Genomic DNA, 57,671 nt, shown 5'->3' on the forward strand with positions numbered 1-57,671 from the left:
CCGAGCGCGATCTCGCTGCTGGATTAAGACCAACTCCGTAGCCCGGATGCAATCCGGGGGCTGTCAAAATTTCCCCGGATTGCATCCGGGCTACACCAAGAAGGAGCATCCCATGCCCCGTTTTGCCGCCAACCTGTCCATGCTGTTCACCGAAGTGGACTTCCTCGAGCGTTTCGACGCGGCCGCAGCTGCCGGCTTCAGTGGTGTCGAATACCTGTTCCCCTACGACTTCCCGGTCGACGTGATCAAGGCCCGCCTGGACGCCAACGGCCTGACCCAGGTGCTGTTCAACCTGCCGGCCGGTGACTGGGCCAAGGGCGAGCGTGGCATCGCCTGCCACCCGGAGCGGGTCGAGGAATTCCGCGCCGGTGTCGATAAGGCCATCGCCTACGCCCAGGTGCTGGGCAATACGCAAATCAACTGCCTGGCTGGCATCCGCCCGCAGGGGCTGGATGACGCCAGCGTCGAGCAGTGCTTCGTCGACAACCTCAAGTACGCCGCGGAAAAACTCCAGGCCGCCGGCATCAAGCTGGTCATGGAGATGATCAACACCCGCGACATCCCCGGCTTCTACCTGAACACCACCGCGCAGGCCCTGGCCATTCGCGACAAGGTCGCCAGCAGCAACCTGTACCTGCAATACGACATCTACCACATGCAGATCATGGAAGGTGACCTGGCGCGCACCGTCGAGGCCAACCTGGCGGTGATCAACCATGTGCAACTGGCCGACAACCCGGGCCGCAACGAGCCGGGCACAGGCGAGATCAACTACCGCTTCCTCTTCGAGCACCTGGACCGCATCGGTTACCAGGGCTGGATCGGCTGTGAATACAAGCCAGCCACCACCACCGCTGCCGGCCTTGGCTGGCTGAAAACCCACAACGCGATCTGATCACTGACTCTAGACCTGACACCGAACCTGTAGGAGCGGGCTTGCCCGCGAAAGCGGCAGTGAAACCACCATTGCATTCGCGGGCAAGCCCGCTCCCACAAGGTCTGCGTCGACCCGAGCATTGCGACTGACAGATATAAAGAGGCATATTCTCATGGCTAAAATCGGATTTATCGGCACCGGCATCATGGGCAAGCCCATGGCGCAGAACCTGCAAAAAGCGGGTCACAGCATCTTCCTCTCCGAGCACCACGACCCGGCCCCGACCGATCTGGTGGCTGCCGGGGCCATCGGCCTGGCCAACCCGCGCGAAGTGGCGCAGGAAGCCGAATTCATCATCGTCATGGTGCCGGACACCCCGCAGGTCGACGACGTGCTGTTCCGCCAGGACGGCGTGGCCGCTGGCGTTGGCGCCGGCAAGGTGGTGATCGACATGAGCTCGATCTCGCCGAGCGCGACCAAGGCCTTCGCCGAGAAGATCAAGGCCACTGGCGCCGAGTACCTGGACGCCCCGGTGTCCGGCGGCGAAGTCGGCGCCAAGGCCGGCAGCCTGTCGATCATGGTCGGCGGCAGCGAGGCGGCCTTCGAGCGCGCCCTGCCTTTGTTCCAGGCCATGGGCAAGAACATCACCCTGGTCGGTGGCAATGGCGACGGCCAGACCGCCAAGGTGGCCAACCAGATCATCGTCGCCCTGAACATCCAGGCGGTGGCCGAAGCCCTGCTATTCGCCGCCAAGAACGGCGCCGACCCGGCCAAGGTACGCGAGGCGCTGATGGGCGGCTTCGCCGGCTCGAAGATCCTCGAAGTGCACGGCGAGCGCATGATCAAGGGCACCTTCGATCCGGGCTTCCGCATCAGCCTGCACCAGAAGGACCTCAACCTGGCCCTGGCCGGCGCGCGCGAGCTGGGCCTGAATCTGCCCAACACCGCCAACGCCCAGCAGGTGTTCAGCACCTGCGCGGCCATCGGCGGCAGCAACTGGGATCACTCGGCGCTGATCAAGGGCCTGGAACACATGGCCAACTTCTCGATCCGCAAGGAGTAAACGCCTTTGATCGTTCCCACGCTCCGNNCGGAGCGTGGGAACGAGCGGCACGCGGAGTCCAGCCGGCGTGCAACGAGCAACACATCGGCTGACTGATCCAAGGTAGGTTGGAGCGGTCAGCCGATGCCCCTTTCGATTTGCCCGGCAGACGGTGTCACGGCCTGCCTGCCGGGTGGGTCGATTCCAGTCCACAGCACTTGCCAAGATGAGTGCTGCGGACTGCAATCGACGTTGATCCTGCGATAACAAGAGAGCCCGCCATGCCCATCGATCCGCACAGCCTGTTGCGCGACCTGTTCGCCACCGCCATCGACGCCGCCCACCCGCGCCAGGTGCTGGCCGATTATCTGCCCAGCGAGCGCAGCGGCCGGGTCATCGTCATCGGCGCCGGCAAGGCCGCCGCGGCCATGGCCGAAGTGGTCGAGAAGGAATGGCTGGGCGAGGTCTCCGGCCTGGTGGTGACCCGCTACGGGCACGGCGCCCATTGCCAGAAGATCGAGGTGGTGGAAGCCGCCCACCCGGTGCCGGACGACGCCGGCGAACGGGTGGCCCGCCGGGTGCTGGAACTGGTCAGCAACCTCACTGAGTCCGACCGGGTGATCTTCCTGCTGTCCGGTGGCGGCTCCTCGCTGCTGGCCCTGCCGGCCGAGGGCATCAGCCTGGCCGACAAGCAGGCGATCAACAAGGCGCTGCTCAAGTCCGGCGCGACCATCGGCGAGATGAACTGCGTGCGCAAGCACCTCTCGGCGGTCAAGGGCGGACGCCTGGCCAAGGCCTGCTGGCCGGCCAGCGTGTACACCTACGCGATCTCCGACGTGCCGGGCGATGAAGCCACGGTGATCGCCTCCGGGCCGACCGTGGCCGACCCGACCACCTCGGTGCAGGCCCTGGCGATTCTCGCCCGCTACAGCATCGAGATCCCGGCCAATGTGCGCGCCTGGCTGCAGGACCCGCGTTCGGAGACGGTCAAACCAGGCGACCCCTGCCTGAGCCGCAGCCACTTCCAGCTGATCGCCACGCCGCAACAGGCGCTGGATGCCGCCGCTGCCAAGGCCGAGGCCGCCGGTCTACCGAGCCTGATTCTCGGCGACCTGGAGGGCGAATCGCGCGAGGTGGCCAAGGTGCATGCCGGCATCGCCAAGCAGGTGCTGCTGCACGGCCAGCCGCTCAAGGCGCCGTGCGTGATCCTCTCCGGCGGCGAAACCACGGTCACCGTGCGTGGCAACGGCCGCGGCGGGCGCAACGCCGAGTTTCTGCTCAGCTTGACCGACAGCCTCAAGGGCCTGCCCGGGGTCTATGCCCTGGCCGGTGACACCGACGGCATCGACGGCTCGGAAGACAACGCCGGCGCCATCATGACCCCCGATAGCCATGCCCGCGCCGCGGCGCTGGGTCTGAGCAGCAGCGACGAGCTAGACAACAACAACGGCTACGGCTACTTCGCCGCCCTCGATCAACTGATCGTCACCGGGCCGACCCGTACCAACGTCAACGATTTCCGCGCCATTTTGATCCTAAAGGACCCTGCCCAATGAACGCCGACAAGAAAGTAAAAATCCTCGCCACCCTCGGCCCGGCGATCAATGGCATCGACGACATCCGCCAGCTGGTCGAGTCCGGGGTCAACCTGTTCCGCCTCAACTTCAGCCACGGCGAACACGCCGACCATGCCCAGCGCTACCAGTGGGTGCGCGAAGTGGAGCAGCGCCTGAATACGCCGATCGGCATCCTCATGGACCTGCAGGGACCGAAGCTGCGGGTCGGGCCCTTCGCCGACGGCAAGGTCAATCTGGAGCGCGGCCAGGCCTTCCGTCTGGACCTGGACAGCACGCCCGGCAATGCTCAGCGAGTCAGCCTGCCGCACCCGGAAATCATCGAAGCGCTGCAGCCGGGGATGAACCTGCTGCTCGACGACGGCCGCCTGCGCCTGCAGGTAACCGCCAAGCACAGCGACGCCATCGACACCCAGGTGATCGCCGGCGGCGAGCTGTCCGACCGCAAGGGCGTCAACGTGCCGGAGGCGGTGCTGCAACTCAGCCCGCTGACCGAGAAAGACCGCCGCGACCTGACCTTCGGCCTGGAGCTGGGTGTGGATTGGGTGGCGCTGTCGTTCGTCCAGCGTCCCGAGGACATCCTCGAGGCGCGTGAACTGATCCAGGGCAAGGCCTTCATCATGGCCAAGATCGAGAAACCCTCGGCGGTGCAGCAGATCGAAGCCATCGCCCAACTGTGCGACGCGATCATGGTCGCCCGTGGCGACCTGGGCGTGGAAGTGCCGGCGGAAAACGTGCCGCGCATCCAGAAGGACATCATCCGCACCTGCCGCCAGCTCGGTAAGCCTGTGGTGGTGGCCACGCAGATGCTCGAATCCATGCGCTTCTCCCCGGCGCCGACCCGCGCCGAAGTCACCGACGTGGCCAACGCCGTGGCCGAAGGCAGCGACGCGCTGATGCTGTCGGCCGAGACCGCTTCCGGCGACTACCCGCTGGAAGCGGTGCAGATGATGAGCAAGATCATCCGCCAGGTGGAAAGCGGCCCGGACTTCCAGGCCCAGCTCGACGTCAGCCGCCCCCAGGCCGAAGCCACCGCCTCGGATGCGATCAGCTGCGCGATCAGGCGCATCAGCTCGATCCTGCCGGTGGCCGCGCTGGTCAACTACACCGAGTCCGGCGCCAGCAGCCTGCGCGCCTCGCGCGAGCGGCCGAAGACGCCGATCCTCAGCCTGACCCCGAACCTGCACACCGCGCGACGCCTGACCGTCGCCTGGGGCATCTACTCGGTGGTCAACCCGCGCCTGCATGAAGTCGAGGAAGTCACCAGCACCGCCCTCGACATCGCCCAGGCCCAGGGCATGGCCCAGCCCGGCGACACCGTGGTGATCACCGCCGGCGTACCCTTCGGCCAACCGGGCAGCACCAACAGCCTGCGTATCGAAACCTTGCAGTGAAGCAATCGAGGGTGGGTTAGCGGCGCGCAACACGTTGCTCTAGCCGTCCATGACGGCAGAACACCGTGCACCGTATTGGGCATGTGACCGTGGTCAGGTGTCATGCGCCTAACCATCTGCACGACATGAATCCCACGCTGGCATGGCCAGTTTACAGGCGTCCGTTATTCACATAGCGGGCGCCTCTTTTTATTCAGGTTAATCGAGCATGCAGCACCTGCCTCTGCCGCCTTCCTCCCGACGCGGGTTCATCGGCTTGCTGAGTGGCTTCAGCCAGATATTGTTGCAAAGCCATCCTGGCTGCGGCCTGCTGGTGCTGCTGGCGATTGCCGCCGGGGCGCCGGCATTGCTCGGCGGGGCCCTGCTCGGCGGCTTGAGCAGCATGCTCACCGCACAACGACGAGGCTACCCGCAGGCCGATATAGACATCGGCCTGTACGGCTATAACGGCATCCTGCTCGGCATGCTGGTCAGCATAACTTTCGCCTGGTCGCCGACCCTGCCGTTGCTGATCATCGTCACTGGCGGCCTGTCCAGCCTGATCCTGGCGCCCTGGATGCAACGCTTGCGTGAGCGCCACTGGCTACCCGCGTTCACCTTTCCCTTTGTCGGCCTGAGCTGGCTGATGCTAGCGCTCGCAGCGCCCTTGCAGCTACAGGTGCAGCCCAGCCCCCTCCCCCTGCTAAGCGACCTCGACTGGCTGAATGTCGTGGCTGCGCCGCTACGCGGACTGGGGCAGGTCATTTTTCTCGATCAACCGCTGGCGGGCCTTTGCCTGCTGAGCGGCTTGCTGCTGGCCGACCGCCGCGCAGCGCTCTGGGCCCTGCTCGGTTCGGCTAGCGGATTGAGCCTGGCGCTCTACTTGGGCTGGCCACAGCACGGCGCCCTGGCTGGTTTGTACGGTTATAACGCCGCACTGGCCGGCATTGCCTTGAGCCAAGTGCATCGTCGGCCCTGGGCACCACTGCTGGGCATTCTCCTCGCCCTGCTCGTGCAGCCAGGCTTCACGGTCCTTGGCCTGCCGGCGCTAACCATGCCGTTCATCCTGGCCTGCTGGCTCATCAACGCCGGCCAACTCCTGCTTCGCTCCACTGGCACTATGGGCGGGCGCACCAGCGAGGACTGAGCTTGAGCACTTGCACCGCGTAGGTAAAACTCCCTAGGCTGCTCGCCAATGCGCAGAAAGGAAGTTCTCAGGACCCGCTCATGGATAATTCACCCGATTGGCGCCAGCGCCTGTACATCATCATCTTCTTTACCGACACCCCGGCCGGGCAACGTTTCGACCGCTACCTGCTGCTGGCCATTCTGGCCAGTCTGGTAGTGGTGATGCTCGACAGTGTCAACGATGTGCACAGCCAATACGACCAGTGGTTCACCAGCCTCGAGTGGGGCTTCACCGCCCTGTTCGCCGCCGAGTACGTGGTGCGCCTGTATTGCTCACCCAAACCACTGCGCTATGCCTTCAGTTTCTATGGCTTGATCGACTTGCTGGCCATCCTGCCTGCCCTGCTCACCCTGCTCTACCCGGACGCGCAGTACCTGTTGATCATTCGGGTGATCCGCATGCTGCGGGTGTTCCGCGTACTCAAGCTCAGCCCCTATTTGCGCCAAGCCAACTTCCTGCTCACAGCTCTGCGCGGTAGCAAACAGAAGATCACCGTGTTCTTCGCCTGTATCGCAACCCTGGTGACGGTGTTCGGTACCTTGATGTACGTCATAGAAGGGCCGGCGCACGGCTTCACCAGCATTCCCAAGGGTATTTATTGGGCGGTGGTGACCCTGACCACCGTCGGCTTCGGCGACATCGTGCCCCAAACCCCGCTAGGTCAGGCACTGTCGACACTGGTGATGATCACCGGTTACTCGATCATCGCCGTGCCGACCGGCATTTTCACCGCAGAGCTGGCCACGGCCATGCGCAGTGGCGAGGAACACCTCAAACACGCCTGCCCGGTTTGCACGAAGAACACGCACGAGCGGCATGCAGCCTTCTGCAATCGCTGCGGCAATCCGCTATTTGCGCGTGAGAACGAGCAGGGCTGAGGCTGTATCGCTGGGCCATAAAAACCGCAGATATTTGCGGTTTTTCTTAGCTGCGCTCAATCGGGGTAGACGTCAGCTCGAATGGGCTGTTGCTACGCCGCAGATTGCGGTCTTCGCGTGGAGTCGCACCGAAGAAGTTGCGGTAGGCGCTGGAAAAATGCGGGCCGGAGGAGAAGCCACAGGATAGACCGATCTGGATGATCGACTTGCTGGTCTGCATCAGCAACTGACGCGCCTTGTTCAGGCGCAGCTCCAGGTAGTACTGGCTGGGCACACGATTAAGGTACTGCTTGAAGATGCGCTCCAACTGACGTCGCGACACACAGACATGCTGGGCGATTTCGTCGGTAGTCAGCGGCTCCTCGATATTGGCTTCCATCAGCAATACCGCCTGAGTCAGCTTCGGATGGCTGGAACCCAGACGATTCTGCAGTGGAATACGCTGCCGCTCACCACCTTCGCGAATGCGCTCGACCACCAGCTCTTCGGATACCGCACCGGCCAGTTCGGCGCCGTGATCGCGCGCCAGCAGGGCCAGCAGCAGATCCAATACCGATAAGCCGCCGCACGCCGTCAGGCGGTCGCGATCCCAGTCGAACAAGTGACTGGTGGCGATGACCTTGGGAAACCGCTCAGTGAAATCGTCCTGCCAGCGCCAATGCACAGCAGCACGGTAACCATCGAGTAAGCCCAGCTGGGCCAAGGGATAAACCCCGGCGGATATGCCGCCAATCACACAGCCGGCGCGCACCAGTTGTTTGAGCGCGCCAGACAAGGCCGACGGCATCGGTGCTGGCGGCTCGTCGGCCAGCAGAAACAGCTTCTGACAGCCCTCCAGCTTGCCCACCCAGGACTCACCCGGAAGACGCCAGGCGCCTTCAACCGGCGCGTCGGCCTGCAGGAACAACAGTTCGTAGATAACTTCAGGATGGACTCGCTGGGCAACGCGCAGCGCTTCCTCAGCCAATGCCAACGTCATGGGTTTGGTGTTGGACCACAGCAAGAAGCCGATTCGATTGGCAGTCATGTCAGGCAGTTTAGGCTCTGTTGGCTTTTAGGGGCATAGCGCGGCGCACAGACACTCGCTGCCACTTACTTCAGGCTACCAGACAAGAACTGCTGAAGTCGCTCAGACTGTGGATTGACCAATACTTCTTTCGGGCAACCTCGCTCCTCCACAACTCCCTTGTGGAGGAACACCAACTGGTTGGAGACCTCGCGGGCGAAGCCCATTTCATGGGTCACGACCACCATGGTTCGGCCTTCCTGGGCCAGGTCCTGCATGACCTTGAGCACTTCGCCGACCAACTCCGGGTCGAGCGCCGAGGTCGGCTCATCGAACAGCATCACTTCGGGCTCCATTGCCAGGGCACGGGCAATCGCCACACGCTGCTGTTCGCCGCCACTCATGTGCGCCGGATAGGCATCCTTGCGGTGCGCCACACCGACCTTGTTCAGGTAGTGCTCGGCCTTTTCCAAGGCTTCTTTCTTCGACATGCCAAGCACATGCACTGGCGCTTCCATGACGTTTTCCAGGGCACTCATGTGCGACCACAGGTTGAAGTGCTGAAACACCATGGCCAGGCGCGAGCGCATGCGCTGCAACTGCTTGGGGTCGGCGGCCTTGAGCGCGCCTTCCTTGTTGGCCACCAGTTTCAGCTCTTCGTCGTTGAGCAGAATCTTGCCGCCGTGGGGCTGTTCCAGCAGGTTGATGCAGCGCAGAAAGGTACTCTTGCCTGAACCACTGGAACCAATGATGCTGATCACGTCACCGGCTTTCGCGGCCAGAGACACGCCCTTCAGCACTTCGTGGCTGCCGTAACGCTTGTGCAGATCCTGAACTTCAAGTTTGTACATGGTTTCCACTCTCTTGAATCAGTCGCTGAGCAAGCGACCCTGGCGAATAGGGGTACGACCGGCCACCTTGGCTAGCCATAAACCGGGCTGGGCAAAGCGCATCCGTTCACGAACATAGAGCACACCGTCAGTCGAAGCGCAGACGGTACTGTGGCGATCATCCAGCGGGTCGATCACCTCGAATAGCGGATCACCCACTTTGACCTGGGCACCCACCGGCAGGAGGAAGCTGACCACCCCGGCATGGGGTGCATAGACATACTCGGCACCCTCGAACGGTGTGGCCTCGCAGCACTCGGCTGGCGCTGTCGGCCAGTCACCGGCAATGAGCCCCTGCTCGGCGAGAAACGCCAGAATGCTTTCGGCACTGGCTTCGGCTTGCGGCTTGTCGGTATCGGCCATGCCGCCCAACTCGACGGTAGTGGCCAGGCACGCAAGCGGAATAACTGCCTCGGGGAAGCGCCGCGCCAGGCGCAACCAGGGCGATGAGCAGGCTTCATCGAAGGAGTTGCCGCCAGCATCTTCGGCTAATAGCACCGCACCAGCTTTAAGCCGTGCTGCTAACGAGCGCCACTGTGACCAGTGCTGCGGGAGTGCGTACAGATGCACCACCGCCTCGAAGTCGCAGTGCAGATCGAGCACCACATCGGCATCGCAGGCATGTTTGAGCAATAAGCGCTGCAACCCTTGCAACTCGGAAGCAGCCGGCAGCAGAGCGTCCAGTGCTTCGAGCATGGCCGCTCGAATCAGCCGCACATTGCTCTCGCCATCGTCGCCAAGACAGCCATCCAGCGCAGGCGCGATAGCCTCGGCCAGTTCGAAGAAATCGCGGTTGAAGTTCTTCCCGCTGGCCATTTCGAAGCGACCCTGCTGAGTAGCCTGGAAGATCTGCACCAGACCAATCGGATTGGCCACCGGCACCAGTTCGACCACCCCGTTCAGGCGACCCTGGCTCTCCAGCTCGCGCAAACGCCGTTTGAGTTCGACGGCGACCCGCATCCCCGGCAATTCATCGGCATGCAAGGAGGACTGGATATAGGCCTTGCGCAGTCCGCTGCCGAAACGAAACACGCTCAAACGGCGCTCAGTACCAGGGCAGCCCCAAGGCAGGATGTGCTCGATCCGCTGCATCGTGCCCTCCTCAGGCCTTGCGTGGTGCCAGGTAGACCAGCCAGCGGCGTTCTGCCCGCTTGAACAGGCGCACCAGGATGAAGGTCAGGCACAGGTAGAACACACCGGCAGTAATGAACGCCTCGAACGGGAGGTAGTGTTGCGAACTGACTGTGCGCGCGGCACCGGTGATGTCAATCAAGGTGACGATCGACGCCAGACTGGTGGTGTGCAGCATCATGATCACTTCGTTGCTGTACTGCGGCAGCGCCCGGCGCAAGGCAGACGGCAGGAGGATGCGTCGATACAGCTTGAAGCGCGACATGCCCACCGCCTTGGCCGCCTCGATCTCGCCGGGCGGCGTGGATTTCAGACTGCCGGCAAGAATTTCTGCGCTGTAGGCACTGGTGTTGATGCCAAAGGCCAAACAGGCACAGAAAGTCGCATTGGACAAGTACGGCCACAGCACGCTGTCGCGCACTGCCTCGAACTGGGCCAGACCGTAATAGATCAGGAACAACTGCACGAGCATCGGCGTGCCGCGAACCACATAGGTGTAGAGCCAGGCCGGGAAGTTGACCAGCGGCGATTTGGACACCCGCATCAGCGCCAACGGAATCGCCATCGCCAGGCCAGCAGCCAGGGAAATAAGGAGAAGCTGCAAGGTCACCAGTACACCGCCGAAGTACAGCGGCAGGCTTTCCCAGATCACGTTGAAGTCGAAGATCATGCGTTCGCTCCCATGTTCACAGATCGGCGACTTTGGTGCCGACCGAGTAGCGTTTCTCGATGAAGCGCAGGGCCAGCAGTGACACACTGGTCAGTACCAGATAGAGGGCCGCAACCGCCAGGTAAAAGGTGAAGGGTTCACGAGTGGCATCCGCCGCGCTTTTCGCCTTGAACATCATGTCTTGCAGACCGACCACGGAAATCAGCGCGGTGGCTTTGGTCAGCACCAGCCAGTTATTGGTGAAGCCGGGAATGGCGAAACGAATCATCTGCGGCACCAGCACCCGGAAGAACACCTGCATTCCACTCATGCCATAGGCCGCGCCCGCCTCGCTCTGACCTTTGGGGATCGCCATAAAGGCGCCGCGAAAGGTTTCCGAGAGATAGGCCCCGAAAATGAAGCCCATGGTGAATACACCGGCGATAAACGGATTGATATCGATGTACTCGTCATAGCCGAGCATCGGCGCCACCCGATTCACCACGTCCTGACCGCCATAGAAGATCAGCAGGATCAGCACCAGATCGGGAATGCCGCGAACCACAGTGGCGTAGGTTTCACCCAACAGCGCCAGCCACTTGATCGGCGACAGGCGAAAGGCCGCACCGAGCAGGCCGAGAAAGGTGGCAACCGCCACCGAGGACAGGGCCAGCATCAGGGTGAGCCAGGCACCGTCGAGAATGGTCGAGCCGTAGCCATTCAGCATGCTCTTAATACCTCATACGGGCGCCGGGTGGCGCCGGAGAGCACTACGATAAAGTGGCGCAAACCCTGTGTTAACCAGTGTGCGCCACTTTCAGTGAAAAGCGACCGAGTAACTCGATCAGTCGCCGTAGACGTCAAAGGCGAAGTACTTGTCCTGCACTTCCTTGTACTTGCCGTTGGCACGTATGCCGGCGATGGCTGCGGTAATTTTGTCGGCCAGTGCCTTATCGCCTTTACGCACGGCAATACCGGCGCCTTCACCGAAGTACTTCTGCTCTTTGAAATCCGGACCGACCAGGGCGAAGCCTTTACCGGCGTCGGTCTTGAGGAAGCCATCATCGATGTTCACCGCATCGGCCAGGGTGGCATCCAGACGACCGGCGGTTAGGTCAAGAAAAATCTCGTTCTGCGAGCTGTAACGCACCACTTCTACGCCAGCCGGAGCGAACACGTCGGAGGCATAACGGTCATAGATGGATGCGCGCTGCACGCCGACCTTCTTGCCTTTCAAATCGACCAGCGGATCGTTGATCTCGGTGCCAGCCTTCATCGCCAGCTTGGCCGGGGTGTGGTAGTACTTCTTGGAGAAATCCACCGACTTCAGGCGGTCTTCGGTGATGGTCATCGAGGACAGCACGGCATCGAACTTGCGTACTTTCAGCGCCGGGATCAGGCCGTCGAACTCCTGCTCAATCCACTTGCACTTGACCTTCATCTCTTCACACAGTGCGTTGCCGATGTCGTAGTCGAAACCAGTGATGTTGCCTTCAGGAGTCTTGAAGGCGAACGGAGGGTAAGCCGCTTCGATGCCGATACGCAGAGGCTTGGCTTCTTCAGCCATGGTCAGCGGTGACAGCACGGATAGCGCCAGTGCGCCGAGAAGTGCAATCTTCTTCATCTTGTGACTCCTTCGAATGGGAATGGCTGTGGATGGCAGTGTGCGCATACTGATGCACGCGCCCCAACCGCACGTAAAGCCTGGGGAGGCTGTGGTCATTTCTGCGTATCACGCAGACCACAAAAGCCTCCGGCTGGGTGTGGCGCATTCTAGCGACAGGCCCAAAGCCGATATTTCCTCAATGCGACAAGTAATTACAAAACACCAGATCGCACCAGGAAGGCGCATTGACAGCCCCTGCAAAACATGCAACGACAAAAAAGACAGGCAACAGATAATAAACGCAATTAACGCGCCAAAAACCTTAAAGCCCTTATTTCACGAACCCTACAGCTTTATTTCTATTTGATAGCGGCATCAGAAACTGGATAAAACTGACAGCAAGCGTTTCCCCAGACCCCACTTCCAGCACGCTGTTACCGCATCAGGTGACAGCCCATGAGAAGCGCCTGACCAGCGCAAGTATGGATAAATAGCCAACTTCAGAGGCTCTTTGGCCGGCGAATCACCTCGAACACAAGCCAGCTCGAAGCCTCATAAGTCTGCAGCTAGAAGCCTTCGCCGGTTTTGCGGCCCCGCAAAACATAACGCCCCGCCTCGGCACCAAGCCAAGACGGGGCGTTGAAGACAAACCTGATCAGGCCGCTTGCATGCCGCGGTGCGTATCGATGAGGTGCTGCACTACCCCCGGATCGGCCAGGGTTGAAATATCGCCAAGGGCATCGTATTCCGCGGTAGCAATCTTGCGCAGGATCCGCCGCATGATCTTCCCCGAGCGAGTCTTGGGCAGGCCAGGCGCCCACTGGATAACATCCGGCGAAGCGATCGGGCCGATCTCCTTGCGCACCCAGTTCTTCAGTTCCTGGCGCAGTTGCTCTGAGGGCTCCTCACCACCATTGAGAGTGATATAGACGTAGATGCCCTGCCCTTTGATGTCGTGTGGCACCCCCACCACCGCAGCTTCGGCGACTTTCGGATGAGCGACCATGGCGCTCTCGATCTCCGCGGTACCCATGCGGTGACCGGAAACGTTAAGCACGTCGTCGACGCGACCAGTGATCCAGTAGTAACCATCCTCGTCGCGACGAGCGCCGTCGCCAGTGAAGTACATGCCTTTGAAGGTCTTGAAGTAGGTGTCGACGAAACGGTCATGGTCGCGATACAGCGTTCGCGCCTGGCCCGGCCAGGAATCGATGATCACCAGATTACCCTCGGTGGCGCCCTCCAGCAGATTCCCCAGGTTATCCACCAATGCCGGCTGCACACCAAAGAACGGACGGGTTGCCGAGCCCGGCTTGAGCGCGGTAGCGCCTGGTAGCGGACTGATCAGAATGCCGCCGGTTTCGGTCTGCCACCAGGTATCGACAATCGGGCAACGCTCCTGGCCAATGGTCTTGTGGTACCAGTTCCAGGCTTCCGGGTTGATCGGCTCACCGACCGAACCGAGCAGGCGCAGGCTCTTGCCATCGGCACCCTGCACCGCGGCATCGCCCTGGGCCATCATCGCGCGGATGGCAGTCGGCGCGGTATAGAGGATGTTGACCTTGTGCTTGTCGATGATCTTCGACATCCGGGTGATGTCCGGGTAATTCGGCACCCCCTCGAACAGCAGAGTGGTTGCCCCATTGGCCAGCGGACCATAGACGATGTAGCTATGACCGGTGACCCAGCCAACGTCGGCGGTGCACCAGTAGATATCGCCTGGCTTATAGTCGAATACTCGCTCGTGGGTCAGTGCGGCATACAACAGGTAACCACCGGTGGTGTGCTGCACCCCCTTCGGTTTGCCGGTGGAGCCGGAGGTGTAGAGGATGAACAGCGGTTCCTCTGCACCCATCTCCTTCGGCGCGCAGACGCTGCCGGCGACCTTCATCAACTCTTCGTACCAGACATCGCGATGCGGGTTCCACTTGATCTCGCCAGCGGTACGTTTGCACACGATGACCTTCTGCACGCTGGCCGTTTCCGGATTGGTCAGGGCATCATCGACGTTAGCCTTGAGCGCCGTTTTCTTGCCCGCGCGCAGACCTTCGTCAGCGGTAATCACCACCTTGGACTTGCAATCGATGATGCGGCCCGCCAGCGCCTCGGGAGAGAAACCGCCGAACACCACCGAGTGGATGGCGCCGATGCGGGTACAGGCGAGCATGGCAACCACCGCCTCCGGGATCATCGGCATATAGATGGTCACTACATCGCCACGGTGCACGTCCTGACCGCGCAGTGCGTTGGCGAACTTGCACACCTGTTCGTGCAGTTCGCGGTAGGTGATATTGCGCTGCTCTGACGGGTCGTCGCCCTCCCAGATGATTGCCAGCTGATCGCCGCGCTCCTCCAGGTGACGATCCAAACAATTGTAGGAAACGTTGAGGGTGCCGTCGGCGAACCACTTGATGTCGACGTGATGATCGTCGAAGGAAGTCTGTTTAACTTTGCTGAACGGCTTGATCCAGTCGAGACGCTGGGCCTGCTCACGCCAGAAACCGTCGGGGTTGATCACCGACTGCTGGTACATGGCTTTGTAGGTAGCCTCATCGGTCAACGACTGAGCCGCCACCTCGGGGCGCACGGGATACAGGGACGCAGCACTCATCAGAAATACCTCAATGGGTAGTTGTTGTTCTATGGGTGCATTTTGTAGCCGCAGCGTCCTATCAGAACCATACGACCATCGTATTACCGCTCTACAACAAGAGTCTTGGGCAGACCGGCGTGTGACCGCTCCCTCCCGCGGAACAACCAGCACACCTGGCCAGTAACCACGGTACCTACAACCCAGTTGAAGACTGCAGGACGTCGAAACGCATCGACAGCTTCAAGATGATGAGTCCCGCCCCAAGGTAAAGACTCGATTCCCGCCGCAAATCAGCCCCCCCTTGCGGATACAGAACATAAAAAAGCTGGCGCCAGTGACCTCACGCCAGCTTCTGACCACCCCTAGTACTAGTGCTGACTGACCCAGAATACCGCCGTGGCTACGGCAATCAGGATCAGAACGAAGATCGCTCGAGCATCGACAACGCTGTCACGTTTGTCCAGTTCGGAAAGGTCGGTCATTGGCTAGCCCTTATTTATGCTTATGGAAGGTTGGCTCTTGCAGTTAAGACCACCCTTACAGCTATCTCAAGCACTGCAGTTATGCCTTTGTTGCTACTTAGAACCAAACGGTCTGCATATATACGAAACCTTCACTTTTGCGCATAACACTGAGCTGGTATCGTGCCCACGCTCCGCGAGGAGTGCGCGGCCGTGCGCGCTGAGAGACAGTAAGCAGCCTGACTACAGGACAGTTCATGTACGTATATGACCAGTACGATCAACACATCATCGAGAGCCGCGTTAAGCAGTTCCGTGATCAAACCCGCCGCTACCTGGCTGGCGAGCTGAGTGGCGAAGAATTCCGCCCGCTGCGCCTGCAGAATGGCCTGTACATTCAGCGCTATGCACCGATGCTGCGCATCGCAGTGCCATATGGTCTGCTGTCGTCGACTCAGGTGCGCAAACTGGCGCAGATTGCCCGCGACTACGACAAGGGCTACGCGCATATCAGCACCCGACAGAACGTCCAGTTCAACTGGCCGGAACTGGAAGCCATACCCGACATCCTCGGCGAACTGGCAACCGTACAGATGCACGCGATCCAGACCAGCGGCAACTGTATCCGCAACACCACCACCGACCAGTTCGCCGGTGTCGCCGCCGATGAACTGATTGATCCGCGCCCCTGGTGCGAGATCATCCGTCAGTGGTCGACCTTCCACCCGGAATTCGCCTACCTGCCGCGTAAATTCAAGATTGCCGTGAATGGCGCCGTCAGCGACCGCGCGGCCATCGAAGTACACGACGTCGGCCTCGAAGCGGTGCGCAACGATGCCGGCGAACTGGGCTTTCGCGTCTCCGTCGGTGGCGGCCTGGGCCGTACGCCGATCGTCGGCAGCTTCATCAACGAGTTCCTGCCCTGGCAGCACCTGCTGAGCTATCTCGATGCCATCCTGCGTGTGTACAACCGCTACGGCCGTCGCGATAACAAGTTCAAGGCGCGCATCAAGATTCTGGTCAAAGCTTTGACCCCTGAGGTCTTTGCGGAAAAAGTCGCGGCCGAATGGGCGCATCTGCAAGATGGCCCCACCACCCTCACTGATGCGGAAGTGCAGCGGGTCTCGCAGTTCTTCGTTGACCCAAGCTACAAGGCCCTGGAAGACCAGAGTGCCGTGCTAGCTGCCCTGGACGCCGAACACCCGGGCTTCGCTCGCTGGCGCGCGCGCAATACCGTGGCCCATAAGAAGCCGGGTTATGTCGCAGTGACCCTGTCGCTCAAGCCTACTGGCGTGGCGCCGGGTGACGTCACAGACAAGCAACTGGATGCGATTGCCGATCTGGCCGATCGTTACTGCTTCGGTGAAGTGCGCAACTCCCACGAACAGAACATCATTTTCGCCGACGTCGAGCAGAGCCAGCTGTTCCAGCTCTGGGGCGAGCTGCGCGACAACGGCTTCGCCACGCCGAACATCGGCTTGCTGACCGACATCATCTGCTGCCCGGGCGGTGATTTCTGCTCCCTGGCCAACGCCAAGTCGATCCCGATTGCCGAAGCCATTCAGCGCCGCTTCGATGATCTCGACTATCTGTTCGATATCGGCGAGGTCGACCTGAACATCTCCGGCTGCATGAACGCCTGCGGTCATCACCATGTCGGCCATATCGGTATCCTCGGCGTGGACAAGAAAGGTGAGGAGTTCTACCAGGTCTCCCTCGGTGGCAGTGCCAGCCGTGATGCCAGCCTGGGCAAGATCCTCGGCCCTTCGTTCGCCCAAGACGACATGGCGGACGTGATCGAGAAAGTCATTAAGGTCTACGTTGAACAGCGCACCGAAGACGAGCGTTTTATCGACACCTACCGCCGTATCGGTATCGACCCCTTCAAGGAGCGCGTCTATGCAGCGAATCATTAAGAACAACCAAGTCATCGACGAAACCTGGCACCTGCTGGACAAGGACGCGACGCTGGACGGCCTGTCCAACTGCGACGACTTGATCGTCCCGCTGCAGCTGTGGCGCGATCACGGTCATGCCCTGAAAGCCCGCGACGGTGGCCTGGGCGTGTGGTTGGACGCCGACGAGCAAGTCGAAGAAATCGCCGACGACCTCGCCCATTTCCAGGTTATCGCCCTGAATTTCCCCAACTTCGCCGACGGCCGTCACTTCTCCAGCGCTCGCCTGCTGCGTGAGCGCTACGGCTACAAGGGCGAAGTGCGGGCCATCGGCGATGTGCTGCGCGACCAGCTGTTCTTCATGCAGCGCTGCGGCTTCGATGCCTATGCCATTCGCCCGGATCGTGATCCGTACGAGGCACTGGAAAGCCTGAATGACTTCGATGAAGTCTACCAGGCCGCAGCCGACCAGCCACAGCCGCTGTTCCGCCGTCGCCAAAGCTGAGTGACTGGCAACCCAACAACAAGCCCCGCGAATGCGGGGCTTGTTGTTTCAGGCTTTGACACTGTCCCACGCCACCTGGGCCAGTAACTCACGACACGCGGACAACTGCGTGCGAGTACGCCCAGCCAGCCAGTTACGCGCAAAGTCATGAGTCGGTCCGATCACCACCGATGCGAAGCAATCGGCCGGCATGACCTTGAACAATTGCTGCTCACGATATCCCACCAGCGCCTGCTGAATTCGCTCGAAATGCAGGCGGTTGGCTTCGCGCAACTGTTCGCCCAGCTCGCTGGCCTCCACCCGACCGCGACTGTGCAGAATAAAGCGCGCCCAGTCCGGGTTGCTCACCACCCAGTCGATATAGCTGGTGACCAGCAGCTTTATACAGGCCTCCGCCGAATGCGCCTCGGCAAAGCCCTTCTCGAGCAGTGCTGCGTATTCAGCGGTGCCCGCCAGGTAGAGCGCGGCGATGATCCGCTCTTTATTGCCAAAGTGGTGGTACAGGCTGCCGATGCTGGCACCTGAGCGATCCCGGATCATTTCTACCGTAGTGGCATCCACGCCCACCTCGATGAAACAGGCCAGCGCGGCCTTGAGAATATCGTCTTTGCGCGAGGGACGTGCCATCTTTTTCTTCACTTCAAACAATTAGAATATTTTTCTAGAATTAATTTCTAGCACTCGTATACTGACTCGGCGCGCACTCAACTTCAATCCATCCGAGTATCAGGAGGCATCATGAGTCAGATGCTGCAGATGTATAAACAAGCGGGTCCTGCTCAGTTCAGCGCCATGATCGGCCAAGTCGCACCCTACTTTGCCAGCATCGCCCCGCAGTTCGTCGAACTGCGCGCAGGCTACGCCGAAGTCACCTTCGCCAAGCGCCGCGAGGTGCTCAACCACATCGGTACGGTACATGCCATTGCCTTGTGCAACGCAGCAGAGCTGGTCGCCGGGACCATGACCGATGCGTCGATCCCAGCAGACTGTCGCTGGATTCCACGCGGCATGACCGTGGAATATCTGGCCAAGGCCGATGGCGACATCCGCGCGGTCGCCGATGGCAGCGCGGTGGACTGGAGTGCGCTGGGCGATGTAAAGGTGCCCGTGATGGCCTATGCCGGTGATAAGGCCGTACTTCGCGCCGAGATCACCATGTACGTCAGCCGCACCTGAAAACACGAACGGCCCGGGCAAACCGGGCCGTTCGTGTCCGCTAACTCCCCAGCTAACCAGCTCAGTCCACGCGGACCAGCACCCGGCCCACCAACTTGCCGGCGAGGATCTGGCCGATCGCCTCGGGCAACTGTTTCAGGTCAACTTCCGTAACCAGCGGGTCCAGACCATCGAGCTTCCATTGCACCGACAGCTTGTCCCACATCGATGCCTTGACCACGAGTGGCAGCTCAACCGAGTCGACCCCGAGCAAGTTGACACCCCGCAGGATGAACGGCAGGACGTTGGCGTTGAACGCGATCCCGGCAGTCAGCCCACAACAGGCCACGCTGCCGCCGTAACGTAGTGACTTGACCACATTGAACAGAATGTCACCACCGACGGTATCCACCGCGCCAGCCCATTGTTCTTTCAACATGGGCCGCTCCACGCCCTGTTGCAGCTCACTACGCAGTACGATCTGTTGAGCCCCTAACTGCTTGAGAAATTCACCCTGCTCCACTTTGCCGGTAGACGCCGCCACCGTGTAACCAAGCTTGGCCAACAATGCCACGGCGATACTGCCGACCCCACCCGTAGCCCCCGTCACCAGGATCGGTCCGGCGTCCGGGGTCACCCCGGCTTGTTCTAGCTTGTCGATGCATAAGGCTGCCGTCAGGCCGGCCGTACCCAGAACCATCGCCGCACGCAACGACAGCCCCTGTGGGCGCTTAATTGCCCAACTGGCCGGAATGCGGATGTACTGAGAGAAACCACCTGCGGTATTCATGCCCAGGTCGTAGCCAGTGACTATCACTTCATCGCCGGCATTGAACTCGGCAACACTGGACGCTTCCACCACACCAGCCGCATCAATCCCCGGCGTGTGCGGGAAGTGCTTGGTGACGCCACGATTGCCGCTGGCAGAAAGTGCATCCTTGTAGTTCAGCGAGGAGTAACGGACCCGAATCAACAGCTCGCCGGCTGGTAACTCTGCAGTGTCGCGTTCGACAATCGATTGTTCGAATGCTCCCGCTGCATCTTCACGGGCTTGCAATGCTGTGAACTTACCCATTTCGATCTCCTATGGCTAAAGACTGGTCACCAGAAACGCTGCTGGGTCAGACGGCTCAACCAGTTAAGCGCGAAACGATCCAGCGCCACACTGGCCGCCAGCCCCACACGCTCCTGCAAGGTTTTCTTCTCGGCGTAGTGCAAGTGGAACAACTCGGCCTCTTTTGAGCGTTCGGCCAGGTACTCGTCGCTGGTTTTCAACTCATCGACCAGCTCTTTTTCCAAGGCAGCCAAGCCCAGCCAAACTTCACCTGTGGCGATGTCATCGATCTCCAGCTGCGGGCGATAGCGGGCGACGAAGTTTTTGAACAATTTATGGGTAGTCTCCAGGTCTTCCTGGAATTTTTCCCGGCCCTTCTCGGTGTTCTCACCAAATATGGTCAGGGTGCGCTTGTATTCGCCTGCGGTGAGCACTTCAAAATCGATGTCATGCTTTTTCAGCAGTCGGTGCACATTAGGCAACTGCGCAACCACACCGATCGAGCCAAGAATGGCAAACGGGGCAGATATGATCTTCTGGCCAATGCAGGCCATCATGTAGCCGCCACTGGCCGCGACCTTATCAATGCATACAGTCAGCGGCACGTTGGCTTGGCGAATCCGCGCCAACTGTGAAGACGCCAGGCCATAGCTGTGCACCATGCCACCGCCACTCTCCAGACGCAGCACCACTTCATCCTGTGGTTTCGCCAAGCTCAATACAGCGGTGATTTCATGACGTAGGTTATCGGTAGCCGAGGCCCTGATATCGCCATCGAAGTCCAGCACGAATACCCGAGGCTTGTGCGAGCCGATTTTCTTCGCAAGTTTCTCCGCCTTGCTTTCCTCCTTGTGCCGCGCCTTCAATTGATCCTTGTCCAGCACCGAGTGTTCCAGCTGATGACGCAGCTGCTTGTAGAAGTCGTTAAGCTTGTGCACCTGCAACTGCCCGCCACCGCGTCGACCTTTGCCACGCACTGCAACAACCGCGACCAGCACCACCAGAATGGCGACCACCACAGTCACCGTCTTGGCCAGAAAGCCCGCATATTCCGCTAAAAACTCCACGATGTTCCCTCGTTCTCATGCCAGCGCCCAGCCTTGAGCTGCGCTCGTAGCGACCAAGCATACCGGCGCCGCGGATTGCCGGCCAGTTGCCTGGTAAGCAGCATTAGTCATGACCAGAAATTCAAACAAGCGTATGTTTTTTCGTTGACAGGCCCAGGCGATCCCCATACCCTCGCGAAACTTTCACCGTACCGGGATATCAGCGGACGTGGGCAGCATTTACTTGATTCGACATGGCCAAGCTTCCTTTGGCGCCGACGACTACGATGTGCTCTCGCCCATCGGAATTCGCCAGGCCGAAGTACTGGGCGCACACTTGAGCCAGCTCGGTGTCCGTATCGACCGCAGCCTGAGTGGCAATCTCCGCCGCCAGCAACACACTGCGAATGCCGCACTGAGCCAACTGAAGAACGCTGGCATGCAGGCTCCGTCACTTGAAGTCGATGCTGCCTTCAACGAGTTCGATGCCGACGCTGTGATCCGCGCCCTACTCCCCGATTTACTTCCCGAAGAACCCGAAGCCCTGCACATCCTGCGCAATGCCACGCAGAACCGTGCCGAGTTCCAGCGTCTGTTCGCCCGTTTGATCGGCCGCTGGATTTCCGGCGAACACGACAAGCCCGACCTACAAAGCTGGAAAGCATTTGTCGAACAGGTACAAGGTGGCCTCACACGGCTACTCGAGCAAGCCGAGCGCCAGCAGAATATTGCGGTATTCACTTCCGGCGGCACCATCACCGCGCTGCTGCACTTGATCACCGGCGTACCAGCGGAAAAGGCCTTCGAGCTGAACTGGCAAATTGTTAACACCTCACTAAGCTGCCTGAAGTTCCGTGGCAGCGAAGTGAGCCTGGCTTCCTTCAATAGCCAAGTGCATTTACAGCTATTGAAGGCGCCGGAACTCATCACCTACCGCTGAGTACCGGCCCACTTAGCGCCCGCAAGAGCGCGAGAAACCTGAAAATAAAGGAAGAAACCATGAGCGTTGCAGACATCGTCAAAACCATGCATTCCAAGTTCAACGCCGGTGCCGCTGCGGGCCTGGATCTGGTATTTCAGTTCAACATCGAAGACGGCGAGAACCACTACCTGGTAGTTAAAGATGGCACTTGCGACGTACAGCAAGGTGATCACCCGAACGCCAACGTAACCCTGATCATGGACACCGAAACCCTGAAAGGCATCACCAGCGGCGAGACCGACGGCATGCAGGCCTTTATGGCTGGCAAGCTGCGCGCCGAAGGCGACATGATGTTGGCGATGAAGCTGGGCGAACTGTTCCCGGTCTAAGCGTTTAGGCGTATCAGTTGTTGAGAAGAACCGGAGTCCTGTACTCCGGTTTTTTTTCGCTTGTCGGAGTGGCCTGTACGATTACTGGGTTAATTCAAGTTGGGATAACTGAGAACCCGAGGCGAGGTACTGCGATCAGCCATAGCAGGCTGAAACGAGTAGCAGCATCGCAACTAGCCCCACGCGCCCGAATTGACTGATTGAACCACTCACGCAGCCACTCATTTCGACGACAAATCAGGCAGTTTGATTGTGCGGCAACACGCCTGCCTATAAAGACGCGTATTGCTTGTGAGCGCACAGGTGCAGCATTAGATTAGCCAATAATATTGGACCCCCATCATAAGCAGAAGGGATAAGCATGGCGCTTACTGACCAGTCCACCCGCATCCGTGAAGGCGAAGAACTCGACGCCGCGATCATCGACCAATACCTCAAGGCCCACATTCCGGGCTTGGCTGGCGAGCCGCGGATCAGTCAGTTTCCCGGCGGTGCCTCGAACCTGACTTACTTGCTCGAATACCCCGACCAGGAGTTCGTCCTGCGCCGCCCGCCATTCGGCCACAAGGCCAAGTCTGCCCATGACATGGGCCGCGAGTACCGCATTCTCAACCAACTCAAGTCCGGCTTCCCTTACTGCCCGAAAGCTTACGTGCACTGCACGGACGAGTCGGTGATCGGGGCCGAGTTCTACGTCATGGAGCGGGTCGACGGCATCATCCTGCGTTCGGAAATGCCGGCCGAGCTGCACTTCAGCGCCGAGCAGACCCGAGCTCTGTGCAAGAGCTTTATCGATAAATTCGTCGATCTGCACAATGTTGACTACCAGGCCTGCGGTCTGGGCGATCTGGGCAAGCCGGAAGGCTACGTGGCGCGCCAGATTGGCGGTTGGAGCGATCGCTACGAAAAAGCCCTGACTCCGGACGCGCCACTGTGGGAGCCGGTCAAGGCCTGGCTGAAGGACAAGATGCCGGCCGACCATCACAAGCCGAGCATCGTGCATAACGACTACCGCTTCGACAACGTGATCCTCGACCCGCAGAACCCGATGCAGATCATCGGCGTGCTGGACTGGGAATTGACCACCCTCGGCGACCCGTTGATGGACCTGGGTAACACCCTCGCCTATTGGATCGAAGCCGACGATCCGGCGCCGGTGCAACTGATGCGCCGCCAGCCGAGCAATGCACCCGGCATGCTCAGTCGTCAGGAATTCGCCGACTACTACGCCGAACGCTCCGGCATCGAAATCAAGAGCATCGACTTCTACTACACCTACGGCCTATTCCGCCTGGCCGGCATCGTGCAGCAGATCTACTACCGCTATTACCACGGGCAAACCCAGGACAAACGCTTCGCGCAGTTCATTCACATGAACAAACTGCTGGAGCAGATGAGCCTGCAGATCATCAACAAGTCGCAGCTGTAATTAAAAGGCTCAGGGTTGGCTGAATAGATCGACTAACCCAGGCCGCGAACTCAGCACCTTTTGAAGAAGGGTAACCGCATGTCCAAGACCCAACTGTTCGACCTCGACGGCAAGATCGCGTTCGTGTCCGGCGCCAGCCGCGGCATCGGTGAGGCCATCGCCAAACTGCTGGCCCAGCAAGGCGCCCATGTAATCGTCTCGAGCCGCAAGATAGACGGTTGTCAGGCTGTCGCCGACGCCATCATCGCCGACGGCGGCAAAGCTACCGCGATTGCCTGCCATATCGGCGAAATGGAGCAGATTCAGAATGTCTTCGCACAGATCCGTGAGCAGTTCGGTCGTCTGGACATCCTGGTCAACAACGCGGCGACCAACCCGCAGTTCGGCAATGTCCTGGAGACCGATCTGTCGGCCTTCCAGAAGACCGTCGACGTGAACATCCGCGGCTACTACTTCATGTCCATCGAAGGCGGCAAGCTGATGAAGGAAAACGGCGGCGGCAGCATCGTCAACGTCGCCTCGATCAACGGTGTCAGCCCAGGCGAGATGCAAGGCATCTACTCGGTAACCAAGGCCGCTGTGATCAGCATGACCAAGGTTTTCGCCAAGGAGTGCGCGCAGTTCGGCATCCGTTGCAACGCCCTGTTGCCAGGCCTGACCGACACCAAGTTCGCCTCGGCGCTGACCAAGAATGATGCAATCCTCAACCTGGCTCTGCAGCGTATCCCGCTGAAGCGCGTAGCTGCCCCGAGCGAAATGGCCGGCGCCGTGCTGGACCTGGCCAGTCGACGCCTCCAGCTACACCACTGGGGTATCCTTGAATGTCGATGGCGGCTTCCTGTCCTGATAGTGGTCAGGCAATAAAAAGGGACCTTAGGGTCCCTTTTTATTGGACTTATCGCAGCACAGATAACGTCGCGATCTTGAGCATGCTACTGCCAATCCTGCAGGGCTTGCTCGGCTGCCTGATTCATCGGCAGGGCCAACAGGCCGGTTGATGTCAGACTGACGCTGTACACCGCCGCATCGGCAATTGGCAAATAGGTGATTCGTTGCGCCTGAGGCTCGAACATAAACAGGTCGTGTTGGCCCAAGCGTAGCCAACGCCATATATCTATGCCATATGGGCTCTTCGCCAACTTGACCGGGCCATGCTGAGCTTGTGCCTGTTGCTCGATGGCCAGAAACCGACCCGAAAGCTGTTCCAGGCGATAGCCAGGCTGTAAGCCAATCAAGGCTGCCAGCCCTTTCCACTGCAACAAGCGCACATCCAGCTGCCACAGATCGCCTTCTACGGTGACGCTACGTTCGTGGCCATCCTCCACCAGACTGACCTGATAGCGCGGACCATTGGCTTTGAAACTCAGCGTCACCAATGGTTTGTCTTGCGGCAACGGCTCATAGCTATACAGATCGTAAGCGATCAGCCCCACCAACCCCGCCAGCAGCAGAAAAGCCAGACCGCAGGTGCCGCGCAACCAGCCGAGAAACCAGTGGCTGTTGAACAGGATGCGCGTCGCTACCAACGCTGCCAGCACTGCCAACAATGCCGTGACCCAGGCCAGACCGTCATACTGCATTGACTCAATTCCTTCTGCGTGAAAATGCCGGCATTATGCGCAGCTACCTCGCCCGCGAACAGCAAGACCGCCGCAGAACCTGACACAGGACGTCTTTTTATGCTTTTCCCCTTCGAGCTGGCCGTTGACCCGACAACCCTGGCGATTCTCGCCCTGGTTGCCTTTGTCGCCGGTTTTATCGACGCCATTGCCGGTGGCGGTGGGCTACTGACCATTCCAGCTCTGCTGACCGCTGGCCTGCCCCCCCACTTAGTGCTGGGCACCAATAAACTCTGCGCCACCTTTGGCTCGGCAACAGCCAGCTACGCCTTTTATCGGCGGAAATTGTTCGAACCGGCGCAATGGCGTAATGCTTTGCTCGGCACAGCGCTCGGCGCCCTGCTCGGTGCGGTGCTGGCCCAATGGTTGCCGGCCGCCTGGCTGAATCAGATGTTACCCGCAGTGGTATTTGCCTGTGGCCTCTATCTGCTGTTCGGCCGTACACCGGCGGCCCCGCTCGACAGCGATGCGCCTATTGCGCAGCGCCGGCAGTGGCCGCAAGGTCTCGGGCTAGGCTTTTATGATGGGGTTGCCGGGCCAGGCACTGGCGCATTCTGGACAGTCAGCAGCCTACTGCTTTACCCACTGGATCTGGTGCGCGCCAGCGGCGTAGCCCGCACGATGAACTTTGTCAGCAATGCCTGCGCCCTGACGGTGTTTATCGTCAGCGGGCAGGTGGCGTGGTTGCTGGGTATCTGCATGGGCATGACCCTGATGCTCGGGGCCTATCTCGGTGCGCATACGGCGATCAAAGGCGGTGCAAAATTCATCCGCCCGGTGTTCATCTTGGTGGTGCTGGCCCTGACCGCGCGACTAGCCTGGCAGCACTGGTTCGGCATGGCCTAAGCGGCGCGCCACATACAGGTCAATCAGGTAGCGAGCGATGGAGCGCGAGGCCGGCAGAGGTGGCAACTGATGCACGTCGAACCAGCGCGCATCTTCGATCTCATCGGCCTGCATGACGATCTCGCCAGCCGCGTATTCGGCATGAAAACCAAGCATCAGCGAGTGTGGAAACGGCCAGCCTTGGCTGCCAAGATACTGCAGGTTCTTCACCTCGACCCCCACCTCCTCACGCACCTCGCGGGTGACGCACTGCTCGACCGACTCGCCCGCCTCGACGAAACCAGCCAGGGTGCTGTAGACCCCGCTGACGAAACGCGGTGAACGCGCCAACAGAATCTCATCACCACGAGTGATCAGCACGATCATGCTTGGCGACAGACGCGGGTAATGGTGCAGCTCGCAGTGCGGGCAATGCATGGCCCGCTCACCGGCGAAATGCTGCATCGGGCCGCCACAACTGCCACAGAAGCGATGTTGACTCGCCCAGGTGCCAATCTGCGTGGCATAGCTGAGCAACTGAAAGGTGTCGCCATCACCTTGCAACATGAAGTGACGCAGGCTTTGCCAGAAACAGCCGGGTATCTCGACCGGCTGTGCCAACTCCAGCAGGTAAACCGCATCGCCATCAAAATGACCGATGCCATGCTCGGCCAGAATCGGCAATTCCTGCTTCTTCAACCACTCACGGGGAAACAGCAGGCCATTGCTGTCTGCCAGAAAATGCTGCTTGCAATGCGCAAGCACCCAACCACCCGACTGCTGAGTGTCGAGTATGCCGGGCTGCCAACGCAGGGCCATTTAAGCCGCCACCTGCATGCCAAGGGCGCACACACTTTCCGCGGCCAGGTCGAGCACGCTCGGCTGGGTTTCCGGGCGGAGTACGGCGCCAGCCTCCAGGTAATATTCGAGACTACTCAGTGCGTCGGCGAGAGTTTCCAGCATCTGTTCGGAAGGCATTTGCGGCGCTTCGAGCATTTGCTTCTGGATGTACTCAGCACAAGCGCCTACCAGCAAGGCCGCACGTTCTTGACCGAGAAACCATAGCCCTCCGCGTACGGCCTGCAGGCTGAACGGCACATTGGCCAGATGCATCCGGTCGCCACTGGCTTCCAGATAACCGGTGATCGCTCGTTTAGCCAGCGCCAGGCCGGCCTGGGCTTCATCGACCACGACGATGCGCGCCTCATTGAGCTGATGTTGTGCGAAGGATTGCGCCTCATGTCCTGGCTGCGCCTGGCTTGGACGATGCTCACGGCGCTCGCCACTCTCCAGGCTGGCGACCATGCCTTCGACATACAGTACTGCATCAGCCAGCTTGTGCAATTCCTGCTGCTGCGGCGCCGCGCTTTCACTCCAACCGGCGACGGTTTGCAATTGCGCACTCAGCGAATTGCCAGCCGAACTCAAGCCGACCATCCCCAGGGTTTTGCTCAGCTTGCCGAGTACTGCATGCAGGTTGCCGAGGTTATCCGCCTGCAGCGTGCCGCGCTCGATCAGGTCGAGCATGTCTTTGACGCTCGCCAGCTCTTCGCGAATCGCCGAACTCAGCGAGCGCATGACGCCCTGACCTGGACCCGTCAGGCGCTGATATTCGTCTTCCAGCATATGATCGGTGAACGGCAGTGCTGTCAGACCAAAGACCTCCCGCACCGGCATGACCAGAGCACCCCGGCTGTCACTCAGGGCCACAAGGTAGAGCAACTCCTTGAGCAAACTACGCGGCGCTTCGTATTGATCGTTGCCGAGCATTTGTTTGAGTTCGCGGTCGATACGCGAGAACAGTTGCTTACGCGGCTTACGCGCCAACAACTGGCCGTCGACCTGCGCCTGCATGGCCGCCGCGGCGATCCAGAACAGCCGGCCACAGGGTGCATTGGCGTAGAGACTGTCCAACCGAGCCATCGCCCGGCCCATCAATTTCAAGCTGGCTTGGGGGTTTTGCTCGCGGATAAATCCGAGCAGCCCGACCTGATACATCTGCCGCAACCGCCGCCCTTCGGTTGCCCTGGCTGCCGCATCCAGAGAGGCTGGGGTCGAGCGCGGCCGCGGCTGATCCAGGCGCACACTGAAGAAGAAGCTTTCCGGCAGCAATGCCTGGCCACCGGCTTGGCGCAAGTTATTGATCGCCGGCAGCAGCAACTCGGGCATTTCCTGGCGGTGGGCGTCGACGCTTTCCAGATAACGGCGCAGCACATGCAGCGCGTTGCTCAGCGCCGAGAGCTGTACATCGCGTTCCTCGCCAGCCCCGGTGGGAATATCCGTGGCCTGGTCGAGGACTTCCTGAGCCAGCAACTCGGCGCCGGTCAGTTCGATCAAGTTGAGCGTACCGCGTACCTGCTGCAGACTTTCCACCGCCTGCTGCAGCAGACTGCCGTTATGCCGATCGGCAATGAACTGTTCGAGGCTCGACTCAGCCTCCTCCATGGTGGTGAACAGCTCGTTGCGCACCAAACTTAGGGACTGGACACCAGAAACCATGAGCTAGTGCGCCTCCCGCGCGGCTAAAAAGGACAGTTGCAGGTACTGCATCAGTCAGCGAACTCCGGCTTTTGCTTGCTCATATGGGCGGTCATGGCCACTCGCAGGTCGGCCGATTGCAGCATCGCGGCGTTCCAGGTGGCGATGTACTCGAGGCCATCGTCCACCCGGTGGTCGCGCATATAACGAATCATTTCCTTGGTGCCGCGTACGGCAATCGGCGATTTCGCCGCGATTTCACGGGCAATTTCCATCACCCCGTCGAGCAGCGCCGAAGCGTCGGCATAGGTTCTATTGACCAGGCCAATGCTACGCGCTTCCTCTCCACCGATAGTACGCCCGGTGAAGGCCAGCTCGCGCATCATGCCATCGCCAATGATCCGCGGCAGACGCTGCAAGGTGCCGACATCGGCCGCCATGCCGATGTCGATTTCCTTGATCGAAAACTGCGCGTCAGCGGTCGAATAACGCATGTCACAGGCCGAGATCAGGTCGATGGCGCCGCCCAGGCAATAGCCCTGGATCGCCGCCAATACCGGTTTGCGGCAGTTGTCGACGGCATTGAAGGAGGCTTGCAGCTCGAGAATCTTGCGCCGCAAGGCTTCCGCATTGCGGCCGACATCCTTGCCCAGTTGACTGCCGACCTGGGCCAGCATCATCAGGTCGATCCCGGAAGAAAAATGCTTGCCGGCCCCGGAGAGCACCACCACCCGCACCTCATCGGTGGCGTCAACCCAGCGGAAGATCTCGATGATCTCCGTCCAGAAATCGGCATTCATGGCGTTGACCTTCTCCGGGCGATTGATCAGCACATGGGCGATCTTATCCGCCACTTCGACACGAAAGGCTTTGTAGTCGGACATGGCAGTCATCCTCAGCAAATGGCGCGAACGCGCAGGGAAATAGGCTTATGTATAAAGCCGCGCAACTATAACAAGTGGGGGATAAATGTCGATGCTGGGCACTGTGACGTAGAACACGTCACCGGCCTTGCACGCCGGCTTGGCTCACCCGGTTGCCTACCCGGCCTGACTACGGGGTACCGGATCTGCGCGCTGATCCCGCCGACGCGATGTGCAACCGCCAAGCCGGGTTTTAGGGCTTGATGCAATCGACGGTGTAATCGCCGCCCTCGGACGCCTCCTGGCACTGCAAACCATGCACGTCGGCGTCGAAGCCAGGGAAGCGGCTATCGAAGGTGCGGGCGAACTTCAGGTAATCGATGATCGAACGAGTTTCCGGGGTAAACCGCTCACCCGGCATGATCAGCGGAATACCGGGCGGATAAGGCACCAGCATCACGGCGGCGATGCGCCCCTCAAGCTGCTCGATCGACACCGCTTCAACCTCGCTGCGCACCAATTGGTTGTAGGCGTCAGCCGGCTTCATGGCGACCTCAGGCAACGTCGTATACATGCGTTTGAGCGCCTTGGCCGTGGCGTTATCGCGGTAGCAGGCATGCAGCTCGGCACACAGATCGCGCAAGCCCATGCCGTGGTAACGCGCGCCGCCGGCGTTGGCAATGGAAGGCAGGGCATCGGCGAGCGGCACATTGGCGTCGTAGTGCCGTTTGAACTCCAACAGCTCCGTCAGCAGCGTGCTCCACTTACCCTTGGTAATGCCCATGGAGAACAACACCAGGAATGAATACAGCCCGGTCTTCTCCACCACCAGGCCGCGCTCCCAGAGAAACTTGCCGACCACCGCAGCCGGAATCCCGTGCTGGTCAAGTGCACCGCCTGCGGTCAGGCCCGGAGTAACCAGGGTGACCTTGATCGGGTCGAGCAGCACGTAATCCTCGGCCACTTCGCCGAAACCATGCCAGTCGGCTTGCGGTTGCAGCAGCCAGTCCTGGGTCGCCACGTCATCGGCGCCCTCGGCCTGCGGCGGTTGCCAGATGCTGAACCACCAGTCATCGGCATTGAGGTTCTTGCGCAGGTTGGCCAGGGCGCGGCGAAAGCTCAGTGCTTCGTCGAAGGTTTCCTGGATCAGCGAACGCCCCGCCGGGCCTTCCATCATCGCCGACGCCACGTCCAGCGAGGCGATGATGCCGTACTGCGGAGAGGTGGAGATGTGCATCATGAAGGCTTCGTTGAAGCGGTCGCGATCCAGCTGGCGGGCGCCACCATCCTGCACGTGAATCATCGAGGCCTGACTGAAAGCCGCGAGCAGTTTATGGGTGGAATGGGTGCTGAACACCAGCGGGCCATTGTCCTCACGCGAGGTGCCCATGCCATAGCGCCCGGCGTAGAACTCATGGAAGGCCGCGTAGGCGTACCAGGCCTCGTCGAAATGCAGGACTTCGACGCTGTCACCTAAAGTCTGTTTGATCAGCTCGGCGTTGTAGCACAGGCCGTCGTAGGTCGAGTTGGTCACCACGGCCAGCTTGACCTTGGCCGCGCGGCCCTTGGCCAGTGGGCTGGCATCGATCTTGGCCTGGATCGATTCGCGGCTGAACTCGCTGAGCGGAATCGGCCCGATGATGCCCAGCTCGTTGCGCGCCGGACACAGGTATAGCGGAATGGCGCCGGTGATGATGATCGAATGGAGGATCGACTTGTGGCAGTTACGGTCGACCAGCACCAGATCGTCGCGCCCGACCATGCTGTGCCAGACGATCTTGTTGGCAGTCGAGGTGCCGTTGATCACGAAGAAGCTGTGATCGGCGCCGAAGTTACGCGCGGCGCGGGCTTCGGCCTCGGCCAGCGGACCAGTGTGATCGAGCAGCGAGCCCAGTTCCGGTACCGATACCGACAGGTCGGAGCGCAGGGTGTTCTCGCCGAAGAACTGGTGAAACGCCTGCCCCACCGGACTCTTGCGATAGGCCACGCCGCCACCATGGCCAGGGGTGTGCCAGGAGTAGTTGGACTGTGCGGTGTGCTGCACCAGCGCTTTGAAAAACGGCGGCAGCAGACCATCCAGATAATTGCGCGCGGCCCGCGCCACCTGGCGGGCGAGGAACGGCACGGTGTCCTCGAACAGGTAAAGAATGCCGCGCAACTGGTTGAGATCGGCCATGGCATCGGCCGGTGCGTTCTCGATGGTCACCTGCTCACCGAGGGCGAAGATCGGCAACTGCGGCGCCCGTACCCGGGCGATGCGGATCAGCTCGACCATGTCCTGCAACAAGTGCTTGTTCTCCCCCGCACCCTCGGCGGCCACCAGAATGCAGGCCAGGCCATGGTGGGTCGAGGCGACGATGCGGCCCTCGGCGGAACTGGCGCTGGAGAGGATGTTAAAACCGTCCTGCTCCAGCTCTTGGGCGATGGCGCGCACCCGATCACCGGCCACGGTGTCAGCCTTGATGTCACGGTGCACGATAAGGATCGGGAACTTGAGGTCTTTATACATTGTGGCGTCCTGAGGCTGCGGAGTCTGCTGCGCTTACCCCTCAGGTTAGAAGCTCCCCAGCAGGTCGTTACAGGAAAAGCGGCCCCCCTACCCTGACGCACTCAGCGCCGCGGGCAAGATATCGACTAAACGACTCACAAACTCGTCATAACGACTAATTTTTTCATCTTATTGATGGTTTATGAGGCTTATTGTCAAACCAACTGCTCTTTAGACTGGCCCCAACTGAAACGCAACCTGGAGATAACAACAATGAACGTCCTCCTGCTCGGCGCGGGCCATATCGGTTACACCATTGCTCAACTGCTGCACAACACCGGTGACTACCAGGTACTGGTGGCGGATCGTGACCTTAATTCACTGAAGGCGATTGCCGACCTGGGCATCGCCACCCGCGAAGTCGATTCGGCCGACAGCGCGGCGCTGGAAGCGGCCATGCACGGCCAGGATGCGGTGCTCAACGCCCTGCCGTACCACATGGCCATCGGCGTGGCCAAGGCCGCCAAGGCGACCGCCACCCACTACTTCGACCTGACCGAAGACGTGCACGCGACCAAGACCATCCGCGACCTGGCTGAAGGCTCAAGCACCGCCTTTATGCCGCAGTGTGGCCTGGCTCCGGGCTTTATCGGCATCGCCGCACATTCCCTGGCGCGCCATTTCGACAGCGTGCGCGAGGTGAAGATGCGCGTCGGCGCCCTGCCCGAGTTCCCCACCAACGCGCTCAAATACAACCTGACCTGGAGCGTCGACGGCCTGGTCAATGAGTACTGCCACCCCTGCGAAGCCATCCGCAACGGCAAGCTGCAGATGGTTCAGCCGCTCGAAGGCCTGGAGCACTTCTCCCTGGACGGCGTCGAGTACGAGGCATTCAACACCTCCGGCGGCCTGGGCACCCTGTGCGAAACCCTGGAAGGCAAGGTCGAAGTACTGGACTACAAGACCGTGCGCTACCCGGGCCACCGCGACCTGATGAAGTTCCTTCTGGAGGACCTGCGCCTGGCCGGCCACCAGGACAAACTCAAGGACATCCTGCGCGGCGCCGTGCCGAGCACCATGCAGGACGTGGTGCTGGTGTTCGTTACCGTCAACGGCATGAAGGACGGCAAGCTGGTGCAGCAGGTGTTCAGCCGCAAGATCTTTGCTGCCGAGCAGAACGGCCGCCTGACCAGTGCAATCCAGATCACCACCGCTGCCGGCATCTGCGCCGCACTGGATCTGTTCCGCGCACAACGTCTGCCACAGTCCGGCTTCATCAGCCAGGAGCAGGTTTCCCTCGAAGACTTCCTGGCCAACCGCTTCGGCCGGGCCTACGAAGAGCACCAAGCACTGACCCAGGAAGCGGCCTAAGCCCTCCTCCGTCGCTCCCGGCTATCAGCGGCTCGCCCGCTGCTGGTCGGGGGCCGACACCTTCCCGAATTCCGGCTGTCGCCGACTGTGGCGCCCCCTCCTACACTTAAGCGCCATGCCCAGCCTCGCTTTAGGAGTTGATCGTGGATAACCCCAAACGTACCCGCAGCGGCGGACAGACTCTGGTCGATGCCCTGCGCATCAATGGCGTCGAACGCGCCTTCTGTGTGCCGGGTGAAAGTTACCTGGCGGTACTCGACGCACTGCACGACAGGCGCGACGAGATCGAGCTGGTGGTCTGCCGTCAGGAAGGCGGCGCCGCCTATATGGCCGAAGCCTACGGCAAGCTGACCGGCAAACCGGGCATCTGCTTCGTCACCCGTGGCCCCGGCGCGACCAACGCCTCGGTCGGCGTGCATACCGCCTACCAGGACTCCACGCCGATGATCCTGTTCATCGGCCAGGTCGCCCGCGACCAGATGGAGCGCGAAGCCTTTCAGGAAGTCGACTACCGGCAGATGTTCGGCCCGCTGGCCAAGTGGGTGGTGCAGGTGGACGACGCCCGGCGTCTGCCCGAACTGCTCAGCCAGGCCTTCCACCGCGCCATGAACGGCCGCCCGGGGCCCGTGGTGGTGGCCTTGCCTGAAGACATGCTGACCGATCTGGTCGAGGTGGCCGATGCCGGCCCCAGTCGCCGAATCGAAGCGAGCCCAGCGGCCAGCGACCTGCAGGCCATGCACGACATGCTGGCACAGGCCCAGCGACCCTTGATGATCCTCGGTGGCGGTGGCTGGTGCGCCGAGGCGGTGGCGGATATCCGGCGTTTCGCCGAGCAACAACAACTGCCCGTGGCGGCGTCTTTCCGTTGCCAGGACCTGTTCGACAACCAGCACCCGAATTACGCCGGCGACCTGGGTCTGGCGGCAGGCGCCAAGCTGGCGCAGGCGATGCGCGATGCCGATCTGTTGCTGGTGGTCGGCGCCCGCCTGGGCGAGATCACCAGCGGCGGCTACAGCCTGCTGGATATCCCGGTGCCCAAACAGAAACTGCTGCACGTGCATGCCGGTATCGAAGAGCTCGGCCGGGTCTACCAAGCGACGCTGGCGATCAACAGCGGCATGGCCACCTTCGCCGCTCAGGCCGCCGCCTTAGAGGCAATCGACAATCCGCCGTATGCCGAGTGGACGCAGACCCTGCACGCGCATTACCTGGGCAACCTGGACTGCCCGCCCTGCCCCGGCCCGGTGCAATTGGCCGAGATCATGGCCTGGCTGCGCCAACGCCTGCCGGCCGACGCCATTCTCAGCAACGGCGCCGGCAACTACGCGGTCTGGGTGCAGCGTTTCTACCAATATCGCAGCTTCCGCACGCAGTTGGGCCCGACCAATGGCTCGATGGGCTACGGCGTGCCCGCCGGCATCGCCGCCAAGCTCAGCGCGCCGCAACGCATGGTGGTGGCCTTCGCCGGCGATGGCTGCTTCCTGATGAATGGCCAGGAACTGGCGACGGCCATGCAGTATGACGCCCGGGTGATTTTCATCGTGGTCAACAACGGCATGTTCGGCACCATCCGCATGCACCAGGAACGCCACTACCCTGGCAGGGTCTCGGGCACCACGCTGCACAACCCGGACTTCGCCGCCCTGGCCCGAGCTTATGGGCTGCACGGCGAGGTGGTCGCCAGCACCGGCGAATTCGCCCCGGCCTTCGAGCGCGCCGCACAGTGCGGTAAAGCGGCGTTGATCGAGGTGCGGATCGACCCGGAGGCCCTGACCCCACGGCAGAGCCTGAGTCAGATCCGCGAGCAGGCCATGGCGCAACGCTGAGACCGGCTAAGCACGGCGCCGCCCCGCCGCCAGCGGGTATCGGCGCTTAGTGCTTTGCGCGACTGACGCCGACGTTGGTCTGGAAGAGTACGACAAACCTTAGAGTTTCTGCCCGCGGTCCAGCTTGCACGACAGGATGATCGAGGTGGTGGTCTTCTCCACCCCGTCGACTTCGCCGATCTCGTCGAGCAATTGATCGAGTCGTTCCGGCGAGTCCGCGCGCAACCAGGCGACGAAATCGAACTCACCGCTCACGGTACACAGCTGCTGCACTTCGGCCATGCTGGTCAGGCGTCGCAGCACTTCCTTGCCGGAGCGCGGCTGCAAGGTGATGCCGACGTAGGCTTGCAGACCGCCATCCAGCACGCGCTGCCCCAGGCGCAGACCATAGCCATTGATGACCTTGTTCTTCTCCAGCCGGGCGATCCGCGAGATCACCGTGGTGCGGGCGATGCCGAGTTTGCGCGCCAACATGGCCACGCTCTCGCGAGCATTGAGCTGCAGCGCGGCGATCAACTGCCGGTCGATATCGTCCAGGCGCGGGGCGTTCAAATCTGCCATTCGGGCATACCTACAAGATCGGGATTAAGTTCATCAAGCGGAGCTGCCAGCGCGCCAATTCAGCCGCTCTAGCGCAGCGAATCGCTACTCAGACGGGATACACCTTGGCGAGAGCACTGTGCCGCCGCTCAACATCTCGGCGCTGGAGTCTGCGCAAGTCACCGGGATTGGTAAAGGCATAGGCGCATTCCATGCGCCAAGCGCTTGCCCTCGTGCAGGCCGAGGGCACGTCGGTTCAGCGACCCTGGCAGGCATCCACCCGCAGGCGCCGCTCCAGCTGCCTGAAGCCTTGCACCAGGACGTAGGCGGCCACCAGGTAGAACACCCCGGCGGCGAAGAAGATCTCCACCGGCTGGTAGGTGCGGGCGATGATGGTGCGCGACATGCCGGTCAGTTCCAGCAGGGTGATGGTGCTGGCCAGCGCGCTGGCCTTGAGCATCAGGATCACCTCGTTGCTGTAGGCCGGCAGACCGATACGCGCCGCCCGCGGCAGGATGATGTAGAGCAACGCCTGCCAGCGTGACATGCCAAGGGCACGCGCCGCTTCGATCTCGCCCGGCGGAATCGCCTGAATCGCGCCACGCAGAATCTCGGCGATATAGGCAGCGGTGTGCAGGGTCAGGGTGACGATGGCGCACCAGTAGGCATCACGCAGGAAGGGCCACAGCGGGCCTTCACGTACCGCCTCGAACTGCGCCAGGCCGTAGTACACCAGAAACAGCTGCACCAGCAGCGGCGTGCCGCGAAAGAAGAAAATGTAGCCGTAGGGCAGCGCGCGCACGTACCAGTGCCTGGATGAGCGGGCAATGCCCAGCGGGATGGCCAGGATCAGCCCGGCGATCACCGCGATGCCGACCAGCTCCAGGGTCAGCCAGGCGCCTTCGGCGATGCGCGGCAGCCATTTGATAATCAACTCCCAGTTCATGCGACGGCCCTCACGAAACCACGGCCGGCGCGCTTCTCAAGGACGTACAGGCCACACATGGCGACGATGGTCAGGCTCAAGTAGATGAACGCGGCCACCAGATAGAAGGTGAACGGCTCCTTGCTCGAGGTCACCGCGATCTGCGAACGGCGCATGATTTCCTCCAGACCGATCACCGAGATCAGCGCCGTGTCCTTCATCAGGATCATGAACAGGTTGCCCAGTCCTGGCAGGGCGATACGCCACATCTGCGGCAGGATCAGGCGCCAAAGGATTCTCGGCTTGGACATTCCCAGCGCCTGACCGGCTTCGCGATGGCCCTTGGGGATGGCCAGGATGGCGCCGCGAAACACCTCGGTGGCGTAGGCGCCGAAACACAGGCCAAGGGCGATGGTGCCGGCGGCGAAAGCGCTGAGCTCCAGTTCCGGATAGCCAATCCACTCGCCCAGGCTGCGCAGCAGGCTGACCGTGCCAAAGTAAATCAACAGCACCCAGAGCAACTCGGGCACGCCGCGCACCAGCGTGGAATAGCCGCCGCCCAGCCATTGCAGCGGTTTGTAGGGCGAGGTTTTAGCCAGGGCGCCGAGCAGCCCGAGAATCAGGCCCAGAGACAGGGCCGACAGCGCCAGCTTGATGGTCATCAGGGCGCCGGCGGCTAACGCCGGGCCGAATCCGTAGAGATCGAGAGTCATAGTTCGAACCACCGCAAGGGCTGGCGCGAACCCTGCGGCCGCTGTGGTCAGTTCAACCAACTAACCGCACGGGCCACCTGGGCACCACGCCAGCGGGGACGATCAATAGATGCTGAAGGGAAAGTACTTGTCGTTGATCTGCTTGTAGGTGCCGTCGGCAACCACTGCCTTGAGTGCGATATTCAGCTTGTCGCGCAGCGGATCGTCCTTGCGCACGGCGATGCCGATCTTGTCGTTGTCGAACACCGGTTCGCCCTTGAACTCGAAGGGTTTGCCGGCGTCGCTCTTCAGCCACTCCCAATTGACGAAGGTGTCGGCCAGCACGCCATCGAGGCGCCCCGAAGTCAGGTCGAGGTAGGCGTTTTCCTGGGTGTCGTAGAGTTTGATATCGACCACACCGTCCAGGTTATCTTCCAGCCAGGTGCCGGCGATGGTCGCGCGCTGGGCGCCGATCACCTTGCCTTTCAGGCTGGCCTTGTCGGTCTTGAAATCGCCGCCCTTGGGCGCGATGAATTGCAGTTTGTTGGTGTAGTACGGCGCGGTGAAGTCGACCGCCTGCTGACGCTCTTCGGTGATCGACATCGAGGCCACCAGGAAGTCGAACTTCTTGGCATTCAGGGCCGGGATGATGCCGTCCCAGTCGGACGTCACCACCTCGCACTCGGCATGCATCTTGGCACACAGGGCCTGGGCGATTTCCACGTCGAAACCGCCGACCTGACCATCAGCGGCGATCAGATTGAACGGCGGGTAAGCGCCTTCGGTGCCGATCTTCAACTTGTCGGCGGCGGCCACGCTGCTGGCCAAGACCAGGGTGGCGGCGGTGGTCAGCAAGATTTTCTTGTAGTTGTACATGCGATGACGCTCCGTTAGTGATTACTGGACATGAATTGCTTGCAACGCGCCGACAGCGGGTTATCGAACACCTGCTGCGGCGTGCCCTGTTCTTCCACCAGGCCCTGGTGGAGAAACACCACCTCGCTGGAGACCTGCCGGGCAAAATTCATCTCGTGGGTGACCAGCAGCATGGTGCGACCCTCCTCGGCCAGCGCGCGGATTACGCTGAGCACCTCCTGGACCATCTCCGGGTCGAGCGCCGAGGTCGGCTCGTCGAACAGAATCACCTTGGGCTCCATGCACAGGGTGCGGGCGATGGCCGCGCGCTGCTGCTGGCCGCCGGACAGCTGGTTGGGGTAGACATGACGCTTGTCGGCGATGCCGACTTTGGCCAACAGCGCCTCGGCCCGCTCGGTGGCCTCGGCCTTGCTCAGACCGAGCACCCGGCGTGGCGCCTCGGTGATGTTGTCGAGCACGCTCATGTGCGGCCACAGGTTGAAACTCTGGAAGACGAAACCGATCTCGCTGCGCAGGCGATTGATCTGCTTGTTGTTGGCCGCATGCAACTCACCGGTCTGACTTGGCTTCAGCTTGAACGCTTCGCCATTGACGATGATCTGACCCCGGTGTGGGTTTTCCAGCAGGTTGATGCAACGCAGGAAGGTAGATTTACCGGAGCCGGAAGAGCCGAGGATGGAGATCACATCGCCATCGCGAGCCGTCAGGGAAATGCCCTTGAGCACCTCATGCTCGCCATAGCGCTTGTGCAGGTCGCGAATTTCCAACGCGGGCGGGGAGCCTGTCATACGAGTACCTCTTATTATTCTTTTTTGCGTTGCAAATACTGGCTGTATGCAACGCTCTGCGCCTAACAGTGATGCGTCATTAGCGGTCTGGATTGCGTCAGCCTGACGGGCGCAACCCCAGCAAAAACAAGACTTTTAGCGAAGCCTGAAGCCGAAGCCGGGTAACGATGAAAGCAAGGAACAGACCTTGCCTCAAACGAAAAGAAAGACTCGGATCATTCCAAAATCTACGAATCGCACTAGCAATCCCCCACTTGGGGTGACCGCTTTGGAGCACGTTTAGCCTGAGTATCGGAGCGCTCTATAGGGGAGTTTACGATGGCGGCGCTGTGCAGCAGAGCTACTCGCCGATCGACCTGCCGTGCGCCGCAAAACCGATGCTTGGTTTCGGCGCAAACTTGCCGGTTGCCCAGCAGGCGACGTTGAAAGTTTCGGCTATTTCCTGTTCCAGAACCGTTGCATCTCGACGAATAGAAATGAAGCAGTCCAGGTAATGAGCACCAGGCCTGTGAGTGCTTCGATGCCGGTCAAGTAACGCAGAGTGCCGACCGGCTGAATGTCACCGAAGCCCAAGGTGGTAAAGGTGGTGAACGAGAAATAGACGCAGTCGGCCAGGCTGCCATCGAAACTGCCCTGCAACTGTCCCCAACCGCCGACGCCATTCAAGAAGTAGTAGGCGAAGGCAAAGATCCACACCTCAAGCGCATGGGCCGTCAGCGCGCCACAGACGCCAAGCACGATTCTGAAGCGGTGCCTGACTTTCATCTTCGGCAGCAGTTGCGTCAGCCGAAACAAAAATTCGTAGTGAACAATTACGGTAAGCACCACGACGAAGCTGTTAACCAGGACTGCCGCTATCACGGTCTAACCTGCTGGCGAGTAAGTTGATGGCGAGTATGACAAGTTTTAAGCGGATGACGCTTGAGCAACCGGCGTCTGAACATACAGCCCTTGCCGCTCACCGAACCAAACAACGCCTGTTGGGCACTCACAAGGCCTCAGCCAACTCGTCAGCAGCCACACAACGGCGCGCTCACCCTGACAGGGTGCGCCGCCTCGGAACATGGGGAATGAGCGCGGGCTTTAGGGCGCGACTGTCACACTGACACCCGGGCATGATCCACACTCGCAGCCCTAAGCATCAACCACGTCTGCGGAATAAGGGCCGCGGTTCCAGTACTGAAGGACCGTACAGCACACTGATGCCGGCCAGCCCCTTGAGCGCATCCTCGAGCGACTTGTCTTGGCGTACCGCGAACGCATCAAAACCACATCGGCGCATATGACTGAGTTGATCACGCAGTACATCGCCGACCGCGCGCAACTCGCCTCGCCAGCCCAGGCGGGTGCGCAACAGATAGGCCTGACTGTAGGCCCGACCGTCGCGCAAACTGGGAAACTCCAGGGCGATCAACGGCAGGACGCCCAGCCAGGGCGTCAGGCTCTCTGGCTCATCGTCAGGCGCCAGGCAAACAGCCAAGTGACTACTAGTCTCTGCGCCAGCCACCGCCTGCCGCTCCCGCCATTGCGCCAGCGGCAGGATCAGCGGCCCGCCCGGCAAATCGGCCTCATGACCGGAAATCAGCGTCCAGGGATCGTCGTGGATGATCCGGGCTTGGCCGTCGATCAGTTTGATCAGGTTGTTCATGCCGACTCCTGCAGCGTGCGATACACCCGTTCCTTGAACGGTTCGAGACCGATGCGCTGCACCGTCTCGACAAACCCTTCCTCGCTTTCGCGGTAGTCACTGAAGGTCTGCACCAGGTGCTCGATCACATCCGGGACCTGCGCCGCGCTGAACGCAGGGCCGATGACCTTGCCCAGCGCACTGGCCTTGCCCTGCGCGCCGCCAATGGTCACCTGGTACCACTCGCTGCCGTTCTTATCGACTCCCAGGATGCCGATGTTGCCGATATGGTGGTGGCCGCAGGCATTCATGCAGCCGGAGATGTTCAGGCTGATGTCGCCGAGCTCATGCAGCCGATCGAGGTCCGCGAAGCGCTGCTGGATCGACTGCGCAATGGGGATGGACTTGGCATTGGCCAGCGAACAGTAGTCACCGCCCGGGCAGGCGATCACATCGGTCAGCAGACCGACATTGGCCGTTGCCAACCCTACGTCCTGCGCCCTCTTCCAGACCGCGTACAGGTCGGCTTTGCGTATGTCGGGGAGCACCAGGTTCTGCTCATGGGCGATGCGAATCTCGCCAAAGCCGAAGGTATCGGCGAGGTCGGCAACCACCTCCATCTGGCTCGACGTCACATCCCCCGGCGGCGCGCTGATGCCCGGTTTGGTCGAGAGCACGACCGAGGCATAGCCCGGCACCTTGTGCGGTTGTACATTGCGCGACACCCAGCGGGCGAACTGTGCATCCTGCGACAGCTCCGTGCCGTACTGCAGATCGGTATCGGCCAGCTGCTCGTAGCTGGGCGGAATGAACGCAGTAGCCACACGCCTATACTCGTCCTCGGTCAATTCGGCGGGGCCCTCCTTGATCTGCGCCCACTCCGCCTCGACCTCGCGGGCGAATGCCTCGATTCCCAAGGCCTTGACCAGAATTTTGATCCGCGCCTTGTACTTGTTGTCACGCCGCCCGTGACGGTTGTACACCCGCAGAACAGCCTCGACGTAAGACAGCAGGTGGCGCCAGGGCAGCGCCTGGCGAATCTGCTGGCCAAGGATCGGCGTGCGCCCAAGACCGCCACCCACCATCACACGCAGCAGCATCTCGCCGGTCTCATCGCGATACAGATACAGGCCGATATCGTGCATGGCGATCGCGGCCCGGTCCTGTTCGGCCGAGCACAACGCGATCTTGAACTTGCGTGGTAAATAGAGGAACTCCGGGTTGATCGTCGACCACTGACGGAGAATTTCCGCCAGGGGCCGCGGGTCCATCAGCTCGTCGGCCGCGACCCCGGCGAACGCCTCGGTGGTGATGTTGCGCACGCAGTTCCCCGAGGTCTGGATGGCATGCATCTCGACGGCGGCGAGCTGCTCGAGGATATCCGCCACCTGCTCCAGCGCGATCCAGTTGAACTGGATGTTCTGCCGGGTGGTGAAGTGCCCATAGTCACGGTCGTGATGGCGAGCGATATGCGCCAAGGTGCGCATCTGCCGGGACGCCAGGGTTCCGTAAGGAATGGCCACGCGCAGCATGTAGGCATGCTTCTGCAGGTACAGGCCGTTCTGCAGGCGCAGCGGCAGGAACTCTTCCTCGCTCAGCTCGCCGCTGATGCGCCGCTCAATCTGATCGCGAAACTGCGCAACGCGCTCGCGTACCAGGGCATGGTCATAGTCGTCGTAGTGGTACATGCGGTCTGCCTCATCGAGCCTGACTACCGGCGTGTGCACGCTCGACCGATGAGAACACGCTGGCATAAAGAGCAGTGACTATGGGTCCGCAGCGCCAGTCGAAACAGCCTCAGATAAAGCTAAAAAAACCAGATCAGCAGCGCCGCCTCGGTATTTCCAAAGTGCGCCTGAGGGATAAGCCAAGCCGTTGAAAGTCCTACTGCCTGCACAGCTTAAAAACCATCTGATCCGCTTTTTATTTGAAAATCTGAGTCTGTTATCAGTACAGCGAAGTGCCGATCATTCGCCCCGCCGGATAAAGCCAGATGGGGCGCATAGCATGACCGAACGTATTCCCGCCACGATCGTCGAAACGATCAACCCGCGTAGTCCTCTGCGCCTTACGCCCGCTCAAGCAGGCGGCGCCATCCATACCCGTAGCTTCACTGGGCTGTTCCGCAACCTGCGCCTGTATGGTGCAGGCTGTCTGTTTCTGCTGTTCTTCGGTACAGCCTGGCTGAACTGGGGCGAGCGCCAGGCAGTGCTGTGGGATCTGGCCGGGCGCAAGTTCTACATCTTCGGCGCGACCTTCTGGCCGCAGGACTTCATTCTGCTCTCGGCGATACTGATCATCGCCGCCTTCGGTCTGTTCTTCATTACCGTGTTTGCCGGCCGCGTCTGGTGCGGCTACAGCTGCCCACAAAGCGTGTGGACCTGGGTGTTCATGTGGGTGGAGAAACACACCGAGGGCGAACGCCACCAACGCATCAAGCTGGATGCGGCGCCCTGGTCAGCCAACAAGCTGCTGCGTCGCGGCGCCAAACATGGCCTGTGGCTGGCCGTGAGCCTGGCCACTGCGCTGGCCTTCGTTGGCTACTTCACCCCGGTGCGCGCACTGGTCAGCGACCTGCTGCACTTCGCCCTCGACCCGAGCACCACGTTCTGGCTGCTGTTCTTCACCGCCGCCACCTACCTGAATGCCGGCTGGTTGCGCGAGAGTGTCTGCCTGCACATGTGCCCCTACTCACGTTTCCAGAGCGTGATGTTTGATCAGGACACCCTGCTGGTGTCCTACGACAGCGCCCGCGGCGAGAGCCGTGGTCCGCGCAAGAAAGACACTGCCTACCAGGCCGAAGGGCTGGGCGACTGCATCGACTGCACCCTCTGTGTGCAGGTCTGCCCCACCGGCATCGATATCCGCGACGGCCTGCAACTGGACTGCATCAGTTGCGGCGCCTGTATCGATGCCTGTGACAGCGTGATGGACAAGATGGGCTACGCACGCGGCCTGGTGCGCTACAGCTCCGAACGCGCCATGGCCGGCGGCAACACCCACTGGCTACGCCCGCAACTGGTCAGCTACGCGGTCGCGCTCGTGGCGATGATCGGCGCCTTCGCCTGGGCACTGGACACACGCCCGCTGGTGTCACTGGACGTGACCAAGGATCGCGGCCTGTACCGTGAGAACGACGCCGGACAGATCGAGAACATCTACACCCTGAAGGTCATCAACAAGACCCAGCAGCCGCGCCGCTATGCCCTGTCGCTGCTCGAGCCCGGCGATTTCGAGCTGCAGGGCAGCCGTGAACTGCAGCTGGCACCCGGTGAGATCATCGACCTGCCGGTGAGTGTGGCGCTGACCGCCCCGCGCGCCGCCAGCTCGTCGCAGGTGCTGCGTTTCCAGGTGGCCGAGCGCGACAATCCGCAGATGCGCGTGAGCACCGAGAGCACCTTCGTCTCACCGCTGAATCGTTGAGCACGCGCACATGAGCGCCACGCGCCCTGTAGAGTATCGTGCTCTGCCTTCAGCATGGGTGAGCCAGGACAAGATGAAGCGCTACGAGAAGTTTGCCGATGAGATCGCCCAGCTGATTCGCACCGGCGTGCTGGCGCCGGGGGAGAAGGTGCCGTCGGTTCGGCATGCCAGCCGCACCTATGGGATCAGCCCTTCGACGGTATTCCAGGCCTATTACCTGCTGGAGAGTCGCGGGCTGATCGTGGCCCGGGCACGTTCGGGCTACTTCGTCCGCGCCCATGCCCAACGCCCGCTGCATGAGCCGGAAATCAGCGCGCGCCAGGCGCAGACTAGTGACGTCGACGTCAGCGAACTGGTGTTCTCCGTACTCGGCTCACTCAAGGACCCGGACACCGTGCCCTTCGGCTCGGCCTTCCCCAGCCCGGACCTGTTCCCCCTCGCACGACTCGCCCGCAGCATGTCGCAGAGCGTGCGCGATATGCCGCCGCAGGCGGTGATCGCCGACATGACCGAAGGCAACCCCGACCTACGCCGGCAGATCGCCCTGCGCTACATGATCAGCGGGGTGATGCTGCCGCAGGAGGAGCTGGTGATCACCAACGGCGCCATGGAGGCACTCAACCTCTGCCTGCAGTGTGTCACCGCGCCGGGCGATCTGGTTGCCATCGAGGCACCGGCGTTCTATGCCACCCTGCAGGTACTGGAGCGGTTGAAGCTCAAGGCGGTGGAAATCCCGGTGCACCCGCGCGAAGGGATCGACCTGGACAGCCTCACAGCCAGCCTGGAGCAGTTGCCGATCAAGGCCTGCTGGTTCATGAGCAGCCTGCAGAACCCGCTGGGCGCCAGCATGGGCGAGGACAAGAAGCGCGCCCTCTACGATCTATTGCAGCGCCATCAGGTGCCCCTGATCGAGGACGATGTCTACGCCGAGCTGTACTTCGGCACGCAACCACCGAAGTCGGTGAAAAGCTTCGATCGCGACGGCCTGGTGATGCACTGCGGCTCGTTCTCCAAATGCCTGGCGCCGGGCTACCGGGTCGGCTGGGTAGCCGGCGGGCGCTTCGCAACCGCCATCCACCGGCTCAAGCTGATGACCACCATCTCGCCCTCGGTGCCGGCCCAGGCGGCCATCGCCGACTACCTCCAGCATGGCGGCTTCGACCGCCACCTGCGCAAATTGCGCCATGCCCTAGAGGCGCAGCAAGGCTCGATGCTGGCCTCGGCAGCCCGGCACTTCCCGGTCGAGACCCGGGTCACCCACCCTGACGGCGGCTATTTCCTCTGGTTCGAATTTCCCCAGCAGGTCGATTCCCTGCAGTTGTTCCGGCTCGCCCTGGCCCAGGGCATCAGCCTGGCGCCGGGGCCTATTTTTTCCGCAACCCGGCGCTTCAGCAACTGCGCCCGCCTCAACTACGGCCACCCCTGGGATGCCCAGAGCGAGCAGGCGATGGCGCTGCTCGGACGCATTCTGGATTCCTTCTGATCGGTAACCACGGAGAGGCTGTTACGGGTTAACGGCCGCGCGAGTCTGCGCAGCAACCTTGCCAACGGTTGTGCCCACTCGCTTGCCAGCGCGTCAGTCTGCACCTAGCGAGGTGATATGGGCCTGGTGCCACTGCTCGGCCGACCTGAAACCCGGTAACCGACGAATTTTATCTTCCGTAAAGGCATGCAAGGCCTGGTCGCTGAGCTGCAGGTCGATGGGAAACTTACAGGGCTGATCCACATGCCAAGGCGTAGCGGTAAAGATTTCCAGGCGGTTGTTCTCAGGGTCGCGAAAGTAAATAGACCAGGTCGTACCGTGCGACACGCTGTCCACCGGGATGCCTGCGCCCGGCACTAAAGCCGAATGAAACAGGCGAACATCGGCCAGGGTCGTGACGCGGAAGGAGATGTGATCAAGCGGGCTCTCCTCTGTCTGGCGCGAGGCGCGCGGGTTCAGCACCAACTGGTGGTGTTCCTTGGCACTTCGGCTCAGGAACACCATGCCGCCCGCGCCCTCCCCGCGATCCGTGACAACGAAGCCGAGGCAACCGGTGTAAAACGCCTCCATCCGCTGCACATCGCGCACATAGAGTTCGAAATGACTCAGGGCCAGGTCGGGGAATACGAGGGGATGATCTGTCGTCATGTAGACTGCTCTGTCGTTGAATTGCTTAGGACTGCTAACGTCGATGAGCGGGCAGCAAATCGTCCAGTGACTCGCCCTGCAGGCGCATGGCCACCCGACACACACTCACGCCAGGCGTCGCCTGCGACTCCAGGACCACGAACTGACCGCCGGCGTGACGCAACACCTCACGGTCATATTCCATCATTCGGTAACAGGCCTGCACGTCGCCACTCCCACGGAGCGGACAGTGAGTGTGGATTTGCGCGATGACCGTATCGCTTGAAGTGCTTTCGATGGGCACCTGCTTCTTGGCCGGAAATGAACGCTGCCACAAAGGTCCCAACTCGGCGACCGTCTGCGCCCGGCCGATCGCTTTGGCGCGCACGGTAAGGCGCGCGAGCGAACGGGTGAGCAGGTTCGAAACGGCGGCGAGCCAAGGTCGCCGCGCGAAGAAGGCCAGCAGCCCCAACATCGCCTGCATGAAGCGCCGGATAAACCATTTGCTCATGACCCACCTCTCAGATGACGAGGCCAGAGCGCGCAATCACATGCGCCTCGGGCAACAGCGTTATTGCGTGTCTGAGCCAGCACACCAACCGCTCAGACCACCTCAGCAAGCAGTGCAATACGCTACTGCTCACCCCGCAGACTGTCCACCGTTCGACCCTGTTCGATCTACGCGTCAGCGACACAGCCCTCCAGTGGTTTTGCTCCCCCAGAGGACAGCCGGAGCGCGGCTATTCTATGGGCAGGGCAACTGGCCGCATGGGCGCGGCATCGGCGCCGCGAAACTTCAGCGAGGCACCGACGAAGGCGAACTGGTACACACGGTCGCGGGCCAGCTCTTCCAGATTGGCCAACTCGATGATCGGCGCGCCCTGCTGCGCCAGCATGTAGGTGTGCACCGGGATGTAGTTGTCCGACACCTCGGAAGGGAAGGCCTCGAAACTCAGGTTGTCGGCGCCAACCACCATGGCGCCAGCTTCCTCGATGAGGAACTTGGCCGCATCCAGGCCCAGGCCCGGTGCATTGCTCATATAGGCCTGGGCGTTGGCGTAGTCACGCATGCGCCCGGTGCGGATCAGCACCACATCGCCCTTCTCCAGGCTGACGTTCTGCTTTTTCAGAGCTTCACGCAGGTCCTGGGCCGACACCTTGTAGTTGTCCGGCAACATTTCCAGGTTCTTCGCCGCGGCCATGTCGATCATCACGCCACGGGCGATGATAGGTGGCATGGTCTCGATCCCAGCCTTTTCCCAACCGCGGTCGCCCAAGTGCTCCTGCGCGGAAAAACCGTTCCAGATCTTGCCGTTCAGGCCGAAGTGGTTAAGGCCATCGATGTGCGTGCCCATGTGCGCGTACATCGACACCGCCGAACCGCTGTAGCTGACATGACTGTTCATCACCTCACCGACGCCCATCGGGTCGGCGATCTGGTTGCCGCGCGGGGTGTGGGTCATCCACATCTGGTAAGGCGGGTCGCCCGCGGCTTGCCAGCTCGGCATGCCGATGAAGTACTCCACCGAGAGGTCGTAGGCCTTGCCGCCGGACACCTGCGACAGGATGGCGGCGCGGGATTGCGGGGTGATGAGATTGAGGCGACCGATTTCATCGGCCTTGCCCCAAGGGCTGACGCCGACGTCGGGCGCGGCAGTGGCTGCGCCACTGACCAGAGCCAAGGCCAGGGGCAATGCGGCAGCCTGCTGACGGCCGAATTTCAGGTTTGCTCGAATCAACTTGAACATGACGGACTCCTTGCGAAAAACGGCCTCCCGACACAACGCCGAAAAGCGGTACCGCCATGGTATTTTTTCTACAGAAATAGATAATCGAGCTAAGTTTCAAAACATATTCAACCCAGGAGAAAATATATGGACTTGCTCGCGGCCATGCGCACCTTCCGCCGGGTGGTGGAGCGCGACAGCTTCAGCAAGGCCGCCGAAGACCTCGGGCAATCGACGGCTGCGGTCAGTAAACAGGTTCGGCAACTGGAACAGCGCTTAGGCACCCTATTGCTGATACGCACCACGCGGCGCATGAGCCTGTCCGAGGATGGCCGCGCCTATTTCAGCGAGTGCTGCCGCCTGCTGGATGAACTGGATGCACTGGAACGCAGCACGGCCCGGGGCTCGGACCAGGTCAGTGGACGTCTGCGGATCAACGCACCCCTGTCGTTCAGCCACAAGGTACTGTCGCCCTTGCTGGCGAAGTTCATGGCGCTCTACCCGCAATTGCACGTCGAACTGACGCTGGATGATCGCCTGCTCGATGTGGTGTCCGAGGGTTTCGACGTCTCGCTGCGCATTCGCTCCGAACTGACCGACTCCTCGCTGATCGCCCGGCGACTGGGTGAGGTGGAGCAAATCATCTGTGCCTCGCCTGCTTATCTGCAGGCGCGCGGCACACCGAGAACGGTCGCAGACCTGCGCAGTCATGACTGCCTGGCGTACCGACTGGCCGATCATCCCGGCCATTGGCACCTCCAGGGGCCACAAGGCAGCATCAGCGTCGATGTGCCGCCCCGCTTCTCCGCGGACAACAGCCTGATACTCGGCGACATGCTGCTCGCCGGAGCCGGCATAGGGGCACTGCCGTCGTTCATCGCCCAGCCACTGTTGGAGCGCGGCGAGTTGGTGCGGATACTCCCTGACCAGCAGTTCGCCAAACGCGGCATCTATGCGCTGTACCCCAGCAACCGCCACCTGCAGCAGAAGGTCCGGGTGTTTGTCGACTTCCTGGCCGAGGCCATGCAGACACCCTAAGTCTCACTCGCCAAGCATTACGGCGAGCACCCAAGGGCCCATCATTGCCCATTGCTCCTGGGTTCCGGCACTTGCGCTTCCGTCACATTTTGCGACTGCATTTTATCCTCAGCCCACTGTTGATCCGCTGGAGTCGCATTCAAGCCTTCTTGTTCTACTTCACGTTCGGGCTCGTAACAAAGCTCAGTTAGTATGGCGAAGTGATCGGAACCAAACGCTGGCAGCCGGCGCATACCCAGCAGGGTGAAATGCTCGCTGTGAAACAAGTGATCGAGCGGCCAGCGCATTGGCCAGTACCCGGCATGAAAGGTATTGAACATCCCACGCCCTACCCGTGGATCGAGCAAGCCACTCAATTTCCGGAACAGGCGCGTGGTGGCCGACCAGGCTACGTCGTTGAGGTCGCCGGTGACGATTATCGGCTCATCTGACTCCGCGACGCTGCGGGCGACCATTACCAGCTCCGCATCGCGCTCAGTGGACTCCTCATTCTCAGTTGGACTGGGGGGCGCTGGATGTAGGAAATGCACCCTGATTTGATGCCGCGAAGGCAGTTCAATCAAGGTATGCATCGACGGGATAGTGGGTTCCACCAGGTATTCAACCTGACTCTGGCTGAGTTTCAGCTTCGAGTAGACATGCATACCATACAGATTATCCAGCGGGCACTTGATGCTGTAAGGGTAGTCATCCTCAAGCACCGCGAGTCTGTCCTGCCACCACTGATCGGACTCCAGGGTAACCAACACATCCGGCATGTTATTTCGCACTAACTGAACTAATTTTTCAACGTGTCGATTAGGCGTGCAGACATTAGCGGTCATGACGCGAATAGTGCGTTGCGGGTCTCGATCTTTAGCGGCTTTGACTTCAACTGGAAACAATCGCGTGTACGGCACAACCCACCACAATTGATATGCCAAACAAGTCGCACTCACAGAAATCAAAACCCAACTTTTAACCAAAGACAAATTCAACACCAGCAACTGCACTGCCAACAACAACGCCAGTAAAATCGCCAGTTGCAACCGGGGAAAATCCATACCGCGGACCCACCACGCCTCACATCGCCACGCTGGTAGCAGGGTCAACAAGATGAAAAACACGTTAATCCAGAAAAAAAACCAGTACATCACCGACTCCATTGAACATGCGCTTCATCCTGACCGGGTCCGCCACACTGACACGGACCGGTTTCATACGGGTATACATAAACAGTTAAGTCATTCGACACCATCGCGTGATCAGGGTGGCATCACAGGACATACAACAAGATAGCCACAAAGTGCAGCACGCTGCCGGCGACCACGAACAGATGCCAGATACCATGCCAGTGACGAAAGCGGCTGTCGTAGGCGAAGAAGATGATTCCCACCGTGTACAGGAAGCCGCCCGCCGCCAACCAGGCAAAACCCACAGCGCCCAGCGCGGCAATCAGCGGTTTGACCGCCACCAGGACAATCCAGCCCATCAGCGCATAGATCACGATGGACAGGACGCGAGCCTCCGAGCGCGGTTTGATCTCTTGCAGCATGCCGATCAGGGCCAAGCCCCAGACCGTGCCGAACAGCGACCAACCCCAGGCGCCGCGCAAACTCACCAGGCAAAACGGCGTGTAGCTGCCGGCAATCAACAGGTAAATCGACAAGTGATCGAGCTTGCGCATGATCACCTTCGCGCGCCCCCGCACGCTGTGGTAGACAGTCGAGATGCTGTAGAGCAGCAGTAAGGTGAAGCCATAGATCGCCACACTGACGATCTTCCACGGGTCGCCCGTCAAGCTGGCCAACACGATCAACCAGAGCGCCCCGACAAAGGCCAGCACGGCGCCGACCAAGTGCGTCCAGGCGTTGAGCTTTTCACCGTGATACATGCGTCCCCCCTTCCCGGCTAGATGCCCATGGGCAGGCTGACTGCCCGAACCATGGCGATCCTGAACCTCGTGAAAGTGAGACCGCTCGCCTCTGCTCACGCGCTGGATCGCCTTACCGGGCTGATTGTCCCCTATCAGTGTGTGAATCGTTGTCGACGCAGGCAATAAAAATCCCCGCCAGCAGGGCTGGCGGGGATTGGCAATTGCTGCAACAGGCGAAATTCAGCTCAGCGTTGCCAGGCCCAGTTGCTCCGCACAGTACTCCAACGAGCGTTGTTGACTGTCGGCGTAGAGCGCCAGCTCGTCGAGTACCGGCGCACCAAGGTCGCGTTCGAACGCCTCGCGGTTGGACGATTGCGCATAGCGGGCTGACGACTGCTCGCCCAGGTTGGACTGGAAGATCCCGGCGGCGCTGACTGGAAGGAAGTCCTCATACACCAGCGGCTCGCAACGCAACTGACCGGCCGCAAGCAACGCCTCCAGACCGCTTGCCAGCTCGCCCCTGGCCTTGGCGGCCAGGCCCAGATCACTGACAAAGTAGCGGAAGTAGGCCAGGCCCTGGCGACGCAACTCGTCAGGCTGATCCGGAAAATCGGCGAAGTGCTGGTCGAGCAGCCGCATATAGCTCGCGGCATTGTCCTCGTTCGGTGCGCCCTGGCTGGCCTCGCGACTGGCATTGAGCAGCTGGTCATACAGCGCGCGACCTTTGCCGGTCAGGGCCACGCCACGCTGCTCGATCTCGCCGAAACGTGCGCTGTGGCTGCCGAGCGCCATGCTGCCATCCGCCTCGATAAAGGCCACCGGCTCGCGCAAGGCCTTGAAGCTGGTCTGCCGCAGCAGGATCGCACAGTGGCGTGGCGGAGGGCCTTCGACCACCGCTTTCGAGCTGATGCCACGCCCCGGCATGGCGGCCTGCACCGCGTCGATATCCAGGGCACGCGGGGTCAGGTGGTTGATATGCGGGCCCTTGAACGCCACCACATCAGCGATCAGCCGGTGCTGATCGCTCAGCTGCTGGTACTGCACCGCGCTGACGGTGGCCTCGCGATGCCAGCGGAAGGTCTCCAGGGCCTGTTCGACGAACTCCGTCGCCTCGTCCGGCTGAAGACCGCCGACCCGCTCGGCCTGCTCGATCAGTTGCAGCGCGCGCGGGGTGAAGATCGTGCGCCGGGCCAGAATCGCCGCGGCCAGTTCGCGCAATTCCTGGTTATCGATCAGCTCGAGGCGCAGCAACGAAGTGAACACGCGGAACGGGCTGTGTTGCAGCGAGGCTTCATGAATGGCGCGAAAGGCTGTGGAATGCACTGGCACCCCGGCGCACGCCAGGTCGTAGTAGCCCACCGGGTACATGCCCATTACCGCGAACAGCCGGCGCATGGTCGCCAGCTCGGCGGCGCTGCCCAAGCGGATGGCGCCGTGGCGCTCCATGTCGAGACGCTTGAGCTCACCAGTCAGGCGCAACCTTTCGGCGAGCGCCGGGTCCTGCTCCAGGGTGCGCCGATTGACCTCGCCGACCAGCTCCAGCAGCGTGCCGTAGAGCGGCACCTCGGCCTTGTACAGGGCAGACATGGCGCGGGAAAACTGCGCACGAATCTCATCGGGATGAACCAACGCACCCGGGTTGACGGCCGCTTGAACGCTCATGGGAACTCGACTCCTTGCATCACCTGATCACAGTGACTGGATGTCTCCACCGGGGTTGGCATTCCAGTCTTTCATGCGAAACATTCTGGCGAGCTGAAAAGCCCCTTTCAAACGACTAATCCTCTTCTGGTCATTCCCTAAACGAATCCACCGAGATCAGCACCGGGGTATCCGTCATCCCGTCAGCAGCCGACCCTGGTGGTCGACACTCATCCTGCTAGTGATGCGCCGCCTGCTTCAGGCGCCGCGCCAGCCGGTACAGAGTAAAGATGAACAGCGGCGCCAGCAGGACGAACAGCAACTTGCTGGAGAGCGGCGAACCGAGCGCCGTCAGCCCCTCGAGAGTCATCTTGAGCAAGCCGATCAGGTAGTAGCTGATGGCGATCAGCGAGAAGCCCTCGACCGCCTTCTGGATCTTCAGCTGGGTGCTGGTGCGCGCGTTCAGGCTCTCGAGAATCTTCGAGTTCTGCTCCTCCACCTCCACCTGGGCCTTGGCCTGCAACAGCTCACCCAGGTTGGCGATGCCGGCGGCCAGGCGGTCCAGGCGTTTCTCGGTGGCTGCGCAGTACCGCACGCTGGGTTTGAAACGCCGCTCGATAAACACACCAAGGCGCTGATTGCCGCCGACATGACTTTCGCGCAGCTCGCCGATTCGCTCGAAGACGATCTGCGCATAGGCTTCGGTGGCACTGAAGCGCGGCCGACAGGCGGCCGAGCAACGCATCAGTCGCGCCGACAGCTCGGTCAGAGAATCCAGCAGTACCTTGGCCTCGCTGTTACCCACGCTGGCATTGCCCTCGGCGATGCCGATCAGCCCGCGATCCAGTTCCTGCAGGGTGGCGCTGAGTTCCTGGGCCGTGGGCAACCCCAGGGACGCCAGCATGCGGTAGGTCTCGATCTCCACCAGGCGACGAATCATCCGCCCCAGCCGGTAGGCATTCAGCCTGCGATTGACCAGCAGCATGCGATTGAAGCCCAGCGCCGACAGGCGGAAATCACTCCAGACCGTGGCATCGCCACCGCCGATATGCGAGCCCGCCGGGTCTTTGAAGCCATAGTCGCCGGGGTCAAGCACCCCGTCTTGCGCCTCCTCGACCAGAATCACCAGGGCGTTGATGATCAAGGCCCGATTGGCGTCGAGCACGCCGCGCAGCGGCTGCGGCAGGTCGAGCCAATGCGAACTGTCCGAACTGCGCGGCACCACCCAGGTCAGGGACAGAAACTCGCTGTGGCGCTCCCACTTGCACGGGTGCCCGGCCAGGCGCAGCAAGCCGTGCCGCGCTGCATCGTGCCCTTGGCCGACGGCCTGCTCGCCGAGCTGCTGGATGATGCCATCCAGGGATTTACCGTCGTCCAGCAAGGCGAAATGGTAGACATGCGCCGGACCCTCGAAATAGATCGACGGACGCGCATGCAGCTCATCGTGCAGGCTTTCTCTCAGGGGGTGCATAAGGGTCTCCGCGAGGGACTTGGCGGTCGCAAGCTGACCAGATAGTCGCCGCAAACTTTCTAGACAACCGGCGCCGCCACGGCGACACATCCACCTGCCCCGGCCTGAGCGACGATCCTCAGTCGCCAAAGCACCGTAGCCCCCCCCCAGCAGCACCTGCCAATCCATAGGTATGATCTGGCTACGACGGGAATAATCGCTGATACAAGCGCCACTGTAGTCGGCGGATCGCTTCAGGCGAGCATGACCTCAGTCCAACTCGGCCAGGCAGCGCTCGAAGATATCGAAGCCCTCCTCCAGCAGTTCGCGTTCGCAGGTCAGCGGCGCCAGCAGACGGATGATGTGTCGGTGCTTGCCGCTGGGCATCAACAGCAGACCCTGCTGGCGGGCGTTGGTCAGCAGGCTGGCGAGACGCTCGCTACCCGGCCCACCCTCGGCACTACGCAACTCGATCCCGCGCATGGCGCCGACCCCGCTCAGGCGACCGATGCCCCCCCCCCAGGACGCGCTCTGCCACGCCTGGTAACGCGCGCGAATGGTGCTCTCCTGCAACTCGCCCCAGGTCGCCAGGTTGGCGTCGCTCATCTCCTCCAGGCTGACCAGCGCGGCGGCGCAGGCGAGCGGGTTGCCCGAGTAGGTGCCGCCCAGCCCACCCTTGGGCAGCGCGTCCATCAATTCACGACGACCAACCACCGCGGCCAACGGCAGGCCGCCGGCCATGCTCTTGCCCAGCAGCAGCAGGTCCGGCTCGATGCCCAGGCGACTGAAGGCGAAGCGCTGACCGGTACGGCCGAAGCCGGACTGAATCTCGTCGATGATCAGCAGGATGCCGTGTTGGTCGCAGAAGCGCCGCAGGTCCTGGGCAAAGCCGGCGTCCAGGGCCTGGAAGCCGCCCTCACCCTGCACCGCCTCGACGATAAAGCAGGCCACCTCGGCCTTGTCGATCTCCACGCTGAACAGCCGCTCCATGGCTGCCAATGCTTGCTCGCGGGTCACCTCATTGTCGGCGCTGGGATACGGCAGGTGATAGACCGGCCCCGGCAGGTTTCCGACCTTCTGCTTGTACGGTGCGACTTTGCCGTTGAGGTTGAGGGTGGCCAGAGTACGGCCGTGGAAACCGCCATCGAAGGCGATCACCGCGGTACGTCCGGTCGCCGCACGGACGATTTTCAGGGCGTTCTCCGCCGCCTCCGCACCGCTGTTGGTGAGCATGCCGGACAGCGCATAGCTGACCGGAATAAACCGGCTCAGCGCCTCCATCAGCTGGGCATAGCCGGCGTGGGGCACGGCATTGAACGCCGAGTGGGTCAGTTTGCCGGCCTGCTCGCGCACCGCCTCGACGATCCTTGGGTGGCAATGGCCGAGGTTGAGTACGCCGATACCACCAACGAAGTCGATATAGCGGTTGCCGCTGGTGTCCCAGACCTCGGCATTGCGCCCGTGACTCAGGGTAATGGGGTGGACGATGCCCAGGGCGTTGCTGATCGGCGCCTGGCTCATGCGCAGGCCCTCTGTGCTGGCAGCTGGCGGAGCGAAGCGGAACGTCGGTAAGCAATCTCGCGTGCGGGCATGGCGGAGCTCTCTGGGCCTGATTGACTGAGCCACTATGAAAGCGAGAGATGAAGCTGGGTGACAAACGAAAAAAAACGCGCCTTTTATTCCTTTTTTTCCGCCTTACTTCATCAGCCGACGCGGCCCTTCAGCATAGCCGGCAGTGCACCGGCCCTAACTCAATCGCCCGGACCGACTGCATCCGCTCAGGCCACGCCCCGCTCCAGCCTGACCTGGCCCTCGATCCACTTCACGAAACTACGAATCTTCGGCACTTCGGCGGCATGCTCGGCGTAGGCAAGGAAGTGCGCGCCGGCACTGAGCATCGGGTGGTCCCAGGGAATAACCAACTTGCCTTCGGTCAACTCGTCCTCCACCAGAAAACGTGGCACCAGCGCCACCCCGCAGCCGGACTGGGCGGCACGAATGCACATATAGAAGGTTTCGAAGCGCGGGCCGTGGTAGCTGCGCTCGGTCTGCAGACCCAGCCCCTCGAACCACTCATGCCAGGCCGCAGGCCTTGAGGCGCACTGCAACAAGACTCTGTCGCTCAGTTGCAGGGCACTGTCCAGTGGCGTTGCTGGCAGGATATCCGGGGCGCAGACCGGCACCATCTGCTCGCCGAACAGCTCGATGCACTCGGCCCCCGGCCAGGTGCCCTGACCGAAGAAGAACACCACGTCGGCTCGCGCCTGGAGCAAGTCAAAAGGTTCCAGTTCGTTGCGAATATCCAGATGGATATTTGGATTGGCCGCGCCGAAGCCCTTTAGGTGCGGAATCAACCAGCGCGCGCCGAAAGTAGGCTGGGTGGCGACCTTGAGCACCTCGGTTTCGCCGCCGTAGGAGAGGATATAGTGAGTGGACATCTCCACCTGCTTGAGGATCTTGTTCACCTCGGTCAGGTACAGCGAGCCGGCCGGGGTCAATTGCAGGCGCCGACGAATGCGGCGGAACAGCAGGTGCTGGAGCATCTCCTCCAGTTGCGCGACCTGTTTACTCACCGCGCTCTGGGTCAGAAACAGCTCTTCGGCGGCGCGGGTAAAGCTCAGGTGACGGGCCACCGCCTCGAAGCATTGCAGGGCGGTCATCGAGGGCATCAGGCGTTTGGACATGAACAATCTCGCAAAGACTAAGAAGCGATTAGCTAGCTAATAGCCGGGTCACAGGTTGTAGAAATCGACCCGGGCCACAGGCTCACTGGCGACGATTTGATGAATCGAAGGAATGACATGGCGAATAATGCTCGCTTGCTGCACGCCAGCCAGAGGATTAATACTGATCCGGATGATTATTTTCAACCACTAGCAGAAACAGGAGAGGACCATGGTTGACGGACTTCTGAGTCGCCTCGGGGTTAACGCCCAGGCCGTAGAGAGTGGTAACTACCCGGTTCACACCCCCATCGACGGCAGCCAAATTGCTTCGGTCACCCTGGAAGATCGCGCGGCAGTGCAGGCGAAAATCCAACGCGCCGACCAGGCCTTCCAAGCCTGGCGCACGGTTCCGGCGCCGCGTCGTGGTGAGCTGATCCGCCTGTTCGGCGAAGTACTGCGCAAGCACAAGGCTGACCTCGGCGAGCTGGTGTCCTGGGAAGCCGGCAAGATCACCCAGGAAGGCCTGGGCGAAGTGCAGGAAATGATCGACATCTGCGATTTCGCGGTCGGCCTGTCGCGCCAACTCTATGGTCTGACCATCGCCTCCGAGCGTCCTGGCCACCATATGCGCGAGACCTGGCAGCCGCTAGGCGTGGTCGGGGTGATCAGTGCCTTCAACTTCCCGGTCGCGGTTTGGGCCTGGAACACCACCCTGGCGCTGGTCTGCGGCGATGCGGTGATCTGGAAACCGTCGGAAAAGACGCCGTTGACCGCCCTCGCCTGTCAGGCCCTGTTCGAACAGGCGCTGCAAGCCTTCGGCGATGCCCCCGAGGGCCTCAGCCAGCTGATCATCGGCGACCGCGACGCCGGTGAAGCCCTGGTCGACGACCCGCGCGTCGCCCTGATCAGCGCCACCGGCAGTACCCGTATGGGCCGCGAAGTCGGTCCGCGAGTAGCCGCGCGCTTCGGCCGCAGCATTCTCGAACTGGGCGGCAACAATGCCATGATCCTCACCCCCAGCGCGGACCTGGACATGGCCGTGCGCGCCATCCTGTTCGGCGCAGTCGGTACCGCCGGACAACGCTGCACCACCCTGCGCCGGCTGATCGCCCACGAGTCGGTGAAGGACGAAATCATCGCCCGCCTCAAGGTGGCCTACGCCAAGGTGCGCATCGGCCA

At 61.3% G+C, this 57,671-nt stretch carries 51 protein-coding genes and 1 pseudogene (1 of these 52 running past the window's edge); 20 read left to right on the forward strand and 32 right to left on the reverse strand.

From position 1 onward, the window contains the following. The first annotated feature begins 112 nt into the window (after positions 1-112). From hyi to TMS3_RS12590, 6 genes are all read left to right on the forward strand, one after another. Entirely contained in the window at positions 113-895 is a 783-nt protein-coding gene (gene hyi, locus TMS3_RS12565) for a hydroxypyruvate isomerase (protein WP_025165628.1), read from the forward strand. 154 nt (positions 896-1,049) lie between these two features. Next, positions 1,050-1,940 carry a 2-hydroxy-3-oxopropionate reductase gene (locus TMS3_RS12570; protein ID WP_025165629.1) on the forward strand — a complete coding sequence of 297 codons (891 nt, stop codon included), beginning with the start codon at positions 1,050-1,052 and terminating at the stop codon, positions 1,938-1,940. A 260-nt stretch (positions 1,941-2,200) separates the two neighbouring features. Continuing rightward, entirely contained in the window at positions 2,201-3,475 is a 1,275-nt protein-coding gene (locus TMS3_RS12575) for a glycerate kinase type-2 family protein (RefSeq protein WP_025165630.1), read from the forward strand. Beyond that, positions 3,472-4,887: a pyruvate kinase gene (gene pyk / locus TMS3_RS12580; RefSeq protein WP_025165631.1), complete on the forward strand. Its 1,416-nt coding sequence runs from the start codon at positions 3,472-3,474 to the stop codon at positions 4,885-4,887. Before TMS3_RS12575 ends, pyk begins: the two co-directional genes overlap by 4 nt. Positions 4,888-5,095: 208 nt before the next feature. Continuing rightward, positions 5,096-6,013 (forward strand): urea transporter, encoded by a 918-nt coding sequence (locus TMS3_RS12585; RefSeq protein ID WP_025165632.1) that lies wholly within the window; start codon positions 5,096-5,098, stop codon positions 6,011-6,013. 80 nt (positions 6,014-6,093) lie between these two features. Beyond that, complete coding sequence (locus TMS3_RS12590; RefSeq protein WP_025165633.1) at positions 6,094-6,933, forward strand: ion transporter; 840 nt, start codon at positions 6,094-6,096, stop codon at positions 6,931-6,933. A gap of 46 nt (positions 6,934-6,979) precedes the next feature. Here the strand turns inward: TMS3_RS12590 and argR are convergent, their stop codons facing one another. From argR to acs, 7 genes are all read right to left on the reverse strand, one after another. After that, positions 6,980-7,960 (reverse strand): transcriptional regulator ArgR, encoded by a 981-nt coding sequence (gene argR, locus TMS3_RS12595; protein ID WP_025165634.1) that lies wholly within the window; start codon positions 7,958-7,960, stop codon positions 6,980-6,982. Between the two features lie 65 nt (positions 7,961-8,025). Continuing rightward, positions 8,026-8,790: an ABC transporter ATP-binding protein gene (locus TMS3_RS12600; RefSeq protein WP_025165635.1), complete on the reverse strand. Its 765-nt coding sequence runs from the start codon at positions 8,788-8,790 to the stop codon at positions 8,026-8,028. Positions 8,791-8,808: 18 nt separating this feature from the next. Further along, complete coding sequence (locus TMS3_RS12605; protein ID WP_025165636.1) at positions 8,809-9,921, reverse strand: succinylglutamate desuccinylase/aspartoacylase family protein; 1,113 nt, start codon at positions 9,919-9,921, stop codon at positions 8,809-8,811. Between the two features lie 10 nt (positions 9,922-9,931). Then, positions 9,932-10,630 (reverse strand): ABC transporter permease, encoded by a 699-nt coding sequence (locus TMS3_RS12610; RefSeq protein WP_025165637.1) that lies wholly within the window; start codon positions 10,628-10,630, stop codon positions 9,932-9,934. A 16-nt stretch (positions 10,631-10,646) separates the two neighbouring features. Next, complete coding sequence (locus TMS3_RS12615; RefSeq protein WP_025165638.1) at positions 10,647-11,336, reverse strand: ABC transporter permease; 690 nt, start codon at positions 11,334-11,336, stop codon at positions 10,647-10,649. 117 nt (positions 11,337-11,453) lie between these two features. Further along, positions 11,454-12,233: an ABC transporter substrate-binding protein gene (locus TMS3_RS12620; protein WP_025165639.1), complete on the reverse strand. Its 780-nt coding sequence runs from the start codon at positions 12,231-12,233 to the stop codon at positions 11,454-11,456. A 637-nt stretch (positions 12,234-12,870) separates the two neighbouring features. Continuing rightward, complete coding sequence (gene acs, locus TMS3_RS12625) at positions 12,871-14,826, reverse strand: acetate--CoA ligase (RefSeq protein ID WP_025165640.1); 1,956 nt, start codon at positions 14,824-14,826, stop codon at positions 12,871-12,873. A 700-nt stretch (positions 14,827-15,526) separates the two neighbouring features. Here acs and TMS3_RS12630 point away from each other — a divergent pair. Beyond that, positions 15,527-17,185: a nitrite/sulfite reductase gene (locus TMS3_RS12630; protein WP_025165641.1), complete on the forward strand. Its 1,659-nt coding sequence runs from the start codon at positions 15,527-15,529 to the stop codon at positions 17,183-17,185. Next, positions 17,169-17,669 carry a DUF934 domain-containing protein gene (locus TMS3_RS12635; protein WP_025165642.1) on the forward strand — a complete coding sequence of 167 codons (501 nt, stop codon included), beginning with the start codon at positions 17,169-17,171 and terminating at the stop codon, positions 17,667-17,669. Before TMS3_RS12630 ends, TMS3_RS12635 begins: the two co-directional genes overlap by 17 nt. A 48-nt stretch (positions 17,670-17,717) precedes the next feature. Here TMS3_RS12635 and TMS3_RS12640 read toward each other — a convergent pair whose 3' ends face one another. Beyond that, positions 17,718-18,296 (reverse strand): TetR/AcrR family transcriptional regulator, encoded by a 579-nt coding sequence (locus tag TMS3_RS12640; protein ID WP_025165643.1) that lies wholly within the window; start codon positions 18,294-18,296, stop codon positions 17,718-17,720. Positions 18,297-18,407: 111 nt separating this feature from the next. On the opposite strand from TMS3_RS12640, the gene TMS3_RS12645 reads away from it, so the two are divergent. Further along, positions 18,408-18,845, forward strand: coding sequence for a hotdog fold domain-containing protein (locus TMS3_RS12645; protein WP_025165644.1), 438 nt, complete (start codon positions 18,408-18,410; stop codon positions 18,843-18,845). 61 nt (positions 18,846-18,906) lie between these two features. Here the strand turns inward: TMS3_RS12645 and TMS3_RS12650 are convergent, their stop codons facing one another. Continuing rightward, positions 18,907-19,899 carry a YhdH/YhfP family quinone oxidoreductase gene (locus TMS3_RS12650; RefSeq protein WP_025165645.1) on the reverse strand — a complete coding sequence of 331 codons (993 nt, stop codon included), beginning with the start codon at positions 19,897-19,899 and terminating at the stop codon, positions 18,907-18,909. Between the two features lie 26 nt (positions 19,900-19,925). Then, complete coding sequence (sohB, locus tag TMS3_RS12655; RefSeq protein WP_025165646.1) at positions 19,926-20,945, reverse strand: protease SohB; 1,020 nt, start codon at positions 20,943-20,945, stop codon at positions 19,926-19,928. 208 nt (positions 20,946-21,153) lie between these two features. Here sohB and TMS3_RS12660 point away from each other — a divergent pair, with 208 nt between their 5' ends. The 4 genes and pseudogenes from TMS3_RS12660 (at position 21,154) to TMS3_RS12675 (ending at position 24,511) form a co-directional block, all read left to right on the forward strand. Continuing rightward, the gene (locus tag TMS3_RS12660; protein WP_025165647.1) at positions 21,154-21,864 is read left to right on the forward strand and encodes a histidine phosphatase family protein; all 711 of its coding nucleotides are present in this window, start codon (positions 21,154-21,156) and stop codon (positions 21,862-21,864) included. 59 nt (positions 21,865-21,923) lie between these two features. Next, entirely contained in the window at positions 21,924-22,235 is a 312-nt protein-coding gene (locus tag TMS3_RS12665; RefSeq protein WP_025165648.1) for an SCP2 sterol-binding domain-containing protein, read from the forward strand. A 361-nt stretch (positions 22,236-22,596) separates the two neighbouring features. Beyond that, positions 22,597-23,664 carry a phosphotransferase family protein gene (locus TMS3_RS12670; protein ID WP_025165649.1) on the forward strand — a complete coding sequence of 356 codons (1,068 nt, stop codon included), beginning with the start codon at positions 22,597-22,599 and terminating at the stop codon, positions 23,662-23,664. A gap of 78 nt (positions 23,665-23,742) precedes the next feature. After that, a pseudogene (locus TMS3_RS12675) lies at positions 23,743-24,511 on the forward strand (SDR family oxidoreductase). Positions 24,512-24,596: 85 nt separating this feature from the next. Here TMS3_RS12675 and TMS3_RS12680 read toward each other — a convergent pair. Next, positions 24,597-25,244 (reverse strand): hypothetical protein, encoded by a 648-nt coding sequence (locus TMS3_RS12680; protein WP_025165650.1) that lies wholly within the window; start codon positions 25,242-25,244, stop codon positions 24,597-24,599. 99 nt (positions 25,245-25,343) lie between these two features. Between TMS3_RS12680 and TMS3_RS12685 the strand changes: the two genes are divergently transcribed. Beyond that, entirely contained in the window at positions 25,344-26,129 is a 786-nt protein-coding gene (locus TMS3_RS12685) for a TSUP family transporter (RefSeq protein ID WP_025165651.1), read from the forward strand. On the opposite strand, the gene nudC is transcribed toward TMS3_RS12685, so the two are convergent. From nudC to TMS3_RS12705, 4 genes are all read right to left on the reverse strand, one after another. Next, complete coding sequence (gene nudC / locus TMS3_RS12690) at positions 26,097-26,927, reverse strand: NAD(+) diphosphatase (RefSeq protein ID WP_025165652.1); 831 nt, start codon at positions 26,925-26,927, stop codon at positions 26,097-26,099. The two genes, TMS3_RS12685 and nudC, sit on opposite strands and share 33 nt — an antisense overlap. Then, a complete protein-coding gene (locus tag TMS3_RS12695; protein WP_025165653.1) occupies positions 26,928-28,607 on the reverse strand; it encodes a hypothetical protein in 1,680 nt (559 codons plus the stop codon). 50 nt (positions 28,608-28,657) lie between these two features. Continuing rightward, a complete protein-coding gene (locus TMS3_RS12700) occupies positions 28,658-29,470 on the reverse strand; it encodes a crotonase/enoyl-CoA hydratase family protein (RefSeq protein WP_025165654.1) in 813 nt (270 codons plus the stop codon). A 232-nt stretch (positions 29,471-29,702) separates the two neighbouring features. Beyond that, positions 29,703-31,958, reverse strand: coding sequence for an Orn/Lys/Arg family decarboxylase (locus tag TMS3_RS12705; RefSeq protein ID WP_025165655.1), 2,256 nt, complete (start codon positions 31,956-31,958; stop codon positions 29,703-29,705). Positions 31,959-32,210: 252 nt separating this feature from the next. Here TMS3_RS12705 and TMS3_RS12710 point away from each other — a divergent pair, with 252 nt between their 5' ends. Together TMS3_RS12710 and TMS3_RS12715 are read left to right on the forward strand one after the other, a co-directional pair. Beyond that, positions 32,211-33,308 carry a saccharopine dehydrogenase family protein gene (locus TMS3_RS12710; RefSeq protein ID WP_025165656.1) on the forward strand — a complete coding sequence of 366 codons (1,098 nt, stop codon included), beginning with the start codon at positions 32,211-32,213 and terminating at the stop codon, positions 33,306-33,308. A gap of 143 nt (positions 33,309-33,451) precedes the next feature. Further along, positions 33,452-35,134 carry a thiamine pyrophosphate-binding protein gene (locus TMS3_RS12715; protein ID WP_025165657.1) on the forward strand — a complete coding sequence of 561 codons (1,683 nt, stop codon included), beginning with the start codon at positions 33,452-33,454 and terminating at the stop codon, positions 35,132-35,134. A 99-nt stretch (positions 35,135-35,233) separates the two neighbouring features. On the opposite strand, the gene TMS3_RS12720 is transcribed toward TMS3_RS12715, so the two are convergent. From TMS3_RS12720 to TMS3_RS12755, 8 genes are all read right to left on the reverse strand, one after another. Next, positions 35,234-35,695, reverse strand: a complete 462-nt coding sequence (locus TMS3_RS12720) for an Lrp/AsnC family transcriptional regulator (RefSeq protein WP_025165658.1) — start codon at positions 35,693-35,695, stop codon at positions 35,234-35,236. A gap of 235 nt (positions 35,696-35,930) precedes the next feature. Further along, positions 35,931-36,620, reverse strand: coding sequence for an ABC transporter permease (locus TMS3_RS12725; RefSeq protein WP_025165659.1), 690 nt, complete (start codon positions 36,618-36,620; stop codon positions 35,931-35,933). Next, entirely contained in the window at positions 36,617-37,312 is a 696-nt protein-coding gene (locus TMS3_RS12730) for an ABC transporter permease (protein ID WP_025165660.1), read from the reverse strand. The genes TMS3_RS12725 and TMS3_RS12730 overlap by 4 nt, the downstream gene beginning before the upstream one ends. A gap of 102 nt (positions 37,313-37,414) precedes the next feature. Then, positions 37,415-38,167, reverse strand: a complete 753-nt coding sequence (locus TMS3_RS12735) for an ABC transporter substrate-binding protein (protein WP_025165661.1) — start codon at positions 38,165-38,167, stop codon at positions 37,415-37,417. A gap of 14 nt (positions 38,168-38,181) precedes the next feature. Beyond that, complete coding sequence (locus tag TMS3_RS12740; protein WP_025165662.1) at positions 38,182-38,955, reverse strand: ABC transporter ATP-binding protein; 774 nt, start codon at positions 38,953-38,955, stop codon at positions 38,182-38,184. Between the two features lie 435 nt (positions 38,956-39,390). Continuing rightward, positions 39,391-39,816, reverse strand: coding sequence for a potassium channel family protein (locus TMS3_RS12745; protein ID WP_025165663.1), 426 nt, complete (start codon positions 39,814-39,816; stop codon positions 39,391-39,393). A 280-nt stretch (positions 39,817-40,096) separates the two neighbouring features. Further along, entirely contained in the window at positions 40,097-40,603 is a 507-nt protein-coding gene (locus TMS3_RS12750) for a DUF934 domain-containing protein (RefSeq protein ID WP_025165664.1), read from the reverse strand. Then, the gene (locus tag TMS3_RS12755; RefSeq protein WP_025165665.1) at positions 40,600-42,270 is read right to left on the reverse strand and encodes a nitrite/sulfite reductase; all 1,671 of its coding nucleotides are present in this window, start codon (positions 42,268-42,270) and stop codon (positions 40,600-40,602) included. Before TMS3_RS12755 ends, TMS3_RS12750 begins: the two co-directional genes overlap by 4 nt. 319 nt (positions 42,271-42,589) lie before the next feature. On the opposite strand from TMS3_RS12755, the gene ccoG reads away from it, so the two are divergent. Next, on the forward strand, positions 42,590-44,005 hold the full coding sequence (gene ccoG / locus TMS3_RS12760; RefSeq protein ID WP_025165666.1) for a cytochrome c oxidase accessory protein CcoG: 1,416 nt from the start codon (positions 42,590-42,592) through the stop codon (positions 44,003-44,005). Positions 44,006-44,078: 73 nt separating this feature from the next. Beyond that, positions 44,079-45,488: a GntR family transcriptional regulator MpaR gene (mapR, locus tag TMS3_RS12765; protein ID WP_025165667.1), complete on the forward strand. Its 1,410-nt coding sequence runs from the start codon at positions 44,079-44,081 to the stop codon at positions 45,486-45,488. Between the two features lie 93 nt (positions 45,489-45,581). Here the strand turns inward: mapR and TMS3_RS12770 are convergent, their stop codons facing one another. The 3 genes from TMS3_RS12770 to TMS3_RS12780 all read right to left on the reverse strand — a co-directional run bounded on the left by TMS3_RS12770 (position 45,582) and on the right by TMS3_RS12780 (position 47,863). Beyond that, positions 45,582-46,136, reverse strand: coding sequence for a VOC family protein (locus TMS3_RS12770; protein ID WP_025165668.1), 555 nt, complete (start codon positions 46,134-46,136; stop codon positions 45,582-45,584). 34 nt (positions 46,137-46,170) lie between these two features. Next, positions 46,171-46,626, reverse strand: coding sequence for a hypothetical protein (locus tag TMS3_RS12775; protein ID WP_025165669.1), 456 nt, complete (start codon positions 46,624-46,626; stop codon positions 46,171-46,173). A 229-nt stretch (positions 46,627-46,855) separates the two neighbouring features. Continuing rightward, a complete protein-coding gene (locus TMS3_RS12780) occupies positions 46,856-47,863 on the reverse strand; it encodes a cyclase family protein (protein WP_025165670.1) in 1,008 nt (335 codons plus the stop codon). A gap of 126 nt (positions 47,864-47,989) precedes the next feature. Between TMS3_RS12780 and TMS3_RS12785 the strand changes: the two genes are divergently transcribed. After that, the gene (locus TMS3_RS12785; RefSeq protein ID WP_025165671.1) at positions 47,990-48,880 is read left to right on the forward strand and encodes a LysR family transcriptional regulator; all 891 of its coding nucleotides are present in this window, start codon (positions 47,990-47,992) and stop codon (positions 48,878-48,880) included. A 41-nt stretch (positions 48,881-48,921) separates the two neighbouring features. Here the strand turns inward: TMS3_RS12785 and TMS3_RS12790 are convergent, their stop codons facing one another. The 6 genes from TMS3_RS12790 to TMS3_RS12815 all read right to left on the reverse strand — a co-directional run bounded on the left by TMS3_RS12790 (position 48,922) and on the right by TMS3_RS12815 (position 56,510). Further along, positions 48,922-50,013 (reverse strand): endonuclease/exonuclease/phosphatase family protein, encoded by a 1,092-nt coding sequence (locus TMS3_RS12790; RefSeq protein ID WP_025165672.1) that lies wholly within the window; start codon positions 50,011-50,013, stop codon positions 48,922-48,924. Positions 50,014-50,135: 122 nt separating this feature from the next. Then, the gene (gene trhA / locus TMS3_RS12795; protein WP_025165673.1) at positions 50,136-50,753 is read right to left on the reverse strand and encodes a PAQR family membrane homeostasis protein TrhA; all 618 of its coding nucleotides are present in this window, start codon (positions 50,751-50,753) and stop codon (positions 50,136-50,138) included. Between the two features lie 222 nt (positions 50,754-50,975). Then, a complete protein-coding gene (hglS, locus tag TMS3_RS12800) occupies positions 50,976-52,397 on the reverse strand; it encodes a 2-oxoadipate dioxygenase/decarboxylase HglS (protein ID WP_025165674.1) in 1,422 nt (473 codons plus the stop codon). Positions 52,398-52,614: 217 nt separating this feature from the next. Beyond that, positions 52,615-53,847 carry a DUF3422 domain-containing protein gene (locus TMS3_RS12805; protein ID WP_025165675.1) on the reverse strand — a complete coding sequence of 411 codons (1,233 nt, stop codon included), beginning with the start codon at positions 53,845-53,847 and terminating at the stop codon, positions 52,615-52,617. A gap of 249 nt (positions 53,848-54,096) precedes the next feature. Further along, complete coding sequence (locus TMS3_RS12810) at positions 54,097-55,347, reverse strand: 2-aminoadipate transaminase (protein ID WP_025165676.1); 1,251 nt, start codon at positions 55,345-55,347, stop codon at positions 54,097-54,099. A gap of 257 nt (positions 55,348-55,604) precedes the next feature. Beyond that, positions 55,605-56,510: a LysR family transcriptional regulator gene (locus TMS3_RS12815; protein WP_025165677.1), complete on the reverse strand. Its 906-nt coding sequence runs from the start codon at positions 56,508-56,510 to the stop codon at positions 55,605-55,607. Between the two features lie 211 nt (positions 56,511-56,721). On the opposite strand from TMS3_RS12815, the gene amaB reads away from it, so the two are divergent. Next, positions 56,722-57,671 carry the 5' portion of an L-piperidine-6-carboxylate dehydrogenase gene (gene amaB / locus TMS3_RS12820; RefSeq protein ID WP_025165678.1) on the forward strand. Its footprint extends 541 nt past the window's final position, so the window shows 950 of its 1,491 coding nt (coding positions 1-950); the start codon lies at positions 56,722-56,724; its stop codon lies beyond the right edge, outside the window.

The sequence above is a fragment of the Pseudomonas taeanensis MS-3 genome (assembly GCF_000498575.2).
Taxonomy (GTDB): domain Bacteria; phylum Pseudomonadota; class Gammaproteobacteria; order Pseudomonadales; family Pseudomonadaceae; genus Aquipseudomonas; species Aquipseudomonas taeanensis.

Coding starts and splice junctions, on each gene's coding strand:
- TMS3_RS12735 (WP_025165661.1), bottom strand. CDS start 38,167: ATGTACAACTACAAGAAAATCTTGCTGACCACCGCCGCCACCCTGGTC.
- TMS3_RS12720 (WP_025165658.1), bottom strand. CDS start 35,695: ATGGCAGATTTGAACGCCCCGCGCCTGGACGATATCGACCGGCAGTTG.
- TMS3_RS12725 (WP_025165659.1), bottom strand. CDS start 36,620: ATGAACTGGGAGTTGATTATCAAATGGCTGCCGCGCATCGCCGAAGGC.
- TMS3_RS12585 (WP_025165632.1), top strand. CDS start 5,096: ATGCAGCACCTGCCTCTGCCGCCTTCCTCCCGACGCGGGTTCATCGGC.
- TMS3_RS12640 (WP_025165643.1), bottom strand. CDS start 18,296: ATGGCACGTCCCTCGCGCAAAGACGATATTCTCAAGGCCGCGCTGGCC.
- argR (WP_025165634.1), bottom strand. CDS start 7,960: ATGACTGCCAATCGAATCGGCTTCTTGCTGTGGTCCAACACCAAACCC.
- TMS3_RS12730 (WP_025165660.1), bottom strand. CDS start 37,312: ATGACTCTCGATCTCTACGGATTCGGCCCGGCGTTAGCCGCCGGCGCC.
- TMS3_RS12780 (WP_025165670.1), bottom strand. CDS start 47,863: ATGTTCAAGTTGATTCGAGCAAACCTGAAATTCGGCCGTCAGCAGGCT.
- TMS3_RS12815 (WP_025165677.1), bottom strand. CDS start 56,510: ATGTCCAAACGCCTGATGCCCTCGATGACCGCCCTGCAATGCTTCGAG.
- TMS3_RS12630 (WP_025165641.1), top strand. CDS start 15,527: ATGTACGTATATGACCAGTACGATCAACACATCATCGAGAGCCGCGTT.
- mapR (WP_025165667.1), top strand. CDS start 44,079: ATGAAGCGCTACGAGAAGTTTGCCGATGAGATCGCCCAGCTGATTCGC.
- TMS3_RS12680 (WP_025165650.1), bottom strand. CDS start 25,244: ATGCAGTATGACGGTCTGGCCTGGGTCACGGCATTGTTGGCAGTGCTG.
- TMS3_RS12790 (WP_025165672.1), bottom strand. CDS start 50,013: ATGTACTGGTTTTTTTTCTGGATTAACGTGTTTTTCATCTTGTTGACC.
- TMS3_RS12695 (WP_025165653.1), bottom strand. CDS start 28,607: ATGGTTTCTGGTGTCCAGTCCCTAAGTTTGGTGCGCAACGAGCTGTTC.
- trhA (WP_025165673.1), bottom strand. CDS start 50,753: ATGTATCACGGTGAAAAGCTCAACGCCTGGACGCACTTGGTCGGCGCC.
- acs (WP_025165640.1), bottom strand. CDS start 14,826: ATGAGTGCTGCGTCCCTGTATCCCGTGCGCCCCGAGGTGGCGGCTCAG.
- TMS3_RS12755 (WP_025165665.1), bottom strand. CDS start 42,270: ATGTACCACTACGACGACTATGACCATGCCCTGGTACGCGAGCGCGTT.
- TMS3_RS12610 (WP_025165637.1), bottom strand. CDS start 10,630: ATGATCTTCGACTTCAACGTGATCTGGGAAAGCCTGCCGCTGTACTTC.
- TMS3_RS12750 (WP_025165664.1), bottom strand. CDS start 40,603: ATGAACAACCTGATCAAACTGATCGACGGCCAAGCCCGGATCATCCAC.
- TMS3_RS12575 (WP_025165630.1), top strand. CDS start 2,201: ATGCCCATCGATCCGCACAGCCTGTTGCGCGACCTGTTCGCCACCGCC.
- hyi (WP_025165628.1), top strand. CDS start 113: ATGCCCCGTTTTGCCGCCAACCTGTCCATGCTGTTCACCGAAGTGGAC.
- TMS3_RS12685 (WP_025165651.1), top strand. CDS start 25,344: ATGCTTTTCCCCTTCGAGCTGGCCGTTGACCCGACAACCCTGGCGATT.
- TMS3_RS12775 (WP_025165669.1), bottom strand. CDS start 46,626: ATGAGCAAATGGTTTATCCGGCGCTTCATGCAGGCGATGTTGGGGCTG.
- ccoG (WP_025165666.1), top strand. CDS start 42,590: ATGACCGAACGTATTCCCGCCACGATCGTCGAAACGATCAACCCGCGT.
- TMS3_RS12645 (WP_025165644.1), top strand. CDS start 18,408: ATGAGTCAGATGCTGCAGATGTATAAACAAGCGGGTCCTGCTCAGTTC.
- TMS3_RS12805 (WP_025165675.1), bottom strand. CDS start 53,847: ATGCACCCCCTGAGAGAAAGCCTGCACGATGAGCTGCATGCGCGTCCG.
- TMS3_RS12740 (WP_025165662.1), bottom strand. CDS start 38,955: ATGACAGGCTCCCCGCCCGCGTTGGAAATTCGCGACCTGCACAAGCGC.
- TMS3_RS12600 (WP_025165635.1), bottom strand. CDS start 8,790: ATGTACAAACTTGAAGTTCAGGATCTGCACAAGCGTTACGGCAGCCAC.
- TMS3_RS12605 (WP_025165636.1), bottom strand. CDS start 9,921: ATGCAGCGGATCGAGCACATCCTGCCTTGGGGCTGCCCTGGTACTGAG.
- TMS3_RS12670 (WP_025165649.1), top strand. CDS start 22,597: ATGGCGCTTACTGACCAGTCCACCCGCATCCGTGAAGGCGAAGAACTC.
- TMS3_RS12650 (WP_025165645.1), bottom strand. CDS start 19,899: ATGGGTAAGTTCACAGCATTGCAAGCCCGTGAAGATGCAGCGGGAGCA.
- TMS3_RS12770 (WP_025165668.1), bottom strand. CDS start 46,136: ATGACGACAGATCATCCCCTCGTATTCCCCGACCTGGCCCTGAGTCAT.
- TMS3_RS12700 (WP_025165654.1), bottom strand. CDS start 29,470: ATGTCCGACTACAAAGCCTTTCGTGTCGAAGTGGCGGATAAGATCGCC.
- TMS3_RS12710 (WP_025165656.1), top strand. CDS start 32,211: ATGAACGTCCTCCTGCTCGGCGCGGGCCATATCGGTTACACCATTGCT.
- TMS3_RS12635 (WP_025165642.1), top strand. CDS start 17,169: ATGCAGCGAATCATTAAGAACAACCAAGTCATCGACGAAACCTGGCAC.
- hglS (WP_025165674.1), bottom strand. CDS start 52,397: ATGAGCGTTCAAGCGGCCGTCAACCCGGGTGCGTTGGTTCATCCCGAT.
- TMS3_RS12570 (WP_025165629.1), top strand. CDS start 1,050: ATGGCTAAAATCGGATTTATCGGCACCGGCATCATGGGCAAGCCCATG.
- pyk (WP_025165631.1), top strand. CDS start 3,472: ATGAACGCCGACAAGAAAGTAAAAATCCTCGCCACCCTCGGCCCGGCG.
- TMS3_RS12705 (WP_025165655.1), bottom strand. CDS start 31,958: ATGTATAAAGACCTCAAGTTCCCGATCCTTATCGTGCACCGTGACATC.
- TMS3_RS12615 (WP_025165638.1), bottom strand. CDS start 11,336: ATGCTGAATGGCTACGGCTCGACCATTCTCGACGGTGCCTGGCTCACC.
- TMS3_RS12810 (WP_025165676.1), bottom strand. CDS start 55,347: ATGAGCCAGGCGCCGATCAGCAACGCCCTGGGCATCGTCCACCCCATT.
- TMS3_RS12665 (WP_025165648.1), top strand. CDS start 21,924: ATGAGCGTTGCAGACATCGTCAAAACCATGCATTCCAAGTTCAACGCC.
- TMS3_RS12620 (WP_025165639.1), bottom strand. CDS start 12,233: ATGAAGAAGATTGCACTTCTCGGCGCACTGGCGCTATCCGTGCTGTCA.
- nudC (WP_025165652.1), bottom strand. CDS start 26,927: ATGGCCCTGCGTTGGCAGCCCGGCATACTCGACACTCAGCAGTCGGGT.
- TMS3_RS12785 (WP_025165671.1), top strand. CDS start 47,990: ATGGACTTGCTCGCGGCCATGCGCACCTTCCGCCGGGTGGTGGAGCGC.
- TMS3_RS12590 (WP_025165633.1), top strand. CDS start 6,094: ATGGATAATTCACCCGATTGGCGCCAGCGCCTGTACATCATCATCTTC.